The following is a 57671-nucleotide window of genomic DNA, read 5'->3' as shown; positions in this document are numbered from 1 at the left end:
TGCTATTGACACTGAGCTTGCGACTCTGAAGCTAGGGCTGAAAAAGTCTGAAGCTGAGAAGTGTGAGCGTTGCTGGCATCATAGAGAAGATGTTGGCCAAGTCGTTGAACATCCAACGCTTTGTACGCGTTGTGTGACCAATATCGAAGGTGAAGGCGAAACTCGCCAGTTTGCATAATAAAGGATCTGTAATGCCCACTTCTTGGAAAGACAGTGGCCTACGTTGGTATTGGATAGTTGTGTTAGTGTTACTTGCTGACCAACTGTCTAAACAGTGGGTTTTGTCCAGCTTTGAGCTGTATGAATCGGTAAAGTTATTACCGATATTTAACTTTACCTATGTGCGTAATTACGGCGCGGCATTTAGTTTTCTAAGTGATGCAGGGGGTTGGCAACGTTGGTTGTTCACTTTCGTCGCGGTTGGTTTTAGTGTGTTACTTTCTGTTTGGTTGCGTCAGCAACCAAGCAAAATGTGGCGTTTAAATCTGGCTTACACATTAGTGATCGGCGGAGCACTAGGTAATTTAATTGATCGGTTGCAACATGGTTTTGTGGTCGATTTCTTAGATTTCTATTGGAACAGTAGTCATTTCCCAGCATTTAATATTGCTGATTCTGCCATCTGCGTCGGTGCCGGACTCATCATTTTGGATTCTTTTGTTTCCGGTAAAGATGTCAAAAACTCAGCTGATATAAAGGGGTAATCTAAGTGTCAGATATGCATTCAATTTTGTGTCACATGAACATAGTACTTGAAGATGGATCGACAGCTGAAAGTACCAAGGCGGCAGGAAAACCTGCTCGCTTTAATATTGGTGATGAAAGCTTAAGCCCAGCGTTTGAAGCCGAAATTAGCAATTTATCAGTGGGTGATAGCCATAGCTTTACTTTGCAGCCAGCTGATACCTTCGGCGTGTCTAACCCTGATGCCGTACACCATATGGATAAGAGCCGTTTCCCTGCTGATATGAAGCTTGAAGCGGGTGTTATTGTGAGTTTTGGCGGCCCAGGTGGCAGCGAAATACCTGGCATGGTACGAGATGTTGTTGGTGACTCTGTCACTGTCGACTTGAATCATCCATTGGCGGGTCAAGTGCTAACATTTGAACTTGAAGTGGTACAGGTACTGTAATTATGAAAATTCTTTTAGCAAATCCTCGCGGTTTCTGCGCTGGTGTTGATCGTGCAATTAGTATTGTTGAACGGGCATTAGAGCTTTTTTCCCCACCTATCTATGTGCGACATGAAGTTGTTCATAACCGTTATGTGGTGCAAAACCTTAAAGATCGTGGTGCCGTGTTTGTTGAAGAGTTAGATCAAGTGCCGGATAACAGCATTGTTATCTTTAGCGCTCATGGCGTATCGCAAGCGGTTCGTGCTGAAGCCAAAACTCGTGGTCTTAAGGTGTTTGATGCGACGTGCCCACTGGTTACCAAGGTTCATTTGCAGGTGACTCGTGCGAGCCGTAAAGGCATTGAATGTATTCTTATTGGTCACGCTGGTCACCCAGAAGTCGAAGGCACTATGGGTCAATATGATAACCCAGAGGGCGGAGTTCATTTAGTTGAGTCTCCAGCAGATGTGGCTAAGCTTGAAGTCAAAAATCCTGATAACTTGTGCTTTGTGACTCAAACAACATTATCAGTGGATGATACTGCGGATGTGATAGCTTCTTTGCAGAAGAAGTACCCTGGGATAGAAGGCCCACGCAAAGATGATATTTGTTATGCAACGCAAAATCGTCAGGATGCTGTACGTAATGTTGCTGCAGAGGTCGAGCTGTTTATTGTGGTAGGTTCTAAAAACAGCTCTAACTCAAATCGTTTGCGTGAATTGGCGCAAAAGAAAGGGACTAACTCCTATTTAGTTGATAATGCAGATGATGTGGACCCCAATTGGTTTAATGGTGTTCAACGTGTTGCTGTAACCGCTGGAGCATCTGCACCAGAAGTGTTAGTTAAGCAAGTTGTTGATGCTATCGCGGATATGGCGCCAAGCGTTATTACCGAAGTCGAAGGCCGGTTGGAAGATACCGTATTTGCTGTCCCCGCCGAGTTACGCTAAAGCGAACATCGCACTGATTAAAAAGAGGCCTTAGGCCTCTTTTTTTATGCTTATAATTCAGACACATCAATGACCTTTACGTTTAAATTAACAACCAGACCAAAGCTAACATTCGACTAAACTACCATTAACCTGTATGCTGATTTACTCTTCCTAAGTTACAGATTTAAAACACTAAAAACATAAATTTAACGTCAATAATATGACTAAAGCAAAGGAATTGACAGTAATGAAAAACCAACAAAAGGGTCTTTCTTTAATTGAAGTGATGGTCTCTTTAGTTATTTTAGTTGTTGGTCTAATTGGTATTTTCAACCTTCATTTAGTGGCAAAACGTGGCAGTTTTGAATCTTTTCAGCAAACCCAAGCTACTTACCTTGCTAACGATATTATTAATAGAATGAAACTGAATAGGAGTCAGCTATCAAGTTATGCTGATACTTATACTGGGGCGAAGACTGCCGTTAAGTCGTGCCAAATCAATATTTGTACTACTGCAGAGACGCTCCTTTGGGATCAGTACCAATGGGATCAATCTTTAATCGGCGCTGCTGAGCAGGTAGGAGGGCAGAATGTGGGTGGATTAGATTCCCCTATAGCCTGTATTACCGAAAATGCTGGGGTTGTTTCTGTCGTTATCGCATGGCGAGGGATCCGTGAAATGAGCGCATCGTCAATAGCGGAAACCGATTGTGGGTCCACCTTAGGGAAAAGACGCAGAGTATTTGCATTAAGTACAATGATTTTGTAAGGCGGTGAAGATGATGAATAGTAAAGGGATGTCGTTAGTTGAGTTGATGGTTGCCATGGTGATCGGGCTGTTTTTAACGGCAGGTCTATTTTCTATGTTTCTTATGTCAGCAACAAATGTCACCACGACCAGCCAATTTAATCAGTTACAAGAAAATGGCCGTATTGCCTTGACTTTGATGGGGCGAGATTTAAGCCAATTGGGGTTCATGGGCGATATTACCGGTACTGATTTCATTATAGGGACCAACACAACCATTGATGCAACAGCTGTTATTGGTACCAGCGGAGACTGCATTGGAGCTGGGCTGAATAATGCCACATTCCCCATTGATATAGCGGCGCATTTTAGACGGTTATGGGGTTATGAAAACGGCGTTGGTTCCGATAGCTTAGCGTGCTTGTCAAATGTAAATGACAAAACAGATGTGATTCAAATGAAGCGTTTATTGGGACCATCAGTCGCTGCCGGCACCACCGATGCCTTTTATATCGAAGCCAATGCTAATCAAGCTATTTTTTTTAAGGCGGCAACCGCTGAAACACTAGATAACAGCCGTATTTGGGAGTACCAACATCATATTTACTATATTGGTGACGATGCCGATGGTGTTCCTATTTTGCGCAGAAAGAGCTTATCTTCAACGGGGATGGGCAATGATGAACAGCTTGTTGAGGGCATCGAAAATATGCGAGTGATGTATGGCTTTGATAGTAATGGCGACAGCACTGCTGATAGGTATCTTGCCGCCAAAGATGTGACCTCTTTGATGTGGGATAACGAGCTTTTTCAACGGTTAGTTGCACTTAGAGTCCATCTTCTTGTTAGATCCACGGAAGCTGACAATAGTTACACTAACGAGACGACTTATACATTAGGCGATAAAACGATTGGTCCGCTAAATGATCACTTTAGACGAAAAGTGTTATCGACAACGATTGTTCTTGAAAACCCTGTACTGATTTAGTGAGGCCTGATGATGAAAAAACAAAATGGAATGGTGCTTTTTCTGTCTCTGATAATACTCCTTATTATGACCGTTATTGGTGTGGCTTTGGCGAGCAACTCAAATATGTCGATGAAAATGGCTGGTGCAGGTTCAGAAAGAATAGAGGCAAACATTATTGCTAATGGCGCCCTAGATAAGGTCATTGATGATAATAAAGGAACTAACTTCGCTAATATGGTTGCCGAAACTCCCAGCAATGTGATGGGGGAATCTCAATCAATGTTGCCGTTACCTGATAACGGCACCGTTCAGGATGTGAGCTGTCAGCGCAGTGGTAATGCTAGCTCGGCTAACTTAATCAGTTGCCGCAGAATTGAAATATCAAGTAGCGCCAGTTTCGGCAAGAATGATATCGGCAATCTGACCGTAGTTGCGGGTGTAGAGCAAGAAGTGTTAAAGATTTAATAAGAAGTAGTGTCGCCAAAATATAATGGCGAGAAACGAAACTACAAATTAAGTATATCTGGGAGCTCATTATGATATTCAAACGTGCCGCTTTTTCGGCGTTGTTCGCGATGGTTACTTTCTCAGGGGCGTCTTATGGCGATGATACTGAGCTTTATGTAACCGATTACTCTATTGGTAACGGTAATACAGCGAAGGTTTTGATTATCTTTGATAACTCAGGAAGTATGAAAACAATAGAAGAGGATGCGCCTGGCGCCTATGACTCTGAAACTACTTATGAGGCGATAAGTTCTGCTCACTCCTATCAAGATGACATGGTCTATTTTACTAAAGGGGTCGGCATTGATAATGCGGGTATTGATATACCGTTGAGCCCTTCGGATTCTCGTCGCTTTATAGAAGAGATCAATGGCTGTAATCAAAGTAAACCTTTATTAAAAGAGTATGGGCGTTTCACTGGCTTTGTTGGCGAGTATCTAGTTAAAGGGCAGACTGGGACTTGGGGAGATCTTAGAGATAATAGTGGCGCTAATTATGACACCATTGATTGTTATGAAGATATTATTGAAAGTGACACCGCTAACGGATTAAATAAAGATGGAAATAGCCATCCAACTGGTTATCCAATTGACGGTGTTAAAAATGGTAAAATACCCGTTCCTTATACCTCAAATAAAGACTCAAGTGCGACACAACTGGGTAAAGGTGAAGTTGTTACCTTATACACCGCCAATTACCTTAGATGGCACGCTGCGGCTGTTGCTGGGGTGCTTCCTACCACTCCACAATCCAGATTAGACATTGCTAAAGATGCGATAGAAAATGTTATTAACACCACTTCATCTGTCGATTTTGGGTTGGCACTTTTTAACATGAACTATCCATCTGAGGGTTATAGAGATGGTGGGCGTATAGTCTCCGGCATACAAACCATGACACCTTCTGCAAAGAAAGATCTACTGGATACCATCAGTGGCACCAATGCTGAAACCAATACACCATTGTGCGAGACTTTATTTGAAGCCTACAATTACTTTGCGGGAAACAAAGTTGATTTTGGCAAAAAAGATAACGACTACAGCAATTGGTATGATGGCAATAAACCGCCTCGCGATAAAACGATAGAGACAGGTGACAACTATGAATCACCTTTTAAAGTTTGTCCTGATGTTGCTTACGTTATCTACATTACCGATGGTGTACCAAGTCAAGATAGTTATGCAAATGATGATGTGATTGCATTAGGACGAAGTGGTGTTAAGGAGCAAGCTGAAGACAAAACAGTTGCACCAGACTACAGTTCATTTTCTGAAAACTTATCAAGCAGGAGTTATCTCCCAGCCCTAGCCAGCTATCTTTATCATAATGATTTGGTTATATCGCCAGAAACCTTGGCTGATGGCAGCAAGACTGAGCATATGCAAACGGTCAGAACCTTTACTATCGGCTTTAGTAAAGGGGCTGAGGACGCAGCCCCATTGTTGGCTGAAACAGCGAAAAGAGGCGGCGGTGACTATTTTGCTGCTACCAGCGGTTTGTCGTTGCAAAAAGCACTCAGCGATGCGCTATTAACGATTATGAAAACCAATGCAAGTTTTACCTCGCCTAGTATCGCCAGTAATAACTTTGATAGAACACAAACGTTCGACTCTGCATATTACGCGATGTTTTTACCTGGCACAGGCCCACGCTGGACTGGCAACTTAAAAAAGCTGAAAGTGACTTCTCAAGGGGTGCTTGTTGATAAAAATGGCGACGTTGCTATTGGCGAACAAGGTAATATTAAGGATACCTCTTGTACTTTCTGGAGTGCATGCTCAGGGAAAACAGATGGTAATAGTGTTACTGAAGGCGGAGTTTTGGAAAAGCTGAAGGCTATGACACCATCAAATGGTGTTAGCTTACGGACTATTTACACCAACACTGCTAGCCCGTTTGCTCAGTTAAAAGATGTTGCCGCTTCGACACTTTCACCGCTAATGAATATTGATGATGTTGATGTACCTAAAACGGTAAAGTGGTTATACGGCTATGATGTCGATCTTGATAATGGCGGCTCAGAAAATGATTATCGTGCAGATATTATGGGTGACCCGCTGCACTCAAAACCACTAGCATTAAACTTTGGTGATAAAAATAGTCCCGATGTACGGATTATGTTAGGGACGAATCAGGGGTTAGTGCATATGTTTAAGGACTATGACAGTAATGGCTCAAATGAGGTTACAGAGTCTTGGGCATTTATGCCTAAAGCACTGCTTTCAAACGTAGGTACACTTCAGAAGAACGTCTCAGGAGCTCATACTGTTTATGGAATGGATGCATCTCCGGTCGCCTACACTGAGCTTGATTCTACGGGCAAAGTAGAAAAAGCCTATGTTTATATGGGAATGAGAAGGGGCGGAAGTTCTTACTATGCTTTGAATGTGAGTAAGCCTGACTCACCTAGTTTAATGTGGACAATTACATCCAGCACTTCAGGTTTTTCTGAACTCGGTCAGAGCTGGTCTGATCCTGTTGTGACAACTATCCCAGGCCACGAAGGTCCAGTACTTATTATCGGCGGTGGTTACGACACTCGTTATGATACAGACGTTATTCCGTCAGATCCTCAAGGTAAAGCGATATATATTGTCAATGCAGTGAGCGGAGCGTTGATTCATTCGTTTAGTAACAGTGGGACAAATGGAACCGAGGTATCTGGTTTCTCTGATAGTTTCCCCAACTCTGTCGCAATTTTAGATAGTAATAATGATGGTAAAACAGATAGAATTTATGCCACAGATGTGGGCGGAAATGTATGGCGACTAGACTTAGCTGGCACCGATAAAACTAAATGGTCCGCTTTTAAATTTGCAAACCTCGGTGGTACGGGAACAAACGATAGACGCTTCTTCGCTGAAGTGGCTGTTGCTCAAACCGTGTTTAGTAATATCGCTCAGGTTACTGCTAATGGCACCGTTTCGACCAGTTATCAAAATATTCCCTATGATGCCGTTGTTGTCGGTAGTGGCAAGCGACCAAGCCCAACCAGCAAAGACGTAACTGATATGTTTTTTGTCCTACAAGACCGAAATGTGGTGACAAAGAGCTTTGCATCTACTGATACACCAGCGGCGATAACACTTGCCAGCTTATACGATGTAACAACAGCTGCACCAGTAACCGAATCAGATAATATTAGTTTTGGTAAAAAAATAGGCTGGATGTATAACTTTACTGGAGTTGGAGAGAAGAGTTTAACGGCAGCCTTGATCATTGATGGCAAAGTTTACTTTACCTCCTTTGTGCCAGCTATCAACTCTGTCTCTGAATTAGTTTGTACTGCATCAGGACAAGGGCGTTTGTATGTATTCGACCTGCACAAAGGAACTCGAACATACTCAAACACCTACTATGAGTTAGGTGAGAGGGTTCCTGATACTCCACAAATAGTAATACCCGTACCAGAATCTGGTGAAGACCCATATATCTACATTATCGGTATAGGTAAAGGAGAAAAAGTGGGTGATGATTATTCTGGGACGATCAATGTAGGCTCTGGTCTTGGCGTAAATAAAATCTATTACCACATAAATGAGTAACAGAATGAATGATTTAAGAAAGCTAGACCAACACGTAATCCATGGGTTTACTCTAATAGAACTCATGATTGTTGTCGCAATTATTGGTATTTTAGCGGCGATAGCGTATCCGTCTTATACCGATTATGTGACTAAAGCAGGCCGTTCTGACGGCGTGACGGCAGTATTGAATATCTCTAATTTACAGGAGCAGTACTACTTAGATAATAGGGCCTACACCACAGATTTAACTAAGTTGGGTCTCTCTGCTTCATATGTGACGGAAAATGGACACTACAGCGTGGCTTCAACGGGTGGTGATAGTTTTACGATTACAGCATCTGCTGAAGGGGCACAGAAAAGCAGAGATTCAACTTGTCAGACAATTACTTTGACCGATATAGGGGTTAAAGGACCAAGTGCGGAGTGTTGGAAATGAAGATCATTAACTTATGCTTACTGGCGATACTATTGCCTAGTTTTTCATGGGCGGCAACATTGCCAAGAACTGAAAAAATGGACTATAAGTGCTTTATTAAATCATCAGCGGGTAACAAAGTTTTATTTTATAACTGGCCGATAAAAGAGTTTGAATTGAAGATGGCCAGTTTGCCGAGTAAACAATATTCAGACAAAAAAGGACGTAAAGTCTTTATCCAAGATGTAGAAGAGTGCGTCGCGATAAACGATGCTTTTGCGTCTAAAAAGGCGCAAAAACAAGATGAATTAACAGTCCGGTAAATATTGATTAGTCGGGAATATTAACTCTGCCAGATACAGCTAGTATCAATGACTTACAATTTGAACTTGTTGCCCCACCGGGACAGTAAGTCATGGTGCCTGACGTGGAAGCTAATCCATCGGGACTAAAAACAATAGAGTTTGACGCAAAGGTTAACGTGTCTTGAGAGTTAAACTCATTAATGACTTTGAGTGATTCATTTGAGCCCGCATTATCATATAGGACTGTAATGCCCTTTATCCATTTAGTGCCGCAAGTATTCAAGTCGGTGCCCAGTGGGCAAACAGTAACATCTAAACCGTAACTAATTGCCTGATTTCTAGCAAAAGCGAATGTTTGTTGCAGTTTTCGAACTTCACTGTCACTGCGCATAGCTTCATACATAGAGGTTAATGAGGGCATTGCGATTGTAATTAGTATTGCCGCGATGGCGATGGTAACCATTAGCTCTACCAGTGTGAATCCTTTTATCTTTGTTACCATGACTATTTCCTGTCAAATCTTCAGGTTCAGTATAAGTAACTTTACACTAATTTTTAGCAAATTAGCGCTTAATATAATCGCCATTTTTTTGGCTATTATTGATTTTTTGGCATCTAAGGAAAAGACTCATTTACTGCGAACAATCGATATCATTACGTGAAGAAAAGCGGGCTCTACCTGAACGGTTTATAACGATGGCTTTTGCGTATGAGCTTCGTGTGGAATCGGGGCAATATTTTAAAGTGCCATTAGAACCCGCAGCAAGTCCATCGGGTTGAAATTTAATTGATACTCTGTTGAAAACGATCGTGTCTCGTGGGTTAAACGGGCCCAGTAAGTAAACTAATCTATCATTACCATCGATAATGTTAGATTGGCCTGTATCGGTAAATATACTAATGTTTTCATGCCAATTAGCTGAGCAGCGTTGATGCTCTATTGGGCAAACGGTTACCCTTATCCCGTATGTAATAGCGTGGTTCCTTGCAAGTTGAATAGATTGTTGAATCTTTCGAATATTAGTATCTGCTCTAATGTAAGCATATAGAGCGGTAAATGACGGTACCGCAATGGCTATTAAAGTAGCACTGACGGCTAATGTGACCATAAGCTCGATTAACGTAAAGCCATGCTTCTTTTTAATCATGTTGTATCTTCCCTGAACAAGCTATATCGCATCCTGCGACTAGATAGCTTTTGAATAACTTTAGGCAGTATAGTGATCGTGTTAGCTCAACCTAGGTTGATTTTTTAGATTGTTCCGTTATAAGAAGACAGCATTCATTTTTAAAGTCGGCACAAAATCACTTTAGACTACAGAGTTTTGTGGCTGCATGTTAAGCTAGATAGTTACTAAATTAGTTAATTCAGCAGGTTGTTAGGAGTTTTACGATGAAAAAGGTCGAAGCTATTATTAAACCATTTAAGTTAGATGATGTACGTGAGTCACTTGCTGAGATTGGAATTAACGGAATGACGGTGTCTGAGGTTAAAGGCTTTGGACGTCAAAAAGGTCATACTGAGCTGTATCGCGGCGCGGAGTATATGGTCGATTTTTTACCTAAAGTAAAAATTGAACTGGTTATTCAAGATGAACAACTCGATCAAGCGATTGACGTTATTGTTGATACTGCTCGTACGGGAAAAATCGGTGATGGTAAGATTTTTGTGACTGATGTTGAAAGAGTCATTCGTATACGTACAGGCGAAGAAAACGAAGAAGCGGTATAACAATATTACTGTCCTTTCACATGATTTAGCGAGCAAGTCATGCGAAAAGACGGCGATTACTTTTTAGGCGAGGTTGAAGAATCTCTAATCACTGGCTCTGGCACAAATACTCTCGATTGATCTGACGCTTGAGCGCGACGCTTGGCGATTAATAACTCAGTAGCGATATGTGCAATTTTTTCGTTGGGCTGATGCACTGTGGTCAGTTTAGGCCAGGTTTGACGTGAAAAAGGACTATCCTCAAAGCCGACAATCGAAATGTCTGCTGGTATATCAACTCCCTCAAGTCGTGCTGCAAACAATGCCCCTGCGGCAATTTCATCGTTACAAGCGACGATAGCGGTAGGTCTTTTTGACTGCCTTAATAGTTTTTTAGCGCCTTCGACCCCCGATTCAAACGAATATTGTCCATCAATGATGAAGTTATTATTAATCGCAATATTATTGTTGCTTAGTGCTTGCTTAAAACCGGCTAAACGCTCTTTAGTCGATTCATGTTGTTCATCACCACTTAAGAATGCGATCTGTTTATGACCGAGATCGATTAAATGTTGTGTGATAGATATCGCGCCAGATTTATCATCCACCAGCACTGCTAGGCCATTATTATCTTCAAGCTTTTCACCTGCAATAATGCGTACATAACAGGCATCTATTTTATCAAGTGCGGCCAATATTACCGGATCCTCTGATAAAGGAGGAGTGAGGACTAAACCCGATAACCTATTGTGCTTAACCAGCTTTATTAGTTCATCGCAAATATCTGCAGACTTTGAGTCACAAGGGTGGATCAACAGCTCATAGCCAAGATCTTTACATGCAGACAAAATACCATTTTGCATATCAATAATATAGTAGGCGTTAGGATTGTCATAAACAAAACCAATAACGTAAGAGCTTGTTCCTGCTAGGCTTCTTGCCGCAAGGTTGGGTTGATAATTTAATGCTTGAATGGCTTCATTAACTTTATCTATCGTTGCTTGCTTTACCGAAGGCTCGTTATTGGTGACACGAGAGACGGTTTTTATCGATACGCCAGCGTGTTTAGCGACATCATTAATAGTGACTTTCATAAAGCTGATTTCTCGTTAATAAGAGAGCATGGCAATCATATCTTGTAGATAACATACCGCTAACATTTGAAGGTGTGGCGACAATATTTGTTATCGAATTTAGCCGTATAGTGCGAACTTTTGAAGTAATTAGCAATCATCAGCGGCTATTTTTTGCATCTATTACCCATATATAAAAAAACATCACAGCTAAAATTGAATCTCGCACCCAGTATAACTGATTGTATTTAAAGATTAATGATGTTTTGCATTCTACTCGCATGTTGTTTTTTATAAATATAATCGACGCGATGGTTATTTTGTTGTGGCGTCGCTGTTAAATATTGTGTAATGTTTGCTCTAGTCATGACAGCGTTGTCATTCCGGTTGGGGAATGGTTATGGATATAAAAATAAATATAATAAGTTATGGAAGGGAAACGAGATGCGACCATCTACTTTTAAGAAAAATGTACTAGCTACAAACATTGCGCTACTCCTCGGAAGCGCAGTATCTATGTCTGCCATGGCAGCTGATGCTGATGCAACTGTCGCAGCAGATGAAAATATCGAAAAAATTGAAGTACGTGGTATGCGTGCATCAATGAAAGCGTCAATTAACGCAAAAAGATTTTCAGATTCAGTTGTTGATGCGGTAACTGCTGAAGATATCGGTAAGTTCCCAGACGGTGATGTTGGTGAGTCACTGGCTCGTATTCCTGGTGTTGCTGTAAACCGTCAGTTTGGACAAGGCCAGCAAGTTTCAATTCGTGGCGCTTCTAGCCAGTTGACACGCACATTGCTTAACGGACATTCAGTTGCCTCTACGGGTTGGTATGACCAACAAGCTATTGACCGTAGTTTCAACTATTCACTTCTACCACCAGAAATGGTCGGTGCAATTGAAGTATACAAGTCTTCTCAAGCTGATATCGCAGAAGGCGGTATCGGTGGTACGGTAATTGTTAAAACCCGTAAGCCGTTAGATCTTGATTCCAATTCAATTTTCATCAGCGCTAAAGCCGACTACGGCACTATTTCTGAAGAGACAGATCCAGAACTTTCTGGCTTATATAGCTGGAAAAATGAAAATGAGAGCTTTGGTTTCTTAGTCTCTGCAGCAGCGTCAGAAACATCTTATCAGCGCAATGGTATCGAATCTCTCGTCGGTTGGGGTGACATTGTTCCAACAACTTTTGAGCAAGATAGAGAACGTACAGCTATCAATGGTGCATTCCAATACCGCCCAACAGACAATTTGGAGTTTGGCTTAAGTATCATGACGCTTGATATGAAAGCAAACAATGCTAATACATCATTGTTCACTATGTTCCCAGATGATAAAGAAGCTGCATGTGAGCAAAAAAATTCATCAGGCACCTGTACTTTTTATCGCCGAGATGGCAAAGGCGCAAATCCAGGTTGGGCACAGACCTGGGCCCGTAAAGCGAGCATGGATTCAAACACATATGATTTGGATTTTAAGTACGATGCTGACAGCTATACGTTAGAAGGCCGTGTCGGTAACACCAAGTCTGAAGGTGGTACTGACATGACTTCAAACTACGGTTTCTGGCTTGGTGATGCGGCAGATTATGCTGGTACATACGATGCAACTGGCGATGTTATTAATATTGATATTGCTAAGAAATCATTTGGCGCTGAAGACTTTAAAGGCCAATTGGCACCAGCGGGTTGGTCTTTAAAGAAACAGCCTAATTCAGATGAAGAAACATACGCACAATTTGATGTTACTGTTCCTGTAGACCTTGGTGCTATTACTTCATTCAAGACGGGTGTGCGTTGGACTGATCACGATGTAAAGCAGGAAACATTCCCTGGGATCGTCAATGCTGATATTGCAGCAAAAGATGCATCTGAGTATTACTCAGGTACCGTGTCATCAGGTGCCGGTTTTACACTGCCTAAACCAAATTTAGATGCAATGCTTAAAGATGCGAATGCGGCAATCTCTGGATTTGATAAAGACAACACCGTTTATAAGTCAGGTTACGGTACGATTAGCGAAGAGAACTTAGCATTATACTTAATGGCTAATTTTGAAGCTGACGGGATCCGCGGTAACTTTGGTCTACGTTATATCTCTACTGATGCAACCTCTGATTACTATAACCTCCAATCAGACGGTTCTTACGCCGATGGTTTAAGCACTCTGGAATCAAGTTATAGCGATGTACTTCCAAGTGTTAACGTCGCATTTGACGTTGCACCAGATGTAATTATTCGTACCTCTGCTTCACAGGTTATTTCTCGTCCTAACTATGGTGATATGTTTGCCTCATCCGCTTTAGCGGGTTATGCGGATGGCACTGCGGGCAACGAAGTTGTGAACACTGGTAATATAGCACTAGAACCTTTTAAAGCGACTCAAGCCGACTTAGGTGTCGAGTGGTACTTCAGCCCAGACGGTATTGTTGCGGCAACTTACTTTATTAAAGATATCAGTTCATTCGTCACCTCAAACCAAATTCTTAACCAGAGCATTGGTATTGTTGACCCAGATTCTGGTGTAGATAGCTGGACCAAGTCAACCAAGAAAAACGGTACTGGTGGCCAAATCCAAGGTGTTGAACTTCAGCTTCAAGATTCATTTGAAAATGGTTTAGGCTATTCAGCTAACTATACGTTTGCAGATTCTGATGCTCCGGCTGACAATTACCCTGATCAAGTGAGTGTCTTCTCTGACTCTTCTAAGCACACCGTAAACTTAGTGGGTTATTATGAGATGGAAGACTTCTCTGCTCGAGTTGCTTATAACTGGCGTAGTGAATACATGATCCGTGAGCTACCAGGTTTCTACGGCAACCGTGAACACCAAGATTATGGAACCGTCGATTTGAGTGCTAACTACAATATTACTGATTACTTATCAGTGACGTTTGAAGTGGTTAACTTGCTTGAAGAAGACAGTGTTCAACTTGGTGTCGCACCAGATGCTGCTGAAGTTAAACCAGAGCTTAAAAACGGTTACCCAGCATGGAGCTTTGAAGGCGAAGCTCGTTATAAGGTTGGTGTAGCGCTACGTTTCTAAATATAAATTACATTTAATAAAAGCCCAGCATTAGCTGGGTTTTTTGTTAGAGAATATGCATGATGAATAGAAGCGAATTCATCCCAATAATCTGTGTTATTTGAAAGTCAGATTGCAGACATTATTGTTTGATTTAGCCGCTAATTAATATGGAGACATCTTATGGATATTAAAAAAATCGCCATTGTTGGCGGCGGAACGGCAGGCTGGCTTGCTGCAAATCATTTAGGCAAAGCAGCACTTAGTAATGAACATCTCTCAGTTACGCTTATCGAGTCGCCCGATATTCCTACCATAGGGGTCGGAGAGGGCACTGTTCCTGCTATACGCCAGTCATTACAGAGTTTTGGGATTAGTGAAACGGAGTTTATTCGTTGTTGTGATGTGACGTTTAAGCAATCAATAAAATTCGCTAATTGGCAGGATAAAGTAAAACATCCTGAGAATAACTTTTATCATCATCTGTTCGATATGCCAGGTCCTGTTACTGAAGGTTTAACCCGTTTATGGTTGTCAAGAAAGACCGGAACATACGCAGAGGCTGTTTCTCCACAACATGCTGTCTGTGAAGCCTATAAAAGCCCTAAGACAATCAGTGATGCAGAATATAAAGGGCACTTAGGTTACGCTTATCATTTAAACGCAGCTAAGTTTGCTAAGTTACTTGGCGTTAATGCAAAAGCCAATTTTAATGTCAAACATATCAGTGCAAATGTAAACGATGTGATTATGGGTACTGAGGGAGAAATTAAATCACTAGTGACCGATACCGCGGGCACTCTCGAATTTGATTTTTATATCGACTGTAGTGGTTTTGCCTCTCTGTTGATTGATAAAGCATTGCATGTGCCGTTTATCAGTAAAGCAGAGCAGCTATTTGTCGATAAGGCTATCGCGGTTCAAGTGCCCACTGATGCTGACTCTGTTATTCCACCTTTTACCATTGCAACCGCTCATCAAGCCGGATGGATCTGGGACATAGCTTTAAGTCACAGAAGGGGCGTGGGCTTTGTCTACTCGACAAAGTACATGGATGATGCCACGGCACTTGTAAAGCTAGATAAGTATCTAGGTGGCAAGCTCGCAGAATATCAACATCGCACCTTGCCAATGACCGTGGGCTATAGAGAGCGCTCTTGGGAAAAAAATTGCGTTGCTCTTGGTTTAGCACAAGGTTTTCTAGAACCCTTAGAGGCCACCTCTATTCTATTAACTGATTTTGCAGCGGGTTTTTTAGCGAATAGATTTCCTGCATCAGCAACCCAGTTGACGGCAGTGAGAGACCGATTTAATCATGTGATGGGGTATGCATGGGAACGCGTCGTTGATTTTATTAAGCTGCATTATTGTTTGTCCGATCGCAGCGACTCGCAATTTTGGATCGATAATCGTGATCCAAAAACCATGTCTGTAGAACTAATCAAACGTCTATCACTATGGCAAGATTTTGCTCCCAATCGTGAAGATTTCTTTAGTAAGTTCGAAGTTTTTGATTTAGAAAACTATTTATATGTTTTGTTCGGAATGAATAAAACACCCAACTGCAAGATTTCGCTACCTGATGAATTAGCTCATATCGAGAAGCAGGGCCAAAGATTAGAGGAAGTGACTAGGCAATTGGTTAAAGAGCTACCCAATCACAGAGAACTACTTGAGAAAATTAAACAATACGGATTGCAGAAGCTTTAGCTTTTAAGCCGCGAGTCGCAGTGAATGTTAAGCTTTCACTGCGACAGAGACGCGATATAAAATTATTGACTCTTATCGTACTGGTTTTGTTTTTCTATTAGTCTAGGAAGCTGTTGCAAAGAGATGATATGAGCATAGATGAGTGATAGAAGCCCTTTGTTTTTCAAAACTAAAAACTCTTCATCGCTTAAATTATTAAGCAGTTTCTCATCAACGATATAAACACCATCAACATTAATGACTTGCTCATTTTTTAATAATTTAACGCTAAGTTGCTTAGGTGTGAGTAGCGCTTTCGACGCTAAAAACTGGCAAATATTGGCCGTTTGTTGGCTATATGATGCTATATCTAAAAGGGCTTGAGTTCGGGATTTTAGATATTCAGATTGCTCTTTATTGTCATTGAAAAGTCTATGACCACTATTGTCCACAATCAGCTTGTTATCTTCATCAATACAAACCATCACATCTTCACTTTGTTCATTGGTTTTTACCAATGACAAAGGGGCATTATTAAAACCTAATGGTCGTATAACAGGCAGCCAATTATCTTGCTGACAATACAAGTTAACACCGTTTTTAATCCCCATTAGTGCGACCGGAATAAACTGCCCAGTTTCAGTATTTTTTACAAAAACTAGCGGAAACTCTGATGCTAAATGATGAAACTCATGGAATACCACTGGAATAAGGTGTTGATCTGCAAATCTTCGGTAATCTGTTGATTCGGTAATCTTAATCTGAAGGTGTTTGTCTGAGTTTAATGGGGCAATACTTTTACTCATTGTTTATTAATCCTTTTCACTATTTTATATAGCTTTTTATTCTATTTATTATGCAATAACACTTGGGCTCAAAGTACTATTTACCTAATAGATAAGCTAAAGATGTTTATCGCTTGTGAAGTATTTGTAGCGCGTTTTGACAGCGCTGTCAATTTGAGGTGCTATGATAAATGTAACTGCTTTAGGTGAGAGCTGAAAGCAACGAATTTAAGAGTGTTGGCTTAGCAATTGACGCTGTAGCTATTTATCAATCAACACCTTTATTCGAAAGCGAATTATCCACATTACGAAAAAGAGCTTTAACTTAGCGGGGAACAGGCCCAAACAACCGGTAAATATTGGTTTAGGAGTGGTTATTTCCTTTTTAAATTATCTATTCAACAATAATGAAAAGATACCGCGTTCTGCTTTCGTGCGCTGGCTATACTCTGTCGGTAATAAGAAGTAGGACTGTTCCATGCCTTCGTTGCTTGGTGACACTATGATTTTAGGGCGGAATTTATTCTGTAGTATTCATTTTATCAGTGAAACAATCATTACTTCGCTAGGTTGCATTAAACGCCCGCATAAACACATTTTTAAGTGACGTGGATATATCAAAACTGTTATTAATTGGGCTTTTTAGTGTTCAGATAATCATTTTAAACTTATTAAGTTACTGTTTTTATATAGTTTTACTTTTAATCAATGATTTTGTTTTAAAAAACCACACATTAGATGTCAAAAAAATGTAGATATCTTGTTTCTCTTTGTGTATGTTTACCAATGACAGCGTTGTCATCTGCTTGTGTGACAAGTTGTTTGTAAGGTCTTCATGAATAGGATGAGGTCTCCTAGTTCGTGTTTTTTAACAAATAAAATAGCGTTTGTTATTCCTATAGTCTCTCCCCGGAAACTAATGTGGGCCGAGTACTTGATAAGTGCTCGGCCATTTTTTTATTAGGACAGCGAGACCCATTTGACTCGGTTATATATTAATAATAGCGCTAGCCTAATGATACCTATCTCAGTATCAAGCTAAAGTTGTGGCAACCGAGATGAAGCAAAAGTGTAAAGTTGAAGAGTCGCTGGTAGGCAATATAGATGAAGCTAGAACCTTGGCGAGTCAGACATAACAAGCAACGGGTGAAATCCAAAAAATGATCTAGCGGGTTCAGCATAGCGTGACAGAAACGGTTTCGATAATACGATCTAGCCAAAGCTTGTCTAATAACGCGGTGTCTCACTCTAAAGAGATTAAAGTTTTGCTAGGTAACGTGGCCATAATTGTATCTAATATTAACCATATGAACTTAGATATCGCCAGTGCTGCGAGACTGAAGTAACAGCTGGAATATTGGGCAGTTTGGGTGAGTTAGTTGCAGTGTCAGGTTGAGCATCAATGGATAGTGAAAAACATGCAGTATCGAGTGTTCGGTTATTTCACCAGGGGGAGAAATTGCGAGACTTGATGAAATCGTTCCACCTATAAAATATATAATAGAGGGTAGTAATGAAAACAAGATTGATAGTGGCGGCCGTTAGCCTGGTATTGGCAACGACTGCATGTGCTCAAAAGGATGTTGAAACCGTTGTGGCTAGTGATGTTAGCATCAGCTCCCCTGACGCATTGACGCAGCAACAACTCGATATTATCGGTCAATCTCTGGCGGTGACCTATCGCGTGGTAACCAATGTCGCTGATGAACAATGTGACAAAGTCGCGGGTGGTGGAAAGTGCTTTGTGGCTGAGATAGACCTTACTTTTCCTATCGATGTTCAAAGTAAAGATTGGGCCATTTACTTTTCTCAGATGCGACCGATTCAATCCATCGTCGGTGATGAATTTACCATTTCCCACATCAAAGGTGATCTGTATAAAATTGAGCCGTCAATTGGCTTTAAAGGTGTGGTCAAAGGCGACACAAAGACGATTCAGTTTAGAGGCGATAATTGGCAGCTGGCAGAAACAGACGCAATGCCGAACTACTATATCGTTGCTAATGGTTCAGAACCAATATTAATTGAGAGTACTAAGGTACACATAGATCCTGAAACTGGCATGGAAACCCGTCCCTATGTCAGTGATTTTACTGACCCTGTAAAACACTATAAGCGAACGGCGGCCGATACCGTTGAGTGGGCCACATCGAGTGTTCTATATCGTAACAATATAGCGACTGAATCGAACCCTCAATTAGCTGAAAACCGTATTCTACCGACGCCGAGTAAAGTTGAAGTTCGTAGTACTGATAAACCTGTCTCTTTAAAACAAGGGATCAAGCTAACTTATAATGAAGTAGCGCCAAAGTCTATTGCCGCTGCAGTTAGCCGTTTGGCTCGAGTGGGTGTGCTTGAAACTGAAAATGGTATCTCAATAACGCTATTACCGCTGTCAATTAAAGGGGTTTCTGGCAGTTATCAACTAGATATTAATCCACAGCTGATCACTATCTATGCCGATGATGAGGCGGGATTTTCATATGGGTTAGCCTCACTAACATCACTGCTTGATGTCAATACGCTGGCCGTTAACGCTATGCTGGTGGAAGACTCTCCACGCTATGATTTTCGTGGCATGCATATTGATGTATCACGAAATTTCCACAGTAAGAAACTGATCCTCGATCTATTAGATCAAATGGCAGCTTATAAGTTAAACAAGTTGCACCTACATATGGCTGATGATGAAGGTTGGCGATTAGAGATTGATGGGCTTCCTGAACTGACGGATATTGGCAGCAAACGTTGTCACGACTTAAAAGAGGACAACTGCTTGTTGCCTCAATTGGGCAGTGGGCCCTTTAGCGATACAAAGGTCAACGGTTATTACTCTAAAGCTGATTATATTGAGATTTTGCAATACGCAGCGGCTCGGCAAATTCAAGTCATTCCATCAATGGACATGCCTGGTCACTCACGCGCAGCGATTAAATCAATGGAAGCGCGATATCGTAAGCTGATGAAAGCTGGCTTAACCGCAGAAGCTGAGCAATATTTACTGTCAGACCGTGACGACAAAACGGTTTATTCATCGGTGCAATATTATGACGATAACACCTTAAATGTGTGTATGGAGTCGACGTTTAACTTTATCGACAAAGTCATTGATGAAATTGCGGACTTGCATAAAACTGCAGGCGTTCCATTGTCGCGATATCATATAGGTGCTGATGAAACTGCGGGTGCGTGGCTTGAATCACCTATGTGTAAGGCGTTTATTACCAGTAACGACAAAGGAGTTAAAAGCACCAGTGAGCTTGGAGCCTATTTTATAGAGCGCACTTCACAAATGTTGGCAGATAAAGGGATTAAAGCCGCAGGATGGAGTGATGGTATGAGTCATACTCGTCCTGAAAATATGCCTAAAAATGTTCAATCTAACGTTTGGGATATCGTCGCCCATGGCGGTCATAAGCGAGCACACCAACAAGCGAATCTAGGTTGGCAAGTGGTGTTAAGTCAGCCCGAAGTACTTTACTTTGACTTCCCCTATGAAGCCGACCCCAAAGAGCATGGCTACTACTGGGGCATTAGGCATAATAATGCTCAGCGCGTTCACAGCTTTATGAGCGGGAACTTGCCTGCCAATGCAGAGCAGTGGGGCGATATTGAGGGATTGCCGTTTGAAGCTGATGACAGGGTTAAGCGTGACGCAAACGGTAAAATCTTGAGCGAACCGTTATCAAAGACTGCAAAATTCAGTGGTATTCAAGGCCAGTTGTGGAGCGAAACGGTTCGCAGTGACGAAGTGGCTGAGTATTTAATGTTCCCCCGGGTGATCATGCTGGCAGAGAAAGCTTGGCATCAACCAAACTGGGAAGTCCCATATCAATACCAAGGTGCAGTTTACAATCAACAAAGTGGCTTCTTTACGACAGAAATGCGTCAGCAACAGGCGTTAGAGTGGCAGGCGATAGCGAATACCTTAGGGTATAAAGAACTGATAAAGCTTGATAAGGCGAATATTGCCTACCGTGTGCCCACCGTTGGCGCTGTTATCAAAGAGGGCAAGTTATACGCAAACCTAATCTATCCCGGTTTATTGATTGAGTATCGAGATAATGGGCAGAAATGGAAAGCCTATCAAGCCGGAGTCGCGGTCGAAGGTGACGTTGAGGTAAGAGCAATTGCTGCAGACGGTGTGCGAAAAGGTCGTAGTTTGATTGTGAAGTAACAAAGTATTTACCTCAAACCTTTAACGACGTAAGTATTTACTAAGCTGAAATGCAGTAACGGTGGGGCGCTACTGCATTTTTATTGTTTTTAATTGCAATATGGAAAAATCAAATGACAACGCTGTCATTCGTGTTGTAACATACGATTAACTTAGTGGCTTTCTTAGTAAAGAGCAGTGATCAGCTCAACACTAAATATTAAAATAATAAAGAGGTTTGTCATGGGTATAGGCCAGGCGGAAGAAGCATCCTTGTATATAGGCATTGATGGTGGCGGCAGTAAATGTCGAGCAACAATATATACTGGCGATTTCAGCATTGTGGGCACCGGTGTTGCGGGGCGCGCAAATCCCTTGCATGGTTTAGCTCAAACATTCCAATCTATTGAAGAATCAACTCAGCTTGCATTGGCTGACGCAGGGCTTAAAAGTACAGACAGTAAGCGTTTAATCGCGGGGCTGGGGCTAGCGGGTGTTAATGTCTCTAGATTTTTCCAAGATGTGATGGACTGGCAACACCCATTTGCTTGCATGTATCTCACCACAGATCTTCATACTGCCTGTATCGGCGCGCACAAAGGTGGCGATGGCGCAGTCATCATTACCGGAACGGGCTCTTGTGGTTATGCTCATGTTGGCGGTAAAGAGCTTTGCTTAGGCGGCCATGGTTTTGGCTTAGGTGATAAAGGTAGTGGTGCTTGGCTTGGGCAAAAAGCCAGTGAACAAGCATTATTAGACTTGGACGGGTTCGGCGAAAAAACCATACTCACCTCGCGTCTATTTACTCATTTCAATGTTAATAATGCGATGGGTATCGTTGAGAATTTGGCAGGTCAATCTTCTAGTACTTATGCCAAATTAGCGCGCATGGTGTTTGAGTCTGCACAGCGCAAAGATGGCGTGGCTCAGGATATTGTACGTGAAGGTGCTAGTTATATTAGTGAGCTCGCGAGAAAGCTCTTTGCCATCACACCGCCACGTTTTTCGATGATTGGTGGGCTAGCTGAGCCGCTAGCACCATGGCTAGATGATGACGTCACGGCTAGAATGTCGCCCACATTAAGACCGCCAGAATGGGGTGCTGCATTTTATGCCCAGCAGGAGCATGCTAAAAAATAGGCGCGATAAGCTGTTTTTATTTCGTTGATGGTATCGTCAATACATAGAGTGAGTTGCAAATGAAGCAAACATTAATCGCAGACCGTATTTTTGATGGTCAGCAGTTTCATCATGATCTACCTGTCACCGTTGAAGATGGACATATTCTTGCTTTTGATACCGTAAAAGGCGCAAAAGAGTCACGGGTTGACGGTAGCATTACCCCTGGTTTTATTGATGTACAAGTCAATGGCGGTGGTGGCGTATTATTTAATTCATCACCGACGAGGAAAGGAATTGAGGCGATTGGGCAAGCACACGCAAAGTTTGGCACAACCGCTTATTTGCCCACTTTAATTACTGATGATTTTAGTGTTATGGAGCAAGCTGCGGATGCGGTGGCTGATGCCATTGAGCATGGCAGTGCTGGTGTGATTGGAGTGCACTTTGAAGGGCCACACCTATCGGTACCGAAAAAGGGTGTACACCCTCAGCCGCATATTAGGCGTATTTCAGATGCCGAACTTAATATTTTTAGCCGTCAAGACTTAGGCATAAAAGTGGTCACACTTGCGCCTGAAAACGTCTCTCCAGATGTCATTGCAGCGTTAGTTAAGGCTGATGTAAAAGTGTGTCTTGGCCATTCTAATGCTGACTATGATACGGTCAAAGCGGCATTAGATGCAGGCGCTACTGGTTTTACTCATTTGTTTAATGCGATGTCTGCTTTTGGTTCTCGAAACCCTGGAATGGTCGGTGCGGCGCTTGAAAGTACTGATGCCTGGTGTGGACTGATTGTTGATGGTCATCATGTTCATCCTACAGCTGCTAAAGTGGCCATTAATGCCAAGCCGCGGGGAAAAGTCATGTTAGTCACCGATGCTATGCCACCCGTTGGGCTTGATGGCGAGGTGAGTTTTGAGTTATTTGGCACGCAAGTATTACGTGTCGGTGATAGGTTAAATGCCGTTACTGGCGAACTTGCTGGCTGTGTCCTTGATATGGCTGGTGCAGTGGCAAATACTATTTCAATGTTAGATATCTCTGCAGAAGAAGCATTGAGAATGGCGTCAATGTATCCCGCAGAGTTTTTAGGGATTAGTCAGCAGTTTGGCTCACTTGCGACAGGAAAGCGAGCAGACATAGTGGTGATGAATGATCAGTTTAAGGTGCAGCAAACCTTTATCGCGGGTCAGTTGATTTATGCAAGCTCGTAAAGGCTACTTGTTGCCTTAGCTTTTTCTAAGCCTCTGTAGCGCATGCTATAGGGGCTTTTTATTATCTACGATGAGCTAGCAGTAGCCAGTTCATCTACTTGCTTAAAGAGTGTTTCTAATGACAATAATAAATGACACCCGGCCGCAGGCTTGCTCGAACGAGAAAAAACAAAAAGTAAGGCTTAAGTCTCTTGATGCACTGCGTGGTTTTGACATGTTTTGGATTTTAGGCGGCGAGGCGATATTTGCAGGCCTTGTGCTACTCACGGGATGGAGTGGCTTTAAATGGTTAGACGCGCAAATGCACCATAGCCCTTGGCATGGTTTTACTTTTTATGACCTGATTTTCCCACTGTTTATCTTTTTATCTGGTGTGGCTCTTGGGCTATCGCCCAAACGCCTAGATAAACTGCCAATGCGTGAGCGTATGCCGCTTTATCAGCATGGGATTAAACGATTAGCCTTATTGTTGTTGCTAGGCATGGTCTATAACCATGGTTGGGGCACGGGGTTCCCAATGGCACTTGGTGATATTCGCTATGCCAGTGTATTGGGCCGCATTGCCTTTGCTTGGTTTTTCTGTGCGCTGTTAGTTTGGCATACAAGCCTGAGAACCCAAGTGATCTTAACGATCGCTATTTTGGTTGGTTACAGCTTATTGCAGCTTTTCCCCTTTTTGACCCTTGATAATTCTGGCGCCTTCACTGCAACAGGGTCGATTAATGCGGCCATCGATAGCTTATTATTACCTGGCGTGATTTATCAAGATGCTGCCGTTGATCCTGAGGGGATCTTATCGACAATCCCGGCGGTGGTTAATGGCTTGTTTGGCGTGTTTGTCGGTCATTTTATTGTTAAATCACATGTGAAAGGTGAAGGGTTTAAAGTCGCTGTGATGACCACGCTAGGTTTAGCGTTATTAGGCATTGGTTGGTTGATCTCTCCCATCATTCCTGTCAATAAAACATTGTGGACCAGTAGTTTTGTACTGGTGACTTCTGGATGGAGCTTGCTGCTGTTAGCGCTATTTTATGGTGTTATTGATGTTATGAGGCTAAGCAGATGGGCATTTCCTTTTATCGTGATTGGCTGTAATGCTATTGTGATCTACTTAGCGACAAGCATTGTCAATTGGCAGTACACCGCGGATAGCTTGTTTGGTGGGGTGATAAAATGGTTCCCCGTTTCTGCTCAAAGTCTTATCGCTGTGATAGCGTTATTACTAGTGCAATGGCTGGTGCTTTATTGGATGTATAAACGCTCAATCTTCATCAAAGTTTAAGGGGTTGTGATTACGATGCTTAACGGTTGTGGTTGCATAGTTGATAGTGCAATGTCCCTCTATGGATATAAATTGTTAAACGATACAAATGACAGCGTTGTCTTTTTGGTCGCAATGTTTTAACATCAATGAAACAAAAGCCAATGGTAGACACTAAAAACAGATATAAATCTGTTGTTGGCAATTCAATATAATGAAGGATGGGATAACAAGTCACGCTGTTATCATAAATTTAATTACAATAAGAAGCAGGTAGAAATACATGACAGCATCGACTCAGGCCCAAGCCAGCCCTCAGAGCAGTATTCTGCCTATGTTCATTATAGGTGTGCTCTTTTTTATCTTCGGATTTGTGACATGGCTTAACGGCTCTTTGATCCCATTCCTTAAAATTATTTGTGAGCTAAATGAGTTTCAAGCGTTATTTGTGACGTTTGCGTTCTATATTGCCTACACAGTGATGGCATTGCCGATGTCGTCGATACTTAAAAGAACGGGTTATAAAAATGCGATGGCTATTGGCCTCGCTATCATGGCAGTCGGTTCGTTGTTGTTTATTCCTGCTGCGCAGAGCGCGAACTTTATGCTGTTTTTAGGCGCATTGTTTGTATTAGGCACTGGCTTAACTATCTTGCAAACTGCTTCTAACCCTTATGTGGTGCTTATTGGTCCTAAAGAAAGTGCTGCGATGCGTATTAGTATCATGGGCTTGATTAACAAAGGGGCAGGAGTCATCGTGCCGCTGTTGTTTACGGCATTGGTTTTGTCTGGTTTTGAAAACTTTACCGCAGATCATTTAGCGGCGTTAACCGAAGTTGAACGTACCGCGCAAATTAACGAACTCTCATCAAGATTGATAACTCCCTATATTTATATGGCAGTGGCACTGACTTTTCTCATTGGCTTAGTTAAGTTTTCATCATTACCTGAATTAGAGTTTGAAGAAGCTGCAGAGCATCAAAGTAAAGGCAGTATTACCCACTTCCCACAAGTTATCTTAGGTGCTTTAGCTCTTTTTGCTTATGTGGGGGTCGAGGTGATCGCTGGCGATACGATTGGTTTGTATGGGGCTAGTTTGGGGGTGAATAACTTCGCATCGTTAACCTCTTATACAATGGTCTTTATGGTATTGGGTTACATTATTGGCGTAACTTGTATCCCCAGGTTCATTAGTCAGGAAAAAGCGTTATTAGGTTCGGCGATTGCCGGTATCTTATGCATTATTGGCGTAACAATGAGTTCTGCAGAAAGTACTGTGATTGCAGAGGTTTTATGGGGCTGGAGCGGGATCCCCGTTATTCCTAATACTGTTACTTTCGTAGCCATGATGGGACTGGCTCATGCGTTAGTTTGGCCGTCAATCTGGCCTTTAGCACTTGAAGGCTTAGGTAAGTTCACGGCGCAAGGTTCAGCGTTGTTGATTATGGGGATTTCAGGTGGAGCCATCCTACCTTTGATATTTGGTAAGGTTGCTCACTTTGCTGAGAATACACAGCTCGCTTATTGGGTATGCTTACCTTGCTACCTCTTTATTTTGTTCTACGCCCTAAAGGGTCATAAGATGCGTAGTTGGTAAGTATGTTTGTTAAAACCCACTAACCTTAAGGGAGCCATTGGCTCCCTTTTTTGTTTTTGTAACATAGGAAAGTGCCGTTATATCTAAACGACTTGGAAATACTTCTTTAAGAGGCGTTTCGCGAGTTTAACACTTGGCGTGTGGATGTAGGAATGCAGCTCCCTTTCCAAGGCTGCAATCATTACCCACCCAAGCTTTCTTCATGGATGGGGGGAATGTCAGTCGTGTAGGGCATGTTATTGATCTTGCTTAAAGCAGATTAAACTTCCACTTAATACTGAATGTCCAACTGTCTTGGATATACATATATCAGCAATGTTTAATGTTAGCGTTGAGAGGCGGTTGTGCTGTTGAAGTTGGGGCTAATTGAGGGGTGAGGTAGTAAAATCTAATTTGCAGTGTCTGTAGTCGTTATAAAGCGCATCAATAATGGTTACTGAGCTGATAATCGCCAGATACAAAAAAGCCACTCTAATGAGTGGCCTTTTTGTTTTTATGGTGCCGGCACCAAGAGTCGAACTCGGGACCTACTGATTACAAGTCAGTTGCTCTACCAACTGAGCTATGCCGGCTTATCTTGCTAATAAGTTAAACAACTCATTATAAAATGTTGGTGCCCGAACCCGGAATCGAACCAGGGACACGAGGATTTTCAATCCTCTGCTCTACCGACTGAGCTATTCGGGCAACTAAGCTATATAAATATATGCGTTAGATTTGTTACTTCAAACTAAGCCTTGAAAGCCTGTCTCGTTTGGAGTGCGCGTATATTATAGCGATGCTTTAAATCACGCAAGTGCTTTTTTCGATAACTGCCTAACAAATAGCCGTACAGTCAAAAATATCACTATAAGCTATTATTTTGCTGATTAATTAGTCTAGAAAAACAATGCAGTGGTGCTCTTGAGCTTGTTTATAGGTGAGTTTGTAGTGGCATAGTTAATTTGGCCACCTAATTAGTTGACCACTACAGTTAGCCTTTTTCTGCTTGTATATCACGACTAATTAAAAGAGTAGTGGAGGAGCGAGATATTCAATATCAGCTGCGGATGCTTACTATTGATGGTATTTGCTGGATCGGGGTCTAAAGTGTCAACTTATCTGAGGACGGGATAGGCTTAGAAAATGAAAGTTTAGAAAACAAAAAAGCCACTCTATTGAGTGGCTTTTTTGTTTGTATGGTGCCGGCACCAAGAGTCGAACTCGGGACCTACTGATTACAAGTCAGTTGCTCTACCAACTGAGCTATGCCGGCTTATCTTGCTAATAAGTTATCTCTTTACACAGAAAAACTCATTATAAAATGTTGGTGCCCGAACCCGGAATCGAACCAGGGACACGAGGATTTTCAATCCTCTGCTCTACCGACTGAGCTATTCGGGCAACTAAGCTATATAAATATATGCGTTAGATTTGTTACTTCAAACTAAGCTTTGAAAGCCTGTATCGTTTGGAGTGCGCGTATATTATAGCGCAGAGATTTATCCTGCAAGGGCTTTTTGTTATTAGCGTGACTGTTCGCTTAGTTTGTGTGCAGTTCTAAATAAAAGAACAATAGCTGCATTACTGACGGTGTGGCAGAAGGCACATTATTTCGCTAGTAACGTAAACCTCACTGCATAGTGAGGCTTATGTGTGCCGTTAAAAGCAATACCATTCGAAATAATAGAATGTAAAGGTCAATATTTGCTGATTTTATATCCTAAAATAGAATGTATGATGATTTCATCTTATGAATTCAGGGGGCGTAATGCTCTTAAATACAAAAAAGTCTTACGGCCTAGTCGCTATCCTTTTTCATTGGCTTTCTGCTTTAGCCGTTATAGGCCTATTTGCCGTTGGTTTTTGGATGGTTGATTTAACTTATTACAGTGAATGGTACAAAACGGCGCCATATCTACACAAAAGCGTTGGGCTAATATTGTTATTGCTGACGCTTAGCAGAATATTCTGGCGAATGTTCACTCCCAACCCAAAGAGTTTAGCCAGTCATAAAAGATGGGAGAGAAGTGCAGGCCATATAACGCACGGTGTTTTATACCTGCTTCTGCTTGTCATTATGGTTAGCGGTTTCTTAATTTCTACCGCTGACGATCGAGGTATATGGGTATTTAATTGGTTTGAAATACCCAGTCTTGGGGTATTTATGGAAGACCAAGCCGATATCGCCGGCGTGATCCACCAATACGCAGCATACAGTTTAATCGGTTTAGTGCTGATCCATGCACTTGGTGCATTGAAACATCACTTTATCGATAAAGATTCAACACTACTCAGAATAATCAAAATTAAAAATGACTAATCTTTATATGGAGAAAATAACAATGAAAAAGGGTTTATTGGCAACTGCATTGGCAACAACGTTGATGATGGTGAGTACGGCACAAGCAGCAGATTACGTCATCGACACCGAAGGTGCTCATGCCTCTATAGAGTTTAGGGTAAGCCATCTAGGTTATAGCTTCGTAGCAGGTCGTTTTAATACTTTTGAAGGGGACTTCTCATTTGATCAAAGCAAGATTGCGGATTCAAAGGTCAATGTCACCATTAATACAACCAGTATCGATTCAAACCACGCTGAACGTGATAAACATTTACGTAGTCCGGACTTTTTAAATACTGCAAAATTTCCTACTGCGACGTTTGAATCTACCTCGGTTGACGATAAAGGTGATGGTAACTTTGTACTAAAGGGGAATTTCACCTTAAACGGTGTGACCAAACCATTAGCGATTGATGCAAAAGCAATAGGAGAGGGAAGTGACCCTTGGGGCGGATATCGTGCTGGATTTACCGGTAGCACTGAATTTGCGCTAAAAGATTACGACATTAAAATGGATTTAGGCCCAGCATCTTCTCACGTTAGCTTAAACCTCGTCGTTGAAGGTATGCGTCAGTAATCGTATTGTTACGTTGTAAGCCATAAAAAAAGGCGCCTTTCGGCGCTTTTTTAATATGTGCTATTCGTCGTCTTTTTCAGGAACAAAGCCTTCGATCTCGACATCTTTTCCTTCAAACAGAAAGTTAACCATCTGCACTTCTAGGAATTTTCGGTCATCGACATTCATCATGTTGAGTTTCTTTTCATTGATAAGCATGGTTTGCTTTGATTGCCAAAGCGTCCAAGCTTCTTTACTCACATTGTCGAAAATACGCTTGCCTAAATCACCAGGGTAAAGCTGAAATCCTAAGCCTTCAGCTTCTTTTTTAAAATATACGCAATTTACTGTGCGAGCCATGATTACTCCTTATTTAATACAGAACCTAAACTCGCTAGAATCCGCTCAGTCGCTGAGGCTAAACCAACTTTAGGTGGATGAGGTAAGTTATACCAGACAGAGGAGTCTTGTTCCATGATCTGGTTATCGCTAATCTTGTTTATTGATACTAAAACGGGTTGAATATCGAGGTGGAAATGGCTAAAGGTGTGTCTAAAGCCAACCAAATCCTCGCGATGACTAATATCGTACGCTTGATTGCTCAAATGCTCGTCTAGTTCATCTTTAGTCGAAAATTGAGCAAAACACCAAAGTCCACCCCAAATCCCACTCGGTGGGCGTTTTTGCAAATGGACATTATTTTGCTGCTCTAATACCAGTAGCCATGCAGCTTTTACCGGAATGACTTTTTTAGGCTTCTTACCTGGATATTCCAGCTGGCGGCCCGAGAGTTGAGCTTGGCAGTCAATTGCAACGGGGCAAGCTGGGCAATTGGGTTTAGAGCGAGTGCATACCGTTGCGCCGATATCCATCATTGCTTGATTATACTTTTGAATCTCTACGTTTGGCGTTAATTGCTGCGTGAGCAGCCAAAGTTTATCTTCTACCGGTTTTTTGCCAGGCCAACCTTCGATTTTGCCATGCCTTGCAAGCACACGTTTTACGTTGCCATCAAGGATGGGGTGATTTAATCCAAGCGATAACGACAGAACAGCACCAGCTGTCGAGCGACCTATACCTGGCAATGCCAGTACATCATCAAAATCGACAGGGAAAATACCTTGATGTTGCTCAACTATTTGTTGGGCGGCTTTATGAAGGTTACGTGCTCTGGCGTAATAACCTAAGCCAGTCCAGTGATGCAGCACTTCATCTTGGTCTGCTGACGCTAAAGTGTCGATGTTTGGGAAGCGCGCGATAAACTTTTCAAAGTAAGGAATAACCGTGGCAACTTGGGTTTGCTGCAACATAATCTCTGATATCCATACTTTATATGGGGTTTTACTTTGCTGCCAGGGGAGTTGCTTACGACCATGGACATCGTACCAACTAATAATTCGGTCTGAAAAGAGTGGGGTAGTTTTCATCGCCGCAGTGTAACTACCAGTGGCGATTTAAACAAGTTGCAGTTGTTCATTGATAAGGGGGCCGGTTTTGCTTTCAACGTGAGGGAGCCTGGTGAAATAGCGCTAGATTGACCCGTTAATCGAGTATTTTTTGTAAAAGTAGCTCTGTAACTCGCACAAACTGAAATAATGGGTATAATTTTGCGTCAATAAGGCTTGCGCTAAAGGTCTAACTTTGGATAATGCCTTTCTTTTAAAATTAATAGCTATCTTAAGCGAGGGCGAAAATGAGCGAAGTAACAACCGCTGAATTCAATGAAGAAGGTAAATACCTTCGCAAAGTAAGAAGCTTTGTATTAAGAGAAGGCCGCCTTACAAAAGGGCAAGCACAAGCGTTGGAGCAACAATGGCCAGCCATGGGCCTAGATTATACGCCTGAACCTATCGATTTAGTCGAGGTTTTTGGTCGTGAAGCTGACACCGTGCTTGAGATCGGTTTCGGTATGGGCGCTTCATTAGTTGAAATGGCTAAAGCGGCTCCAGAGTTAAACTTTATCGGTATTGAAGTACATAAGCCGGGTGTTGGCGCCTGTTTGTCTATCGCGGCAGAAGCTGGGGTGACTAACCTGCGCGTGTATCATCATGATGCGCTTGAAGTGTTAGAAAACAGCCTTGCCGATGCAAGTTTGGCAAGGTTGCAGTTATTCTTCCCTGATCCGTGGCACAAAACACGTCATCATAAGCGTAGAATAGTACAGGCACCTTTTGCTGAGCTTATCCGCAACAAACTTAAAGTGGGTGGCGTGTTCCATCTGGCGACAGATTGGGAAAACTACAGTGAGCACATGTTAGAAGTCATGAACAGTGCGCCTGGTTATAAAAACCAATCGGCGACAGGTGATGTTGTTGAGCGTCCTGAACATCGTCCGCTAACAAAGTTCGAAGCACGTGGTCATCGCTTAGGTCATGGCGTTTGGGACCTTATGTTTGAGCGTGTCTAAGCGTTATATAGTTCGTTAATTTAGTTTTTATTTATCACCATTGAGGAGTTCCACCATGGCAGCTAATCGCAGTCGTCGTTTACGTAAAAAGTTACGCGTTGATGAGTTTCAAGAGTTTGGATTCGATACAAACTGGACTTTCAATGAGTCTGTAACTGAAGAGCAGATTGATTCAATTGTTGATCAGTTCATCGAGACAATTATTGAACCTAGAGATCTTGGGTTCCATGGCGGCGGACATAAAGAGTGGGAAGGTATTATTGCTACTCAAGATATCGGTAAATGTACAGATGAAGACCGAGCTGCAGTTAAAACCTTCTTCGAAGGCCAACCTGTTGCAGATGTCGAAATCGGTGAGCTATACGATATTTGGTGGAGCTAATGCCTGAATTGGCATTACTTGAGGAGGTCGTGAAGAAAGTACGACCTCTTTTAGGTAAGGGTAAAGTTGCAGATTACATTCCTGCTCTTGCTGAGGTAAATGCTAATAAACTGGGTATAGCCGTGACCACCAGAGATGGTGTCACGATAGGGGCTGGGGATTATCTCGAGCCCTTTTCAATTCAAAGTATTTCAAAAGTATTTAGCTTAACACTGGCGTTAATGCATTACGAAGAGCCTGAAATTTGGTCACGTGTTGGTAAAGAGCCATCAGGACAATCTTTTAATTCTCTAGTGCAAGTTGAGTTAGAAAAAGGGCTACCGAGAAACCCATTTATTAATGCGGGTGCCTTGGTCATTGCTGACCTGTTGCAAGGTCGGTTAGGTGCGCCAAAGCAGCGAATGTTAGAAATTGTACGTGAGCTCAGTGACAATCCAAGAGTGGGTTACGACAAAGTCGTTGCTAATTCTGAATATCAACACAGTGCGCGTAATGCTGCTATCGCTTATTTGATGAAGTCGTTCGGTAACTTTAATAATGACGTTAATACCGTTCTTAAGAGTTATTTTCATTATTGCTCTTTGAGAATGAGTTGTGCTGATCTGTCTAAAGCAATGTTATACCTCGCTAACAGAGGTAAAAACCTCGCTGGAAAACAACTGATCACACCGGTACAAACTAGGCAGTTAAATGCTTTGTTAGCCACTTCGGGTTTATATGACGGCGCTGGTGAGTTTGCTTATCGCGTTGGTATGCCCGGAAAAAGTGGCGTCGGCGGAGGTATTATTGCCGTTATTCCAGGGGATATGTCTGTTTGTGTATGGTCACCGGAACTCGATGCTAATGGTAACTCTCTTGCTGGAACTGCCGCGCTAGAGACACTTTGCCAAACGCTTGGTCGTTCAATTTTTTAATTTCCTGTTTTAACTCATCTGCTAATGTAATAATTAGCCAATAGTTCGTAGTATTGGCTAATTATTCCTATCCTATTATCAATAAAGTCACACCCTTAATTCCACTAATCCTTTTATAATAATGACTTATGTTCTTTGGCATGTTACCTGCATTATCTATTCTATATAACATGATATTAACAAAGCGATAAAGGACTAAAGCAATGAAAAGACTACTTACCTCTGTTGGTGTATCCGCTGTACTACTGTCAGCCTCTAGTGTGCAAATAGTTAATGCAAATGAAGATTCAGATAAGCACTTTAAAAATGAATGTGAAGTATCGTTAAATTACGACGTTACCGTTGAGCCGAAAAAATTGACCGTAAGTGAAGTCGGTAAAGAACAGTACAGAATTGAAATGAATAAGCTTTTTGTCAATGGTGAACAAGTACCGCTTAACAAACAGCAGCAAGCATTGGTAAACCAATACGCCGATGAGGTTTCTGCTCAAGTTCCCGAGGTTATCGAGCTTGTTAATGATGCCGTAGCAATGGCTTCGACAGCGGTGAGTATGGCATTGACTCCTTTGTTAGGTGATGCAACTGGCGCTAAAATTGATGAAATGATGGATGGTTTGCAACAGCGCATTGAAAATGTGGCCTATCAGCATGGTGACACATTTTACCTTGGTGCAACCGAGTCTTCGCTTGAAAATGCATTTGGAGAAGAGTTTGAGCAAGAGATGGAGCAGCTAGCCCAAAACTCTATCGGCACTATGGTGATGACGCTAGGAAGCGAAATGATGTCGGGTGAAGGCGGTTCGTTTGAGCAGAAAATGGAGTCATTTTCAACCAAAATGGAATCAATCGGCGATGACATAGAACTGCAAATGGAAGGGCAAGCACAAGATCTTGAAATTCGTGGTGAAAAGCTCTGTAAGAGATTTAAGTCTTTAGTGGTATTAGAGAAAGAGCTACACACTCAAGTACCTGAATTAGCAAAGTACTCTTTGATAGCGACGGCAAACAAAGAAATGCGTGAGTAAACATTAATCGTTATTTTTAGATCCAAAACTCCTTGGTAAAAATAGTTCTTGTGTTGCTGAGCTAAATTGCAACAACCCCTGCATCCCACCTTTGTGCAGGGGTTTTCGTTTTTCCCCTATGCTAACGTCTTAACTGACCGTGCCTTAAATCGATAGCAGCAAGCGAAACTGACTCTGTATCCTCTTATCTAACGCTATCCTATTGTTCTGTATGCCAGTATGAATGCTCACTACATGCTAGTACAAAAGTACATATATGATGAGTTCTAAGTTTTTTTTGGTATACTTCTAAGAATAAAAACAAAAACCACTTTTTGGTTGAATAATCATCACTCTACGCTAGCGTACATATATTCTCTTAAGGTATTGCTCTATAAGGTATTGTTGGCCTTGGTGGCTTATCTTAGCGATGGAAGTACTATTACTCTCGTAAACACCTTAAGGCGATTTACATGTTAGAACTTTTAGAACCAATCGCAATTTTTACTCATGTAGCTCGAGCGGGCAGTTTTAGCGCTGCGGCACGAAAGTTAGGAATATCTAAGTCAAAAGTGAGTACTCAGGTCGCAGATCTTGAGCATAAGCTTGGCGTTCAACTTATTCAGCGTACTACTCGTAGTTTAAGTTTGACTGAAGCAGGTCATTTGCTCTATGTGCAAGGTGAAGAGCTGCTAAGAGATGCAGATCAGGCTGTTGCCAGCGTACATAACCTAAATGATGCTACTCGTGGTGTCTTGAAGGTGGGTATCTCACAGTCTTTTGGTACTATGCATATCATTCCTGCTTTACCAGAATTTATGGCAAGACACCCGGAGCTTGAACTGCAAGTCAGCCTCCTTGACCACAAGGTCGATGTAGTCAGTGAAGGCTTAGATCTATTACTGACGATGTCTGAGCAGTTACCTCTTGGCATGGTTGCAAGACCACTGATGAAATGTCAGTTCTTATTGGCAGCCTCTCCTTCTTATATTGAGCAACATGGTATGCCAAACCGACCTGAACAGCTGGTCGATCACAACTGTCTTGTTTATCAAGGTGAGTGGCATGAGCATAGTGTTTGGCAGTTTAAGCAAGGCGATGATTATTGTGAGATAGGCGTATCGGGCAACTTTAGAGTCGATAATGCACCTGCGCTAAAAACAGCAGCAGTGAGTGGCTTAGGTGTGGTTTATCTTGCCAGTTATTTATTGGAAGATGAAATTGCTCAGGGCACGTTAGTGCCATTACTTGATGAGTGGCAACTGACCAATCATCTGCCTTTACAAGCCGTATATCCAAGACGTAAACATTTAGCACCAAAGGTCAGCGCATTCATCGATTTCATTAAAGATCATATCGGTAGCCCACCTTATTGGGATGACCCATATAAAGAATTGTATGCAAAACGTAAGTAAATATAGAAAACATTGTTTTATATTTAGAACAATGTTTATTTCTGTTAGTTGTAAGTTAATATAAAGTATTTCAAATCAGATGGTTAAGTTGCACTGGCCGTTGTTTAGTCAGTGCCAATTTAGTGGCTACTAATGCTGGTTTTTATTGTTTAGGTTGCAGTTTGTTCTTAATTTAATACAATTGGAGCCAGTTGGTTCAAAATGATTTGAGTCCTATAGCAGAGTTGAGAATGACCCCTCTTTATTGTGCTATACAGATCAGCTTAACGCAGTTTTGATTCAATGCTGGCTGAAGTGTAAGAACTAAAACAATGCTAGCCTTCAAACCATCATCCTAGTTTTGGTTTACCCCGGCTTTTACCGGGGTATTTTTCTGTTAAGTGGTTCAATGCTATCTGTAGCCAGCAATTTTATCTGTTGACTCGCATAAGTGAAAGTTTGAAAGCCGTTAGATAATGCTTATCGTTCTAGATGACATAAAAAAGCCACTATCATAAGTGGCTTTTTTTAATGCGTTCTTTTAAGTGAAATAGGTTACTGTGCATATCACAGTAACCGCTTTGTTTTAGCTACTCTGCTCTATCCAAAGGTCGATTTCACTTTCTAGTACATCAAGAGGCACTGGGCCATTTTGCAGTACTACAGTATGGAAATCTCTGATATCGAATTTATCACCTAGCGCTGTTTGTGCTTTGGTTCTTAGTTCAAGTAGCTTCAGCATACCGACTTTATAGGCGGTTGCTTGTGATGGCATCACAATATGCCTTTCGACCATTTTAACGGCGTCAGACTCGGCGTTGGGTGTGTTCGACACGTAGTAGTTTATTGACTCTTCACGTGACCACTTCTTAGCATGAATACCTGTATCAACCACGAGGCGACATGCACGCCATAGCTCCATCGCTAGTCGACCAAAATCAGAATATGGATCTGCATACATGCCCATCTCTTTAGGGAAGTACTCACTGTATAATCCCCATCCTTCAATGTAAGCAGTATAGCCGCCATATTTACGGAACTTAGGCACACCCTCAAGCTCTTGAGCGATAGCTATCTGCATATGATGACCAGGTGTTCCCTCATGATAAGCAAGAGCTTCCATCTGGTATTTTGGCATCGCCTTCATATCATAAAGGTTAGCGTAGTAGGTGCCCGGACGACTTCCGTCTGGTGAAGGGTTGTTATAGAAGGCTTTACCGGCAGATTTTTCTCTAAATGCTTCGACCTGCTTAACAATCATTGGTGCTTTAGGTTTTACCTTAAACACTTCATCAAGACGGCTACTCATGGTATCAATGAGTGAAATAGCTTCTTGTAAGTAGGCCTGACGGCCTTGATCGGTATCGGCATAATAGAATTGTTGGTCGTCACGCATGAAGGTAAAGAATGCTTGTAAGCTACCTTCAAAGTTAACTTTCTTCATAATGTCACGCATTTCATTCTGAATTCGAGCTACTTCAGAAAGCCCTAACTCATGAATGTCATTGGCACTCATATGCGTCGTCGTTGTGCGCTCTAAAGCATTGTTATAATACTCTTCACCCCGAGGTAATTTCCAAGCGCCATCGCGAGTATCTGCTTTGGTTTCAAGCTTAACCAGATAACTGATAAGTTTGTCGTATGCCGGTTTAACCTCATCGACTAATGCCTCTTTTGCTGCTGAGAGAAGCTGTTGTTGTTCAGCTGAACTAATCGACAGCGTATTGACTTTACGCTTAAAGTCAGCCCATAAAGCACTGTCTTCGCCTTCATCGAAAGGTGCACCTTTAACGATGTTTTTGCTATCGGAAATGACATATGGGAATACAAATTTAGGCGCGATAATACCTTTGTCTGCACGTATTTCTAATGCGGTTTGCAGTTGAGCAAGACGCTTTGACACGCCATTTAAGCGGCTAATGTAGGCTTTAGCGTCTTTTATATCGCTGATCTGATGTTGGTTTATGAGGAAGGAAGCTATCTGTGAATGGCCACCATACATCTGATTAACTGGGTAGCTATGGTAACGCCATTGATCGTCTTTGATCTCTTGCTCAAGCTTTTGTGTTAGTAGCTGGTAGCTAAGCTTTGTCTGCCTATCAAGCTTAGCTACTTTGAGCATTTTTAGTTGGGTTAAATGCTTTTTAGTACGCGCTAAGTCAGCATCAGTTGCTGCGTCGCTCATCTCATCCCATTTATCGTAATCTGTTTTTATGCCTAAATAGGTTTGTGATATAGGGCTGGCTAATACGTTTTCCATGAAAATACTTTCAAACAGCGCATTGGCTTTTTCAGATTCACTATTGGCTTTTTGAGCGACAGGTTCACTTGGACTTGCATAATTGATTGGTGATGGTGCTGCATATACTGCGGAACTTAAGCAAACTGAAAGGGACAGGGCGATAAAACTTATTTTTGTTTTTATGGGCATTTTTAGACTTCCTTAGAATTATGATTGTTATCCTAAAGAAGCCTAGAGTTAATGTTTTGATCTAAGTGTTAGAAAATGTGTCTATCAAGCTATTTTGTTTAGTTATAGCTAATTTATTCAAAGGCTTATAGGAATTGTGACAATAAGTCATTCACAAACATATGGCCTCTGGGCGTTAGCTGCCAATGGTCGCTGCTTTGAGTCATTAATCCTTTAGCACAAGCTTGCTCAATTCCATCCGTTAATACTTTTCGATCTAACCCGGTACGTTGTTCAAACTCAACTTTAGGGATAGGTGTCATTAACCTTAAACGGTTCATTAAGTACTCAAGCGGTCTGTCTTCCTCTGCCACGATAGTGACATCAGAGGTGTAATTATCTGCAGCAAGGTAACCTTTAGGGTGCTTAATCTTAACGGTACGCAAAATTTGATTTTCACTTGGCTGAGTAATTTTACCGTGTGCGCCACAGCCTATACCTAAGTAGTCGCCAAACTGCCAGTAGTTAAGGTTATGTTGGCATTGGAAGCCTTCTTTAGCATAAGCAGATATTTCATATTGAACGTAACCAAGCTCGGCAAGCCTTTTTTGCCCTTGCTCGTAAATCTGCCATAGTTTTTCATCGTCAGGCAGTTGAGGTGGCTTGGAATGAAACAGCGTATTGGGCTCTATAGTCAGTTGATACCAAGATAGATGTGGCGGTGCCAATGCAGCAGCGGTTTCAATATCGGCTAAAGCCTCATCAAAGCTCTGGTTCGGTAAACCATGCATTAGATCTAAATTAAAGCTTTGGTAACCCGATACTTTTGCTTTTTGTGCAGCAACTTCAGCTTCTGTCTTATCATGGATCCGCCCGAGTAAATTCAGCTTGTCGCTGGAAAAACTCTGCACCCCGATAGACAAACGTGTGATGCCCGCTTCGCGGTAGGCAATAAAATCATCATGCTCTAAGGTGCCAGGGTTAGCCTCCATGGTGATCTCTATATTGTCTTTAAACTTAATAAGTTTATCAACTTCAACGAGAAGGCGTTGTATTTGCGCCGCGTCAAACAAAGAGGGCGTGCCGCCACCAATAAAAATAGTGTTTAACTGTCGGCCTTGAACATACTGAAGATCTTGTTTTAAGTCGGCAATAAGCGCGTCTACATATTCAGTTTGTGGCAACTCGCCATTCTGACCATGAGAGTTGAAATCACAGTAGGGGCATTTTTGTACACACCAAGGAATATGAATGTATAGGCTTAATGGTGGCAGGATTAACATTAGTTAAAGATACCTTGTTGTTTCATTGCAGCAATAAGCAAAACGAGCGCTTTACCGCGATGGCTTAACTGGTTTTTCTCATCACTGCTAAGCTCGGCGGCGCTACATTGGTGTTCAGCGGGGATAAAAATAGGGTCGTACCCATGGCCATTTTCACCCTGCGGAGCAAAGCCGATAGTGCCTTCCCATGATGCTTGGCAAATAATGGGTGTCGGGTCTTTTGCATGACGCATGTAGACCAATACACATTGAAAGCGAGCGCCGCGCAGTGACTGGTTCTCTAGTGCGTTAAGTAACTTGGTGTAATTTTGCTGATCTTTCGCACCTTCACCCGCATAACGCGCTGAATAGATCCCAGGTGCCCCTTGTAGGAAATCAACTTCTAAACCAGAGTCATCAGCGATAGCGGCATGGCCTGTTATTTCTGCAGCATGGCGTGCCTTAATGATCGCATTCTCAACAAAAGTGGTGCCGGTTTCTGCCACTTCTGAGACGTTAAACTCGCTTTGGGCGAGGATCTCTACACCGTAATCAACCATTAGTTCTGAAAATTCTTTGAGCTTACCTTTATTGCCACTAGCAAGGACGATTTGATTCATGGAAGACCTTTAAGGTGTCTGAAAATATGGCCGCAATAATAGCGAACCGAGCCATTAATTGCATTATATATGTGCTGATACTAGGGGCTGTAGATCTTTCACGGTTGTTTTTGCCGCCGTTTATTGGCTATTTTGACAAGGCGGAGGCTATGTCGTTTAGTCATTCTCCACAAATAGCCTACAACACCGTAAAAATAGCCAAGAAGCGCGGCCCTTAGAGTTCGTTTCAATACTTCTATTTTTTTACTACAAGCGTGCGTTACGAGCTTTTCGCTTAGCCAGCTAAACATCATGGCTCAAGCCTTGTACTAAAATCATTATTCTTTACGGGAAAGAGTCGAACAAAAAACTAAGCTCGAAAGATCAACAGCCCTTAAGACCATTTTGTCATTGCCACTGATTGACTCTGTTGCGGAAGGTATCGCTAGAATCCAGAAATTAAACTATCGATGCTGATATGACTAAAACTGCCGAAGGCTATATAGCATAGCCAAAAAAACTTCAAGCGGCAGGATTCAGTATGTCGATACATGACCGCGTTCTAGGCCGTTAATGACTGCTGCATTCACGATATATCCACGGTCTGTGGTGGTATTTATCAAGAATGTATTTAGACATATGTTGCTTCTTGTCTTGCTCTAAGGAAACGTTGAAGTGAGTAGGTTGAAGTCGTTTAAGTATAGAAAATGTAGTGGTGTGCTGTAGTTATATGCAAGGGCGCTGAAATAATGAGGGCATTTTCGCCCTCATATTTAATGCAACTGGTATAGCGTTACTCTACATAAAATTTTTGCTTAAATTTAAGTTGTGTATTGAGCTTCGAGCCATGTTTTAAAGCAATGTTGAAGTTGATCTCTTGATCATCTCGATAAGGGACTTCTGCAATATAGTAGATAGAGTCGCCTTCACGTATCTCTCTAAATTTCAATTCAACACGTGCATCAAGTAAGTTATTGGCTATGCCGGTAATTTCAACAGGCACCGCAGGGTTACCGTCTACATTCGTATCTAACACCGAAATATTTAAGATCCCAGTATAGCTACTGCGTTTAATACCGTAAGACTTGGCAATACTGGGTGTTAAAAAGGTGCTACTTAGGGCTACGTAATGAATATCGTAGTTGCCGACTTTTTGTTTTTGCTCAGCAAATGCGCTACTGATGAGGCACAAACTTAGCAATAAAATGGCTGTTAGAGAGCGGAACATATGGGCTTTCCTTAGGTGATAGCTTTGTTACTAGTATAGAACTTAAGTGCGATAAACGCCTTAAACTTCTTATAAGTATACGGTTACAAAAGGTTTTGTATTGCTGGTGGTATCAACCTAGGAGAGTGGATTAAAACTTGTTTGTGTCGGCCCATCAGGCCTTTGAGTATCGTTATATCACCCTTAGGCACTTTGAATGCTTTAGAGAGGAACTTGGTTAGGTGCGCGTTGGCTTTTCCGTCAACAGGTGGTGCGGTAATCGCTATTTTGAGCTCTTCACCATGAAGTCCTACAATTTGATCACGACTCGCTTTGGGTTGGATATAAAGCTGAAGCAGCAGGTTTCCCTGCTGCATCGTTATTGCTACCACTATACGTTGGCCCAGTATGGTACATATTGGGCGAGCAAGATATTGAGGAAATTAAGCACTATCATCACCACCAGTAATGACAAGTCTAATCCACCCATTTGGGGCAACATACGGCGTATAGGGGCCAATAGAGGTTCAGTAAGCTGACTCATTACCATCTCAATTGGATTTTGTCCTTGGCTTACCCAGCTTAATATTGCTCGTAAAATAAGCATCCAAAATAGCAACACACCTGCTTCTTTAAACACCGACACTAAAGAGATAAGTAAAATATTAGGTACGTCTAGCGCTGCACCTGCCATCAAGGTTAGCAGAACAAATTTTAAGATAACGACCGTGATCGCCAGGACAAATGACGCGCTATCAAAATTGCCGAACGATGGGATCACGCGTCTTAGAGGACCGACAATGGGGTGAGTGGCTTTAACAATAAACTGGCTAAAGGGGTTATAAAAATCGGCACGAGCGAATTGTAACCAGAGCCGTAAAATGACCACCATCAGGTATAAATCGAATACTGTACTTACTAGAAAACTAAATGCATTCATTTGTTTACTCTACTTTTCACGTTAAATAAAAGGAATTAATACTGTTTTGCCATCTCTTGAGCCCGCGCAATACAATTTGTCATTGCATTATCGACTAGCGCTCTTAAATTTCCCTCTTCAAACGTTGCCACAGCTTGCGCCGTAGTGCCACCTTTTGAAGTTACATTCTCTCGTAATTGCGCCAAACTTAAGTCAGGATTTTGTTTGGCCATCAATGCAGCACCTAATGCCGCTTGTTGCGCCATTTCTCTTGCGCTAGCTTCCGGCATCCCCCCCTTTACTGCGCTTGCAACCATAGATTCTAGAAATAGAAAGAAGTATGCCGGTGAGCTTCCTGCTAATGCTATCACCTGATTTAAGTCATCTTCTTTGTCTACCCAAATAACCTCGCCACCGGTTGCCATGAGCGTCTCGCACAAGCTTTTGTTGTCGGCGGAGATATCATCACCAGCAAACAAACCTGTTAAGCCTACACCTATCTGAGTAGGGGTATTAGGCATAGTACGTATTAATTTGATCTCTTGCTTGAAAAAGTCACTATAACGCTTGGCTGTCACGCCTGCAGCAATAGTAATAATTAATTTAGTTGAAAGATCAAGGCCACTTAATTGCTCGCCAACCTGTTGCATTAAGTGAGGCTTTACACCCAATACGATGACATCGGCCGTCGCAGCGGCGCCAACATTATCGTTAGTCACCTTAATGCCGAAATCCTTGTTAAGCGCATCTAGCTTTGGTTGACTTGGATTTGAAGCTGTAATGCTCTCAGGGGCATAACCACTGTTAATTAAACCACTAATGATACTGCGGGCCATATTACCAGCACCAATAAAGCACACTTTCTTTTGTGACATTGAGTTCTCTTTTTATTTTCGTTAGGACGACACATTCTCTATAGCAACCTTTTAAAGGTTACATCACTTAATATTTGGGTTAAGCCTGTCAAAACCAAGTTTTAATGCATTAAATAATATTCATTTATTGTGTCCGACTTTTAATCTGTTTTTGGATAATCACGAGCACCAAAAATAGCACTACCAATTCTTACGATGGTTGAGCCGTGGGCTACCGCTAATTCCAAATCGTTACTCATGCCGACTGACAAAGTATCTACACTCGGGTATCGCTCTGACAATAATGCATATAGTTTTTGTAATGCTGCGAGTTCCGATGTTGCGGTGATAATGTCGACATTGGCAGACGGTATCGCCATCAATCCGCGTAAGTTCAAATTGGGTAAGGCGTTGATCTGTTCAGCAAGGGAAAATACGTCAGCTCCGCTAACGCCTGACTTATTTGCTTCTTGACTGATATTGACCTGAATACAGACATTTAACGCAGACATCTTTGCCGGACGCTGTTCATTTAACCGGATCGCAATTTTTTCACGCTCAACGGTATGCATCCAATCAAATAAACTCGCGACCACTTTTGTTTTATTGGATTGTAAGGGGCCGATGAAGTGCCACTCTATGTCGGGGTAATCCGTGCTTAGGCTAGTGACCTTCGCTTCCCCTTCCTGCACGTAGTTTTCACCAAAACGTCTTTGGCCTGCAGCATAGGCCTCGATTATTTGGCTATTGGGCTTGGTTTTACTCACGGCTAACAGCTGCACATCTGTAGGATTTCGTGATGAATTTTGTGCCGCCTGATTAATCCTGTGCTGGGCGAGCGCTAGTCTGTCTGTTATTGTTGTCATGTTGTATATTTTTGGTTGAATGGATATCCCAAACTATGGAAATCACAGAATTACTTGCCTTTAGTGTAAAGCACAATGCATCAGATCTACACCTTTCTGCGGGGGTTTCTCCTATGATCCGTGTTGATGGTGAAGTTAGGAAGATCAATCTTCCTGCTCTAGACCATCAAGGTGTTCACAGTCTTGTGTACGATATAATGAATGATAAGCAACGAAAAGATTATGAAGAACACCTTGAGATAGATTTCTCATTTGAAGTGCCAGGTCTTGCACGCTTTCGTGTTAATGCGTTTAATCAGTCTCGTGGTTCGGCTGCGGTATTTCGTACCATCCCCAGCGATATCTTAAGTCTTGAGCAACTTGGCGCCCCTGAAATCTTCAAACAAATAGCGAGTTTCCCTCGAGGACTGGTACTGGTGACTGGTCCAACTGGCTCTGGTAAGAGTACTACGCTGGCGGCTATGGTTGATTACGTAAATGAAAATCGCCATGACCACATATTGACGATTGAAGACCCAATAGAATTTGTGCATCAAAACAAGCAATGCTTGATTAACCAACGTGAGGTGCATCGTCATACTCACAGTTTTAATGCGGCGTTGCGCAGTGCATTACGTGAAGATCCGGATGTTATTTTAGTGGGTGAGATGCGAGATCTTGAAACGATCAGACTGGCGATGACAGCAGCTGAAACCGGTCACCTTGTATTTGGTACTTTGCATACCACCTCAGCCGCTAAAACGATTGACCGTGTGGTTGATGTGTTCCCTGAGGGAGAAAAAGGCATGGTGAGAACGATGTTATCGGAATCACTGCAAGCCGTTATTTCCCAGACTTTGATTAAAAAAGTCGGTGGTGGCCGTGTGGCAGCTCATGAGATTATGATGGGGACGCCAGCCATTCGTAACTTGATCCGCGAAGATAAAGTGGCACAAATGTACTCAGCGATTCAAACGGGCATGGCGCATGGTATGCAAACACTGGATCAGTGTTTGCAGAATTTGGTTAATCGCGGTCAAATCACCCGTGAAGATGCCATGCTCAAGAGTTCAAACAAGCAAACCAATTTTTAAACGGATAAATACTTATGGATGTGCGTCCCTTTTTAAAGGCAATGACTGAGCGTAAAGCGTCAGATCTGTTTATTACGGCAGGCTTTCCACCTAGTGCAAAAATTGATGGTGAATTACGTTCATTGAGCGAGAACAAATTTAGTCCGGCACAGGCATTAGATTTTGTTGAGTCATTAATGACCGATGTGCAAAAAGTGGAGTTTCATCAATCTCGCGAGTGTAACTTCGCTTTCGCCGTTAAAGATCTAGGCCGCTTTCGTGTTAGCGCCTTTTGGCAAAGAGAAGCTCCGGGTTGTGTCATGCGTCGTATTGAGACACAAATTCCTGACATGGATGACTTAATGTTACCGCCAATTCTAAAAGATTTGGTCATGGGTAAGCGTGGCTTAGTCATTATGGTTGGTGGAACGGGTACTGGTAAATCAACGTCTCTAGCCGCGCTTGTTGGTTATCGAAATGCCCATGCTCGCGGGCATATCTTAACCATTGAAGATCCGGTTGAATTTGTTCACGATCACCGCAAAAGTATCATCACTCAGCGTGAAGTTGGCATCGATACTGAATCCTTTGACGCGGCGCTTAAGAGCTCATTACGCCAAGCGCCAGATGTGATTTTGATTGGCGAGATCCGTAGTCAAGAAACAATGGAATTTGCATTGTCCTTTGCTGAAACGGGTCACTTGTGTATGGCAACATTGCACGCCAACAATGCTAACCAAGCTCTCGACCGTATTATGCACTTGGTTCCAGAGAGCAAACATCATCAATTGTTGTTCGATTTGTCGCTTAATTTACGTGGAATCGTTGCCCAGCAACTCGTGCCTAAGAGTGATGGTACTGGCCGCCGAGCCGCGATTGAAGTGCTCATTAACACGCCGCGAGTGGCCAGTTTGATTGCTAAGAATGAGCTGCACTTATTAAAGGAAACCATGTCCAAGTCGAATGAACAAGGCATGCAGACTTTCGATCAGGCATTGTTAAAGCTCTATAGTGATGGTGAGATTAGCTACGCTGATGCACTGCATCATGCTGATTCACCGAATGACTTACGCTTAATGATTAAGTTGCAAAGTTCGGATACTGCCAGCTCAAGCTCAATGGATGGCGTAACACTCAACCTAGATTAACTGATAGGGTTTGAGTTTTTACCTCATTAACGTTTGTCTAAGATTAAGCTGGCAATAGTTTGTATTGGCAGCTTTTTTATGCAAAATACTGATCTATAAGTTGGCTTGAACGTAATAGTTACTCAATCGGGTATGACCGCTGCTCCAAGGGCTAAATATTAGCCAGTAATATCGTCGATTAACATTTTCACTATCAAGGTTTAAGGAGTTCTCTTGGCAAAGTTTTCAGGATTAACTAAGGATGTAGGTCATAAAAAGCGTGGGAAAACGGGTGTGTTGTTAATGAACCTAGGAACACCCGATGAGCCAACGGCTTCAGCTGTAAGGCGTTACTTAGCAGAGTTTTTAGCTGATCCTCGAGTGGTGGAGATCCCAAGATTGGTTTGGATGATTATTCTGCATGGAATTATTTTGCGTGTAAGACCGGCTAAGTCAGCCGCTTTATACCAACAGGTTTGGACCAAAGATGGTTCACCATTGATGGATATCACTAAACGTCAAACTCAAAAATTGTCTCAGTATTTTGAGCAAGCAGGCGAAGATGTCTCGGTGCAGTTCTGCATGCGTTATGGACAACCTTCGGTATCGACAACATTACAACAAATGCATAAAGACGGCGTAGATAAGTTGGTGGTCTTGCCGCTATACCCACAGTATGCCGCACCAACCACTGCATCTGCTTTTGATGCTATAGCTAAAGAGCTGACGACTTGGCGCTACTTGCCTGCGTTGCACTTTATTAATACCTATCATGACAACCCTGACTTTATTGATGCGTTAGCGGCTTCTATAACTCGGGACTTTGAGCTTAACGGTCAACCGCAAAAGCTCGTTTTGTCTTACCATGGCATGCCTGAACGTAATCTTCATCTTGGCGATCCTTACTACTGTTTTTGTATGGTTACCAGTAAGTTGTTAGTCGAAAAGCTGGGCTTGACTGAAGAGCAGTACATTACGACGTTCCAATCGCGATTTGGTAAGGCTAAATGGCTAACGCCATATACTGATGCCACTATGGCGTCTTTACCCGCTAAAGGGGTTACAGATATCGCGGTAGTGTGTCCGGCTTTTAGTGCTGATTGCCTTGAAACGCTTGAAGAGATCGCGGGAGAGAACAAACACATATTTAAGGACGCGGGAGGGGAGCAGTTTAGGTATATAGCAGCACTTAATGATAATGATGACCATATTCACATGATGGCTAATATTGTTAAACCTTACCTTTAAACCTCGCTTTTAAGTACTTATTACAACATCGGCAAGTTCCGAGAGGAACTTGCCGATGTTATTCTTTCAGTAGTGTTCTGTTAAAACGGGCTTATAAGCTATCTATTTGGCTGGTCAGATATTGCTGGTAAGTCTCTTCACCCCAAGCAACAAGCTGTCCTTGTTTAAACAGCAGAGGAGTGCACTCTTCTTTGGTTGTTTCACCGTCTGATTCTTTATGTTGAGTGCGGTAAAATAAGATCTGTAGATTCTGCTGATTAGAGATTTTAGCTTCACTAAAGTCAGCTTTACCAAAGATGCTTTTAACTTCAGCGATGCTTTGTCCGATAGTGATTTCTGTCATTTTAGCTCTATTGTAAGCCTGCCTATCTTCCCAATCCATTTCATCTGGAGTTGGGTCATAAGACACCATAATGACCGCAACAAAGGCAATGTAGGCAACAAAAATAGATCCAATGATTACGGGGACTTTGGATTTCATCTGTACTCGGGTTCCTTGATAGGCAATTCCAATAACGTAATACGATACTATGCAAAGTAATGGGCGTAAATGCTAATAAGGTAACTTTTTGTTAACAGTTGTAAGTTTTAGTTAATTAGTTTTCGGTAGCCTAAATTGCTTTAGGTTTGCATTTAAAGGCATATCTAATTGAAGTTGCACTAGTTTATAGCTTAGTCGGGCCATTTCTTTGCCATCTTCAAGCTTTTTAGCTTGTTTAGTGCCAACCTGTTCGATTGAGCTATATATATTAGCCAGTGAGCGAAATATCTTTAGCAATTCAACGGCGGACTTAGGACCAATACCTGGCACTCCAGGAATTTTATTGCCACTGTCACCGGCGAGCGCCAAATAATCAATAAATTGCTTGTGTTCAACACCTAGCTTTTGTTCCATGGCTTCAACCGTCATATATGTTTGATTGAAGTGATCCCACTGCTTGATATTAGGATGATTTAATTGGCAAAATCCTTTATCGGTTGACACTATAATGGCTTCGCCGCCAATGCTGACGAGCTTAGTCGCCAAGGTGGCAATAACATCATCGGCCTCCGACTCGGCATTAAGTGAGGCAATGTTATGTTCCGCAAGAAACGCTTTAATATCGGCAAGACCGTTGGACAATGCTTCAGGCATTGGCTTACGGCCCTTTTTATAGCCTTCGTATAGTGATTTGCGCCATGATAATGCATTACCGTCCCATACTATCGCTACGTGAGATGGTTGGTGATACTTTATTAGCTTTTTACAAGCGCCATTAACGCGCTCTTTTAGGCCGTTGATATCTGATTCGTTGGGTTGAGCGGCGTGGATCCGCCGCACTAAGTTCATGCCATCTAAAATTAAAAATTTATTCATTTCATTATTTTATAACAGGGAATATAAGCACTTCCCGGTAACTTCATTCGTTGTTGTGAAACAAAAGCGTTAAGTAGATTATCCATTAACGCCATGAGTTTTGGATCCCCCTTAATTTCAAAGGGACCGCGCTGGTCAATTATCTTGATCGTTTCCATTTTGACATTACCGGCAACAATACCTGAAAAAGCCTTTCTCAAGTTTGCCGCCAGTTCTGCTTTGTTCGATTGGTCGTGTAAATCTAAATTACTCATCATTTCATGAGTTGGTTCAAAAGGTAGTTGAAATTCAGGTTCGATTTTCAAAGACCACTGATATTGATAGGAGTCGCCGTTGTCCTTACGGAAGGTCTTAATCTTCTCCATCGCTTCTTTTTGAATACGAGCAACCTTTGATGGATCATCAATCACAATTTGATACTTACTTTGTGCTTCCGGTCCTAGCGTTGCAGCAATAAATTCATCAATGCGTAAGAAATATTCTTCACTCTCTTTTGGCCCGGTTAACACGAGTGGGAAGGGGATCTCTTGATTATGTTTATTGAGCAAAATACCCAGTAAATAGAGCAGCTCTTCTGCGGTACCCGCTCCGCCAGGAAAAATAATGATCCCGTGCCCCAGCCTCACAAATGCTTCGAGTCGTTTTTCAATGTCAGGCAGAATCACCAACTCGTTGACGATTTGATTTGGGGGTTCAGCAGCAATAATACTCGGCTCTGTAAGACCTATATATCGAGCGTGGTTTACTCTTTGCTTTGCATGGCCAATGGCAGCGCCTTTCATCGGGCCCTCCATTGCACCAGGGCCACAACCGGTACAAATATCTAACTTACGTAATCCAAGCTCATAGCCCACTTCACGGGTATATTGGTATTCAATCGGATTGATGCTATGTCCTCCCCAGCAGACAACAATATTGGGGTCGAGCATCGGCATTGTGCGAGCATTACGTAAAATGTCAAAAACCACGTTAGTGATGTGACTCGCGTTGGTTAAATTGATGTGTTTTAGGTTGTCGTATTTATCATAGATATAGACGATGTCGCGTAGCACTGAAAATAGGTGCTCTTGTATACCAGAGATGATTTCGCCATCGACAAAGGCTTCTTGTGGCGGATTGGTCAATTCAATCTTAATGCCGCGCTCTCGCCTTAAGACATTAATATTAAAATCACTGAACTGATTGAAAAGACTTTCCGCATTATCGCTTTGCAAGCCAGAGGCTAATACTGCAAGCGAGCAACTGCGGTAGAGCTGGTAAAGCTCACTTTTTGCGTTCTGTTTGAGTCTGTCAACTTCGAGTTGTGAAAGCTGATCTAAGCTTCCTCGGGGACTAATTTTCACTATCATAGCAGCTCCTTAGCAGTGATAGATTAACTGTCCTTTAAAGAAAAGTGGCGGTAAAAATACCTCTCGCCGAGGACAGTTTATGAATCAATAATGACTCTATCTCTGCTTTCATGTTTAGCTTTATACAGCGCGGCGTCAGCTCGTTCAAAGGTTTCACTGATGAGCTCATTTTCAATAATTTGTGCAGCGCCTATAGATACTGTAACTGTAATTCTCTGATTTTTAAACTTAAAAGGAATACTTTTTACTTTTTCTCTTACTCGGTCAAGTAAAGGCTTAATGTCATTCTCACCAATGTCTGGGAGTAAAAATACGAACTCTTCACCGCCGTAACGGGCAACAAATTCAGTATCTCTTAAAGAACTTTTTAGCGCCATAGCAATCACTTGCAGTGTTTTATCACCCGTGCTGTGGCCAAAACTATCGTTGATTGTTTTGAAATGATCGATATCGGCAACGGCGACCCATAGTGGTTGTTGAGTGCGTTTGTAATTACGATACTCAATGTCCATGCGCTCTTCAAGTGCTGCACGGTTGGGCAGTTGAGTGAGTGAGTCGAGCAGATTCAGCTTTTGTTGTTCAAACAAGCGCTTTTTATAGGTTTCGGTTTCTTTACTTAGCTCGTTTAGCTCGCGGCGCAGCGCTTCAACAGATTGTCGTAATTGAATCTGCTCTCTGTTCTCTAGTGCTTCTTTACGGCTGAGTGCGGTTCGTAATGCTAATAGTTGCTCTGTTACTTGTGTTTTTAGGTGATCGATATCATTAGTTTCAGCAACCGACTCGTCAATATTATCGACTTGATTATTGATCTCACCATTCAGTTTTTTAGCAACTTGAAAGCTTTTTACCGAATGCGTGTAGGAGTCTGTTACCACCTCGCGAACATTACTTAATGCACCGTTGAGTATGTATAAAAACTCTTGCGATGCCGTTTTTTCTTTCGCGATATTATCGAGTAATAGGCTAAGTACAACTTGATAGGCGTTTAATAAGGTGTCGAGTTCAAAATCTTCAGTTAATGACAGTTTTATCGACGAAATTTGTTCTCGTTGCTCTTTTCTAAACTCTATTTCCGATAGCATCAATGCCAGCTCGTGGGCTGATTGACGATGTCTTGGTAACACTTCAAATTGTTCGCCAAGACGGAGCTGCTCGTTAAGGATCTCATCGTAGAACTGGATGATTTTTTCTACTTTTGGAATGTAATCCCAATAGGTATGAAATGGTTTTACGAGCTCTTTTTTGAAATAGGAGATCTCTTTCTTGAGTTTTGTTGGCAGAGACTCAATGCGTTGAATTTGGCTGACGATATTAGATAAGGAGCTACGGCTCTCTTCAAGCTGCAACATGACGTGGTTATATTGTTGCTTTAATACGCCTTCAACGTCGTTTAGGTCGGTTATGGCGTTATCAATCTGACTAAAGCGGCTTAATTTGTGCCGAAGTTTAGCGAGTTTGTTGTCCAATTCAATGTTCTGGCCTTTGCACGCTAAGCTCAGCTGGCTAATAAACTGCAGAAGGAGCTGAAGCTTTTTATTTTGGTCTTCATTCATATCATCAAGGGCTTGCCTTGCTGAATAGAGCTTTTGCTGTAATACGCTTAGCTGTGAGGTGCTGGCGACGGCATCCTTCATTTATTTAGCTCTTCCTTTATCAACCGTACATACTCGAATTATGACTTTAGTGCTTATTTTAACAGTAGTTAGTCTAAAGCGGAATAACCATCACTCGAGCATGGGCTTCATTTGTGTCGTTAACTCAACTCGGCGGCCAAATCGACATTTTGATGGCTCTTCCACCTTGGCCAAACAATATCACCCTTGATGCCGTTGGTCTCTATTTTGATGATGCCACGGATAATGCTTTTTTCAATATTGAGATATAGCGGCGGTTCAAAGATACCTGAAGATGCAAAATTGAGCGGCTTTAGGGTGACATAGTAATTTTGTTGGTTACCTAAGGTGATCGCTGCCGATAGCATCATCTGTAACGTACCGAAGTGCTGCTCAGCTGAAATTTTGAGTGCTGGATCGGCGAGCAAAGGCAGGTTTAGCAGCCCCATGTGCAAACAAGTGTCACCATAGTTATCATTTAAGGCGTTTTTTATGTTGCTCAGTAGTGTGTCGGGGGCCACTTTTATGTCAAAGCTCAAGAGAAAAAGCCCTGGTCGAACAATATAGACTTGGCAATTTAAAGCCCCTGACAGTGAGTCTATCTGCTGTTTATTCATTTTTGCATTACATGAATAACCTTGGGCTAGATCTGAATTTAACTGTTCTGTTAATGATATTAAGGCGAGCGTTTTAAATGTATTGCTGTAATCAGTGAAATCTTGAATGAAAGCAGAGTAATTGCTTGTTTTAGTGAATGGGTCCAAGCTGCTGTTCTGTGCTAATTTAGTGCATTTCGCTGTTAAGCTGTTCTTAATTCGCCACAGATAAATAGACATAATTGAGGTTAACGCGAGTGCCAATAAACAGAAAATCAACATTAAACGATTAGTTGATAGCAAGCCCTCTTGTCTCTGTAAATCGTTATCTTTTTGGTTAATGTTAAGCTTTGCTTTTTGTAATTGAAATAATAGCTTAGCTTGCTGGTCATCGTTGACCTCATTGCCGTCTTTGGATCGCAATTTAAGGATCTTGTTAATATTGTGATATGCCTGTTCAAACAACCCAAGGTGCTGTTGCGCGGCTGAAGTTAAGGTAAGTGCTTCTATAAGCTCATCGTCAAGCTTCATTTTTTCTGCTATACGAGTCGCGGATTCGGCGTACTTTAATCCAGGCTCCCAATCGGAGATACTGTTAAACACTTCGGCAAGTAAAAGATGATTATAAACTAAATAGTGATCGCTATTACGAGAGCTAAAAATGGCGCTTGCACGTAGTAGATTAGAAATGGATGTTTTGGTATCTCCAATTTTAAAATAGGCTTCACCTAGATTATGTAACGTAAGCGCTTGGCCGATATAATTGCCGAGTCTGGCATCAATTTGTTGGGCATTTAAGTAGTAATCAATCGCTTTATACCATTGCTCTTGTTCACCATAGGTCATTGCTATCACCGTCATGCTGGCGGCGACATAAACCTCTTTACCGAGGCGTTGGTATATTGCCGAGGCCGCAGTGGCGTAGCGTAAGGCATCATCCCAAGATTTGAGTGAACGATAGACTCGGGCTAATTGCATTTGAATATGCGCATCTTGAGTTGGGTTTTCATCTGCCTTGGTATGTTTTATCGCTTCAGAGTAATGCGAAAGTGATTTTCCATACTGACCTTTTTTATAGTAATACTTCCCCAGCACTGATTCTGCATGAGCGACCATGTAGGGGTCTGCAATCTCAAGTGCAACTGCTTGAGCGCTTTTGAGGTGGGCTAGTGCAGATTCGTCTTCTCGTAACATCATGTGCATAACACCAATGTTTTCATGCAGGGTAAACCGTAATACTTGTACTTTCACACTCTGGTTAGCGGAAAGTACTGTGATTGCTTGTTGATAAAAAGCGATAGCTGATTTGAAATCTTGTTTAGTTTTGCCTATATAGCGGCCGTTAAGCATGAGGATATAACTTTTATCAAAGTCATTGTCTGCAACAAGTTCTAATTGGTCGATTAATTTTCTAGCTACAGTGTAACGGTCGTCATTTTTGGTTGATAAATCTAACGATAGTCTTGCTAATAGTTGCAGCTCAAATTTAAGATCGGCAAGCGAGAGTCCATTTTTCATCGCATAACGATTAAGCGCTTCTTTGTTGGTGAAATCTGGGAGTGTGGGTAAATTATTATTGATTGATTGGCGTAAACTATTGGGAGATTCTCTAAACTTATGCTCTGTATCAACGTCATTTCTGGCTATCGCATGAGCGCAGTTGCTTATACAACTGAACAATATAATCAATAAAAGGGTCAACACACTGCGCATGGGTAGGTCATTCCTTGCTCTAAGCTAAAGTTCAAGAGCTATATCTTTTTGTTATTTTAATTGGTGTAATCAAGTCAAATGTTATACTTTTCGACTTAATGAAAACAATAATAACAGAAGGAAGCGAGAGTGAAACCAGTAGTTCCCCTAATCTTAACTTTTAGCGCATTAATTTCTCCAGTAGCCATTGCAGACGTTGATTACTCAATAGATTTATCAAATCCACAGCACCACTTAGCCAAAGTGGAGGTGGTTTTTCCTGCAACAAAGTCATCAGCCTTAGTCGTTAATTTACCCGTTTGGCGTACCGGTAAGTATGAAGTACTGCCACTTGCAGATTCGGTGCGATTTTTCACTGCAAAAGACGCCGCTGGCGATACACTGCCTTGGAGCAGAACGGCAAGTGGTGAGTGGACCGTTGCACTTGATAAACCAACAGCCGTCACGGTTTCATATCAGCTCTACGCCAATAAGCTTGGGCAACGGGTCAATCATATTGATGCTTCTCATGCTTTCCTCGATGCCAGTGGCACTTTTGTTTATAGCCCGCAGTTTAGGGATGAGCCTATCCATGTCAGCCTAGCAGTTCCTTCTGCTTGGAATAGTTATTCTGGTATGGATAGTGGACCAACGAACCACAGCTTTACGGCGGCTAATTACGACATATTAGTCGACTCTCCTATCGAAACCGGGATCAGTGAATACCGAGAATTTAAGGCAGATGGCAAGCAATATGAGTTAGTCATTTGGGGTGAAGGTAATTACGATATCGACAAGATGGTTGATGATTTAACTAAACTAAGTGGCCAAGCGGAGGTCATTTGGGATGATTATCCCTTCGAACGTTACGTCTATATGGTGCATGCCACTAGTGGCGCTCGTGGTGCAACTGAGCATTTGAACTCGACCATTATTCAACGTCCACGCTTTAGTTATCGTGATCGTAAGGACTATCTTGGTTTTATAAAGACGGCTTCGCACGAGTTTATTCATACTTGGAATGTAAAAGCATACCGTCCTGAAGGGTTAGTTCCCTATGACTATCAGGAAGAGGGGATCACTCAGCTACTTTGGATGGCAGAGGGCTCAACAAGTTACTTTCAAAGCCAATTGTTGCTCCGTGCTGGCGTAATGACCGCGAAGGAGTTCTTCGAAGATTTGGCGAAGCGTGTTGCACAAAGCGAGAAAACCCCGGGTAGAGAAGTGCAGTCTGTTGCAAGTGCGAGTGCCAATCAATGGGCAAGTATCGGCGGAGATTATGCCGTAAACCATAGTACTAACATATACTCTGAAGGTTATTTAACCTCGCTGGCACTGGATTTCTCTTTACTCGATGAAACCAAGTTGGAGCGTTCATATCGCGACGTGCATCGTGAGCTCTATCAGTCGCACCGCATTCCAGCGGGCTACAACGTTGCTGATGTAAAAGCCATTTTGAAAAATGTCTCGGGAACGAGCTACGAAAAGTGGTGGCAGGAGCATGTTAACTCACCTATTAGTTTAGATTTCGACACTATGTTAGACCAAGCTGGTTTAACGGTGGGTTATGGAGACGATGCTAAGTCTGAACCTTTTGTAGGTGTCACACTTGAATCTAATAGCTTAGTGCTTTCACGCGTACTGCGTAATGGACCCGCATGGAACGCTGGTATTGTGCTCGGCGATGAAATTGTGGCAATTAATGGCTTAAAAGTCACAGCTGCTGGGTTTGAGTCACGTATTAAGGACTTTAAAGCGGATGGCAAGATAAAGGTTACTCTATTTAGTAATGACAGACTTAAAGAGATAGAGCTTGCGCTAGGTGAACAACAGAGCGGTAAATTGGCGATAAGTAGTGTTGAAAAACCGAGCCGTTCTCAAAAAGCATTTTTCAAAGCTTGGTTGGGCATTGATTGGCCGTTCGATAAAGAGGGTAAATTAAAGGCTGCTGAGTAATAGCAGCTATATTTAAAGAGTAAAAAGGCGCCTTAGGCGCCTTTTTGTTACCGCAATATCAGTCGTTAACTTAAATACTGTCTTCGAGTCCACCGAGGGAATCGACTACAGAATTAACTAAGGCGATTAACTCGCTACTCATTAAGGCAAAATCGGCATCAAGACGCGCCATCGGATCTTCATCACCAACATCATCATTGCCTGCTCTAAACTCTTCAGAGAATTTAAGACGCTTAATCGCAGCATCTGATTGAAGAAGAAAGGCGATTGATTGACCAAAATGCAGTGCTAGCTTATGTACTTGCTTACCGACTTCGATATGCGCTAATACTTCATTTTCAGTTAAATCTTGCTGCTTAAAGCGAACAATACCGCCCTCGTCAGAATCACTCTTTAGCTCGGCTTCATCTTGCATTTCAAAAGCGGCAGGTGTTTTACCTTCTTTTAACCACTCTGTTAACTGTGTTTCAATTGGCGTTTTAAAGCTAATTGGAATGATAGGTAAAGTGCCAATGGCCTTACGAAGCAAAGCCATAAGCTCTTCTGATTTAGCTGCGCTTGAACTGTCGACCAAAACCATCTGGATTTCAGGCAATATAAGCGCGCGAATTTGGCTACGACGAGAAAAGGCTCTTGGTAAAAGAGTCATGATGATCTCATCTTTTAGCGCATCTTTCTCTTTTTTGGCAAGCTTGCGACCATCTTCAGATTCAAGCAGAGCCACTTTATCTTCTAAGGCTTCTTTAATTACTTGAGCAGGTAGAAGCTTCTCCTCTTTAGTCGCGCAGATAAGGTGTCTGTCTGCAGCGGTATGGACCAAAGAATCGCCATGCTTGCCGAGGGCATTAGAAAACCCAAACTTACTGACATCTTGGCTTGAGCATGGAGAGAAGGTGAAGTCTTCCAGTGATTTTTCCATTGATTCAGTGTCAACAGAGAAAGGCTTGTTAAAGCGGTATACAGTTAGATTTTTAAACCACATAGATTAATGCTCAGTCAAAATTAAAGCCGCAGTGTAAGGCATTGTCTGGTTCTGGTAAACCGCCTAGGCATGTTCTTATTCGACAGCTTTGTCACATTTAACCAAACTGTCATATTTCTCATTTTGCTCCTGAAAGCCCCTGTTCTAGGGGCTCGCCCTTATCGAGTTAACATTTATCAAACAATTTCAATTCGATTTAGTGTTTGCTGAAATAAAAATGCAACAAACTATCTTCATTATGACGCTCGTCCAAACCAATAACCAAGACGCATAAACGTCGAAAGGATTAAATGATGAACGTTTTTTGTAAAACTCTACTGGCTTCTGCTCTTGCTACTGCAACTCTTGCTTCTGCCCACGCTGCAGAACCACTAACAGTTTACGGTAAGCTAAATGTGACAGCACAGTCTAATGATGTAAATGATGAAGCCACGACTACGATTCAATCTAATGCTTCTCGTTTTGGTGTTAAAGGTGCTTTCGAACTCAGCAGTGACCTTGAAGCTTTCTACACCGTAGAATATGAAGTAGATACAGGCGATGACGTTAAGGAAAACTTCAAAGCACGTAACCAATTTGTTGGTCTTAAAGGCAGCTTTGGTGCTTTCTCTGTTGGTCGTAACGACACCATGCTTAAAGTATCTCAAGGTAAAGTTGACCAGTTCAATGACCTTTCAGGTGATTTGAAAAACTTGTTCAAAGGTGAAAACCGTATTGAACAAACAGCAACTTACCTAACGCCTTCTTTCAGTGGCTTTAAAATGGGTGTGACTTACGCTGCTGAAGGTGCTAGTTCACAGTATGCTCAAGATGGCTTCAGTGTTGCAGCGATGTACGGTGATGCAAAACTTAAAAAGTCACCGGTTTACGCCTCTGTAGCTTATGATTCAGATGTAAAAGGTTACGAAGTTGTTCGTGCCACAGTGCAAGGTAAAATCGCTGGCTTTAAGTTAGGCGGTATGTATCAGCAGCAAGAAGCGACTTATGACAGCGACGGAAATGCAGTTGTAAGCGCTGAAAGCAAAACAGGTTACCTCTTTAGTGCAGCGTATACTATCGATGCAGTGGTATTAAAAGCACAGTACCAAGATATGGAAGATAAAGGTGATTCATGGTCTTTAGGCGGTGATTACAAACTAGGTAAACCGACAAAACTATTCGCTTTTTACACTAATCGTTCATATGAAAAAGTTGAAAATGATGACAAATACTTTGGTGTTGGTCTAGAACATAAGTTCTAAGTCACGCTTAGGTTTTTTAAAAAGGAGGCTTCGGCCTCCTTTTTACGTCTTAAAGTTAACTAAATCGTTTAGCTTTATGACAATAATTTACTTTATTATGGCAAAATGTCATGTCATTTAATATTAATGTAATAAAACTGACCAATAATAGGCCCATAGAAATTCACTGACAGAAGATCGATTATGACAGCAAGGATACTGATAG

The 57671-nt window shown here is 42.1% G+C and carries 51 protein-coding genes and 4 tRNA genes (2 of these 55 only partly in view); 31 read left to right on the top strand and 24 right to left on the bottom strand.

Going from position 1 to position 57671, the window contains the following annotated elements:
* The 10 genes from ileS to CXF83_RS17650 form a co-directional block, all read left to right on the top strand.
* Nucleotides 1-178, top strand: the 3' portion of a protein-coding gene (gene ileS, locus CXF83_RS17695) for an isoleucine--tRNA ligase (RefSeq protein ID WP_101090438.1). Its footprint begins 2645 nt before the window's first position; only the last 178 of its 2823 coding nucleotides appear in the window; its start codon lies beyond the left edge, outside the window; it ends in the stop codon at nucleotides 176-178.
* A gap of 13 nt (nucleotides 179-191) precedes the next feature.
* Nucleotides 192-704 carry a signal peptidase II gene (gene lspA / locus CXF83_RS17690; RefSeq protein ID WP_101090437.1) on the top strand — a complete coding sequence of 171 codons (513 nt, stop codon included), beginning with the start codon at nucleotides 192-194 and terminating at the stop codon, nucleotides 702-704.
* Between the two features lie 14 nt (nucleotides 705-718).
* Complete coding sequence (gene fkpB, locus CXF83_RS17685) at nucleotides 719-1132, top strand: FKBP-type peptidyl-prolyl cis-trans isomerase (protein WP_374702369.1); 414 nt, start codon at nucleotides 719-721, stop codon at nucleotides 1130-1132.
* A 2-nt stretch (nucleotides 1133-1134) separates the two neighbouring features.
* A complete protein-coding gene (ispH, locus tag CXF83_RS17680) occupies nucleotides 1135-2064 on the top strand; it encodes a 4-hydroxy-3-methylbut-2-enyl diphosphate reductase (protein ID WP_101090435.1) in 930 nt (309 codons plus the stop codon).
* 229 nt (nucleotides 2065-2293) lie between these two features.
* Entirely contained in the window at nucleotides 2294-2815 is a 522-nt protein-coding gene (gene pilV, locus CXF83_RS17675) for a type IV pilus modification protein PilV (RefSeq protein ID WP_101090434.1), read from the top strand.
* A 10-nt stretch (nucleotides 2816-2825) separates the two neighbouring features.
* On the top strand, nucleotides 2826-3782 hold the full coding sequence (locus tag CXF83_RS17670) for a PilW family protein (RefSeq protein ID WP_101090433.1): 957 nt from the start codon (nucleotides 2826-2828) through the stop codon (nucleotides 3780-3782).
* Nucleotides 3783-3794: 12 nt separating this feature from the next.
* On the top strand, nucleotides 3795-4229 hold the full coding sequence (locus tag CXF83_RS17665; RefSeq protein ID WP_101090543.1) for a PilX N-terminal domain-containing pilus assembly protein: 435 nt from the start codon (nucleotides 3795-3797) through the stop codon (nucleotides 4227-4229).
* 71 nt (nucleotides 4230-4300) lie between these two features.
* Entirely contained in the window at nucleotides 4301-7816 is a 3516-nt protein-coding gene (locus CXF83_RS17660; RefSeq protein WP_101090432.1) for a pilus assembly protein, read from the top strand.
* A gap of 4 nt (nucleotides 7817-7820) precedes the next feature.
* Complete coding sequence (locus tag CXF83_RS17655; protein WP_101090431.1) at nucleotides 7821-8234, top strand: type IV pilin protein; 414 nt, start codon at nucleotides 7821-7823, stop codon at nucleotides 8232-8234.
* Nucleotides 8231-8536: a TapY2 family type IVa secretion system protein gene (locus CXF83_RS17650; protein WP_101090430.1), complete on the top strand. Its 306-nt coding sequence runs from the start codon at nucleotides 8231-8233 to the stop codon at nucleotides 8534-8536. Before CXF83_RS17655 ends, CXF83_RS17650 begins: the two co-directional genes overlap by 4 nt.
* A 7-nt stretch (nucleotides 8537-8543) precedes the next feature.
* On the opposite strand, the gene CXF83_RS17645 is transcribed toward CXF83_RS17650, so the two are convergent.
* Both CXF83_RS17645 and CXF83_RS17640 read right to left on the bottom strand, forming a co-directional pair.
* Nucleotides 8544-9020, bottom strand: coding sequence for a GspH/FimT family pseudopilin (locus tag CXF83_RS17645; RefSeq protein ID WP_101090429.1), 477 nt, complete (start codon nucleotides 9018-9020; stop codon nucleotides 8544-8546).
* Nucleotides 9021-9150: 130 nt separating this feature from the next.
* Nucleotides 9151-9666, bottom strand: coding sequence for a GspH/FimT family pseudopilin (locus CXF83_RS17640; protein ID WP_101090428.1), 516 nt, complete (start codon nucleotides 9664-9666; stop codon nucleotides 9151-9153).
* Nucleotides 9667-9911: 245 nt separating this feature from the next.
* On the opposite strand from CXF83_RS17640, the gene CXF83_RS17635 reads away from it, so the two are divergent.
* The gene (locus CXF83_RS17635; RefSeq protein ID WP_101090427.1) at nucleotides 9912-10250 is read left to right on the top strand and encodes a P-II family nitrogen regulator; all 339 of its coding nucleotides are present in this window, start codon (nucleotides 9912-9914) and stop codon (nucleotides 10248-10250) included.
* A 56-nt stretch (nucleotides 10251-10306) separates the two neighbouring features.
* Here the strand turns inward: CXF83_RS17635 and CXF83_RS17630 are convergent, their stop codons facing one another.
* Complete coding sequence (locus CXF83_RS17630) at nucleotides 10307-11323, bottom strand: LacI family DNA-binding transcriptional regulator (protein WP_101090426.1); 1017 nt, start codon at nucleotides 11321-11323, stop codon at nucleotides 10307-10309.
* A gap of 423 nt (nucleotides 11324-11746) precedes the next feature.
* Here CXF83_RS17630 and CXF83_RS17625 point away from each other — a divergent pair, with 423 nt between their 5' ends.
* Both CXF83_RS17625 and CXF83_RS17620 read left to right on the top strand, forming a co-directional pair.
* Nucleotides 11747-14353, top strand: a complete 2607-nt coding sequence (locus CXF83_RS17625; protein ID WP_101090425.1) for a TonB-dependent receptor — start codon at nucleotides 11747-11749, stop codon at nucleotides 14351-14353.
* Between the two features lie 162 nt (nucleotides 14354-14515).
* A complete protein-coding gene (locus CXF83_RS17620; protein ID WP_101090424.1) occupies nucleotides 14516-16042 on the top strand; it encodes a tryptophan halogenase family protein in 1527 nt (508 codons plus the stop codon).
* A 62-nt stretch (nucleotides 16043-16104) separates the two neighbouring features.
* On the opposite strand, the gene CXF83_RS17615 is transcribed toward CXF83_RS17620, so the two are convergent.
* Nucleotides 16105-16827, bottom strand: coding sequence for a SapC family protein (locus CXF83_RS17615; protein WP_101090423.1), 723 nt, complete (start codon nucleotides 16825-16827; stop codon nucleotides 16105-16107).
* A 1492-nt stretch (nucleotides 16828-18319) separates the two neighbouring features.
* Here CXF83_RS17615 and CXF83_RS17610 point away from each other — a divergent pair.
* From CXF83_RS17610 to CXF83_RS17590, 5 genes are all read left to right on the top strand, one after another.
* Nucleotides 18320-20983: a family 20 glycosylhydrolase gene (locus CXF83_RS17610; RefSeq protein ID WP_101090422.1), complete on the top strand. Its 2664-nt coding sequence runs from the start codon at nucleotides 18320-18322 to the stop codon at nucleotides 20981-20983.
* Between the two features lie 222 nt (nucleotides 20984-21205).
* Nucleotides 21206-22102, top strand: a complete 897-nt coding sequence (gene nagK / locus CXF83_RS17605; protein ID WP_101090421.1) for an N-acetylglucosamine kinase — start codon at nucleotides 21206-21208, stop codon at nucleotides 22100-22102.
* 59 nt (nucleotides 22103-22161) lie between these two features.
* Complete coding sequence (nagA, locus tag CXF83_RS17600; RefSeq protein WP_101090420.1) at nucleotides 22162-23298, top strand: N-acetylglucosamine-6-phosphate deacetylase; 1137 nt, start codon at nucleotides 22162-22164, stop codon at nucleotides 23296-23298.
* 127 nt (nucleotides 23299-23425) lie between these two features.
* Nucleotides 23426-24580, top strand: a complete 1155-nt coding sequence (gene nagX / locus CXF83_RS17595; RefSeq protein WP_443018866.1) for a transmembrane glucosamine N-acetyltransferase NagX — start codon at nucleotides 23426-23428, stop codon at nucleotides 24578-24580.
* Nucleotides 24581-24842: 262 nt separating this feature from the next.
* Nucleotides 24843-26156: a sugar MFS transporter gene (locus tag CXF83_RS17590; protein ID WP_101090418.1), complete on the top strand. Its 1314-nt coding sequence runs from the start codon at nucleotides 24843-24845 to the stop codon at nucleotides 26154-26156.
* A gap of 496 nt (nucleotides 26157-26652) precedes the next feature.
* On the opposite strand, the gene CXF83_RS17585 is transcribed toward CXF83_RS17590, so the two are convergent.
* The 4 genes from CXF83_RS17585 to CXF83_RS17570 all read right to left on the bottom strand — a co-directional run bounded on the left by CXF83_RS17585 (nucleotide 26653) and on the right by CXF83_RS17570 (nucleotide 27539).
* Nucleotides 26653-26728, bottom strand: a tRNA-Thr gene (locus tag CXF83_RS17585).
* Between the two features lie 39 nt (nucleotides 26729-26767).
* A tRNA-Phe gene (locus tag CXF83_RS17580) sits at nucleotides 26768-26843 on the bottom strand.
* Nucleotides 26844-27335: 492 nt separating this feature from the next.
* Nucleotides 27336-27411: transfer RNA gene (locus CXF83_RS17575), tRNA-Thr, on the bottom strand.
* A 52-nt stretch (nucleotides 27412-27463) separates the two neighbouring features.
* Nucleotides 27464-27539, bottom strand: a tRNA-Phe gene (locus CXF83_RS17570).
* Between the two features lie 367 nt (nucleotides 27540-27906).
* On the opposite strand from CXF83_RS17570, the gene CXF83_RS17565 reads away from it, so the two are divergent.
* Nucleotides 27907-28458: a cytochrome b gene (locus CXF83_RS17565; protein WP_101090417.1), complete on the top strand. Its 552-nt coding sequence runs from the start codon at nucleotides 27907-27909 to the stop codon at nucleotides 28456-28458.
* 22 nt (nucleotides 28459-28480) lie between these two features.
* Nucleotides 28481-29056, top strand: a complete 576-nt coding sequence (locus CXF83_RS17560; protein ID WP_101090416.1) for a YceI family protein — start codon at nucleotides 28481-28483, stop codon at nucleotides 29054-29056.
* A 60-nt stretch (nucleotides 29057-29116) separates the two neighbouring features.
* On the opposite strand, the gene CXF83_RS17555 is transcribed toward CXF83_RS17560, so the two are convergent.
* Both CXF83_RS17555 and mutY read right to left on the bottom strand, forming a co-directional pair.
* Nucleotides 29117-29395, bottom strand: a complete 279-nt coding sequence (locus CXF83_RS17555) for an oxidative damage protection protein (RefSeq protein WP_101090415.1) — start codon at nucleotides 29393-29395, stop codon at nucleotides 29117-29119.
* Between the two features lie 2 nt (nucleotides 29396-29397).
* The gene (gene mutY, locus CXF83_RS17550) at nucleotides 29398-30462 is read right to left on the bottom strand and encodes an A/G-specific adenine glycosylase (RefSeq protein WP_101090414.1); all 1065 of its coding nucleotides are present in this window, start codon (nucleotides 30460-30462) and stop codon (nucleotides 29398-29400) included.
* A gap of 266 nt (nucleotides 30463-30728) precedes the next feature.
* Here mutY and trmB point away from each other — a divergent pair, with 266 nt between their 5' ends.
* The 5 genes from trmB (at nucleotide 30729) to CXF83_RS17525 (ending at nucleotide 35157) form a co-directional block, all read left to right on the top strand.
* Nucleotides 30729-31442, top strand: a complete 714-nt coding sequence (gene trmB, locus CXF83_RS17545) for a tRNA (guanosine(46)-N7)-methyltransferase TrmB (RefSeq protein WP_101090413.1) — start codon at nucleotides 30729-30731, stop codon at nucleotides 31440-31442.
* A gap of 55 nt (nucleotides 31443-31497) precedes the next feature.
* Nucleotides 31498-31824: a 50S ribosome-binding protein YggL gene (locus CXF83_RS17540; RefSeq protein ID WP_101090412.1), complete on the top strand. Its 327-nt coding sequence runs from the start codon at nucleotides 31498-31500 to the stop codon at nucleotides 31822-31824.
* Nucleotides 31824-32738 carry a glutaminase B gene (gene glsB / locus CXF83_RS17535; RefSeq protein ID WP_101090411.1) on the top strand — a complete coding sequence of 305 codons (915 nt, stop codon included), beginning with the start codon at nucleotides 31824-31826 and terminating at the stop codon, nucleotides 32736-32738. The genes CXF83_RS17540 and glsB overlap by 1 nt, the downstream gene beginning before the upstream one ends.
* Before the next feature lie 203 nt (nucleotides 32739-32941).
* Nucleotides 32942-33763, top strand: a complete 822-nt coding sequence (locus CXF83_RS17530; RefSeq protein WP_101090410.1) for a YggN family protein — start codon at nucleotides 32942-32944, stop codon at nucleotides 33761-33763.
* A 452-nt stretch (nucleotides 33764-34215) separates the two neighbouring features.
* A complete protein-coding gene (locus CXF83_RS17525) occupies nucleotides 34216-35157 on the top strand; it encodes a LysR family transcriptional regulator (RefSeq protein ID WP_101090409.1) in 942 nt (313 codons plus the stop codon).
* Between the two features lie 565 nt (nucleotides 35158-35722).
* Here the strand turns inward: CXF83_RS17525 and CXF83_RS17520 are convergent.
* From CXF83_RS17520 to CXF83_RS17480, 8 genes are all read right to left on the bottom strand, one after another.
* The gene (locus tag CXF83_RS17520; RefSeq protein ID WP_101090408.1) at nucleotides 35723-37567 is read right to left on the bottom strand and encodes a DUF885 domain-containing protein; all 1845 of its coding nucleotides are present in this window, start codon (nucleotides 37565-37567) and stop codon (nucleotides 35723-35725) included.
* A 125-nt stretch (nucleotides 37568-37692) separates the two neighbouring features.
* Nucleotides 37693-38829: a radical SAM family heme chaperone HemW gene (hemW, locus tag CXF83_RS17515; protein WP_101090407.1), complete on the bottom strand. Its 1137-nt coding sequence runs from the start codon at nucleotides 38827-38829 to the stop codon at nucleotides 37693-37695.
* Nucleotides 38829-39428, bottom strand: coding sequence for an RdgB/HAM1 family non-canonical purine NTP pyrophosphatase (gene rdgB, locus CXF83_RS17510; protein ID WP_101090406.1), 600 nt, complete (start codon nucleotides 39426-39428; stop codon nucleotides 38829-38831). The genes hemW and rdgB overlap by 1 nt, the downstream gene beginning before the upstream one ends.
* Nucleotides 39429-40200: 772 nt before the next feature.
* On the bottom strand, nucleotides 40201-40635 hold the full coding sequence (locus CXF83_RS17500; RefSeq protein WP_101090404.1) for a DUF4426 domain-containing protein: 435 nt from the start codon (nucleotides 40633-40635) through the stop codon (nucleotides 40201-40203).
* Nucleotides 40636-40718: 83 nt separating this feature from the next.
* A complete protein-coding gene (gene yggU, locus CXF83_RS17495) occupies nucleotides 40719-41006 on the bottom strand; it encodes a DUF167 family protein YggU (protein WP_101090403.1) in 288 nt (95 codons plus the stop codon).
* Nucleotides 41006-41554, bottom strand: coding sequence for a YggT family protein (locus CXF83_RS17490; protein ID WP_101090402.1), 549 nt, complete (start codon nucleotides 41552-41554; stop codon nucleotides 41006-41008). Before CXF83_RS17490 ends, yggU begins: the two co-directional genes overlap by 1 nt.
* Before the next feature lie 35 nt (nucleotides 41555-41589).
* Nucleotides 41590-42408, bottom strand: a complete 819-nt coding sequence (gene proC, locus CXF83_RS17485) for a pyrroline-5-carboxylate reductase (protein WP_101090401.1) — start codon at nucleotides 42406-42408, stop codon at nucleotides 41590-41592.
* Between the two features lie 140 nt (nucleotides 42409-42548).
* The gene (locus tag CXF83_RS17480; RefSeq protein WP_101090400.1) at nucleotides 42549-43253 is read right to left on the bottom strand and encodes a YggS family pyridoxal phosphate-dependent enzyme; all 705 of its coding nucleotides are present in this window, start codon (nucleotides 43251-43253) and stop codon (nucleotides 42549-42551) included.
* Between the two features lie 35 nt (nucleotides 43254-43288).
* Between CXF83_RS17480 and CXF83_RS17475 the strand changes: the two genes are divergently transcribed.
* The 3 genes from CXF83_RS17475 to hemH all read left to right on the top strand — a co-directional run bounded on the left by CXF83_RS17475 (nucleotide 43289) and on the right by hemH (nucleotide 46680).
* Nucleotides 43289-44326, top strand: coding sequence for a type IV pilus twitching motility protein PilT (locus tag CXF83_RS17475; RefSeq protein ID WP_101090399.1), 1038 nt, complete (start codon nucleotides 43289-43291; stop codon nucleotides 44324-44326).
* A 14-nt stretch (nucleotides 44327-44340) separates the two neighbouring features.
* On the top strand, nucleotides 44341-45453 hold the full coding sequence (locus CXF83_RS17470) for a PilT/PilU family type 4a pilus ATPase (RefSeq protein WP_101090398.1): 1113 nt from the start codon (nucleotides 44341-44343) through the stop codon (nucleotides 45451-45453).
* 213 nt (nucleotides 45454-45666) lie between these two features.
* Nucleotides 45667-46680 (top strand): ferrochelatase, encoded by a 1014-nt coding sequence (hemH, locus tag CXF83_RS17465; RefSeq protein ID WP_101090397.1) that lies wholly within the window; start codon nucleotides 45667-45669, stop codon nucleotides 46678-46680.
* 91 nt (nucleotides 46681-46771) lie between these two features.
* Here hemH and CXF83_RS17460 read toward each other — a convergent pair whose 3' ends face one another.
* The 5 genes from CXF83_RS17460 to CXF83_RS17440 all read right to left on the bottom strand — a co-directional run bounded on the left by CXF83_RS17460 (nucleotide 46772) and on the right by CXF83_RS17440 (nucleotide 53308).
* Nucleotides 46772-47161: a DUF3192 domain-containing protein gene (locus CXF83_RS17460; protein WP_101090396.1), complete on the bottom strand. Its 390-nt coding sequence runs from the start codon at nucleotides 47159-47161 to the stop codon at nucleotides 46772-46774.
* Nucleotides 47162-47272: 111 nt separating this feature from the next.
* Complete coding sequence (xni, locus tag CXF83_RS17455; protein WP_101090395.1) at nucleotides 47273-48037, bottom strand: flap endonuclease Xni; 765 nt, start codon at nucleotides 48035-48037, stop codon at nucleotides 47273-47275.
* Nucleotides 48034-49386: a nucleotide 5'-monophosphate nucleosidase PpnN gene (gene ppnN / locus CXF83_RS17450; RefSeq protein WP_101090394.1), complete on the bottom strand. Its 1353-nt coding sequence runs from the start codon at nucleotides 49384-49386 to the stop codon at nucleotides 48034-48036. The genes xni and ppnN overlap by 4 nt, the downstream gene beginning before the upstream one ends.
* Before the next feature lie 77 nt (nucleotides 49387-49463).
* A complete protein-coding gene (locus CXF83_RS17445; RefSeq protein ID WP_101090393.1) occupies nucleotides 49464-51020 on the bottom strand; it encodes a GGDEF domain-containing protein in 1557 nt (518 codons plus the stop codon).
* A gap of 119 nt (nucleotides 51021-51139) precedes the next feature.
* Nucleotides 51140-53308: a tetratricopeptide repeat protein gene (locus tag CXF83_RS17440; protein WP_101090392.1), complete on the bottom strand. Its 2169-nt coding sequence runs from the start codon at nucleotides 53306-53308 to the stop codon at nucleotides 51140-51142.
* Between the two features lie 129 nt (nucleotides 53309-53437).
* Here CXF83_RS17440 and CXF83_RS17435 point away from each other — a divergent pair, with 129 nt between their 5' ends.
* The gene (locus CXF83_RS17435; RefSeq protein ID WP_101090391.1) at nucleotides 53438-55243 is read left to right on the top strand and encodes a M61 family metallopeptidase; all 1806 of its coding nucleotides are present in this window, start codon (nucleotides 53438-53440) and stop codon (nucleotides 55241-55243) included.
* Nucleotides 55244-55313: 70 nt separating this feature from the next.
* On the opposite strand, the gene rdgC is transcribed toward CXF83_RS17435, so the two are convergent.
* Nucleotides 55314-56225, bottom strand: a complete 912-nt coding sequence (gene rdgC / locus CXF83_RS17430; protein WP_101090390.1) for a recombination-associated protein RdgC — start codon at nucleotides 56223-56225, stop codon at nucleotides 55314-55316.
* Between the two features lie 290 nt (nucleotides 56226-56515).
* Between rdgC and CXF83_RS17425 the strand changes: the two genes are divergently transcribed.
* Nucleotides 56516-57466, top strand: coding sequence for a porin (locus tag CXF83_RS17425; RefSeq protein ID WP_101090389.1), 951 nt, complete (start codon nucleotides 56516-56518; stop codon nucleotides 57464-57466).
* 183 nt (nucleotides 57467-57649) lie between these two features.
* On the top strand, nucleotides 57650-57671 hold the beginning of the coding sequence (phoB, locus tag CXF83_RS17420) for a phosphate regulon transcriptional regulator PhoB (RefSeq protein ID WP_101090388.1). Its footprint extends 668 nt past the window's final position; the window shows 22 of its 690 coding nt (coding positions 1-22); its start codon is at nucleotides 57650-57652; its stop codon lies beyond the right edge, outside the window.

The sequence above is a fragment of the Shewanella sp. Choline-02u-19 genome (genome assembly GCF_002836205.1).
Classification (GTDB): Bacteria; Pseudomonadota; Gammaproteobacteria; order Enterobacterales; family Shewanellaceae; genus Shewanella.
This window is presented reverse-complemented; position numbering and strand designations above follow the sequence as displayed.

Coding starts and splice junctions, on each gene's coding strand:
- CXF83_RS17470 (WP_101090398.1), top strand. CDS start 44,341: ATGGATGTGCGTCCCTTTTTAAAGGCAATGACTGAGCGTAAAGCGTCA.
- CXF83_RS17615 (WP_101090423.1), bottom strand. CDS start 16,827: ATGAGTAAAAGTATTGCCCCATTAAACTCAGACAAACACCTTCAGATT.
- glsB (WP_101090411.1), top strand. CDS start 31,824: ATGCCTGAATTGGCATTACTTGAGGAGGTCGTGAAGAAAGTACGACCT.
- CXF83_RS17620 (WP_101090424.1), top strand. CDS start 14,516: ATGGATATTAAAAAAATCGCCATTGTTGGCGGCGGAACGGCAGGCTGG.
- CXF83_RS17475 (WP_101090399.1), top strand. CDS start 43,289: ATGGAAATCACAGAATTACTTGCCTTTAGTGTAAAGCACAATGCATCA.
- CXF83_RS17540 (WP_101090412.1), top strand. CDS start 31,498: ATGGCAGCTAATCGCAGTCGTCGTTTACGTAAAAAGTTACGCGTTGAT.
- CXF83_RS17610 (WP_101090422.1), top strand. CDS start 18,320: ATGAAAACAAGATTGATAGTGGCGGCCGTTAGCCTGGTATTGGCAACG.
- CXF83_RS17560 (WP_101090416.1), top strand. CDS start 28,481: ATGAAAAAGGGTTTATTGGCAACTGCATTGGCAACAACGTTGATGATG.
- lspA (WP_101090437.1), top strand. CDS start 192: ATGCCCACTTCTTGGAAAGACAGTGGCCTACGTTGGTATTGGATAGTT.
- CXF83_RS17655 (WP_101090431.1), top strand. CDS start 7,821: ATGAATGATTTAAGAAAGCTAGACCAACACGTAATCCATGGGTTTACT.
- xni (WP_101090395.1), bottom strand. CDS start 48,037: ATGAATAAATTTTTAATTTTAGATGGCATGAACTTAGTGCGGCGGATC.
- proC (WP_101090401.1), bottom strand. CDS start 42,408: ATGTCACAAAAGAAAGTGTGCTTTATTGGTGCTGGTAATATGGCCCGC.
- CXF83_RS17555 (WP_101090415.1), bottom strand. CDS start 29,395: ATGGCTCGCACAGTAAATTGCGTATATTTTAAAAAAGAAGCTGAAGGC.
- hemW (WP_101090407.1), bottom strand. CDS start 38,829: ATGTTAATCCTGCCACCATTAAGCCTATACATTCATATTCCTTGGTGT.
- CXF83_RS17630 (WP_101090426.1), bottom strand. CDS start 11,323: ATGAAAGTCACTATTAATGATGTCGCTAAACACGCTGGCGTATCGATA.
- ppnN (WP_101090394.1), bottom strand. CDS start 49,386: ATGATAGTGAAAATTAGTCCCCGAGGAAGCTTAGATCAGCTTTCACAA.
- rdgC (WP_101090390.1), bottom strand. CDS start 56,225: ATGTGGTTTAAAAATCTAACTGTATACCGCTTTAACAAGCCTTTCTCT.
- CXF83_RS17530 (WP_101090410.1), top strand. CDS start 32,942: ATGAAAAGACTACTTACCTCTGTTGGTGTATCCGCTGTACTACTGTCA.
- nagA (WP_101090420.1), top strand. CDS start 22,162: ATGAAGCAAACATTAATCGCAGACCGTATTTTTGATGGTCAGCAGTTT.
- trmB (WP_101090413.1), top strand. CDS start 30,729: ATGAGCGAAGTAACAACCGCTGAATTCAATGAAGAAGGTAAATACCTT.
- rdgB (WP_101090406.1), bottom strand. CDS start 39,428: ATGAATCAAATCGTCCTTGCTAGTGGCAATAAAGGTAAGCTCAAAGAA.
- CXF83_RS17670 (WP_101090433.1), top strand. CDS start 2,826: ATGATGAATAGTAAAGGGATGTCGTTAGTTGAGTTGATGGTTGCCATG.
- CXF83_RS17650 (WP_101090430.1), top strand. CDS start 8,231: ATGAAGATCATTAACTTATGCTTACTGGCGATACTATTGCCTAGTTTT.
- CXF83_RS17480 (WP_101090400.1), bottom strand. CDS start 43,253: ATGACAACAATAACAGACAGACTAGCGCTCGCCCAGCACAGGATTAAT.
- CXF83_RS17440 (WP_101090392.1), bottom strand. CDS start 53,308: ATGCGCAGTGTGTTGACCCTTTTATTGATTATATTGTTCAGTTGTATA.
- CXF83_RS17665 (WP_101090543.1), top strand. CDS start 3,795: ATGAAAAAACAAAATGGAATGGTGCTTTTTCTGTCTCTGATAATACTC.
- CXF83_RS17590 (WP_101090418.1), top strand. CDS start 24,843: ATGACAGCATCGACTCAGGCCCAAGCCAGCCCTCAGAGCAGTATTCTG.
- CXF83_RS17425 (WP_101090389.1), top strand. CDS start 56,516: ATGATGAACGTTTTTTGTAAAACTCTACTGGCTTCTGCTCTTGCTACT.
- nagK (WP_101090421.1), top strand. CDS start 21,206: ATGGGTATAGGCCAGGCGGAAGAAGCATCCTTGTATATAGGCATTGAT.
- CXF83_RS17660 (WP_101090432.1), top strand. CDS start 4,301: ATGATATTCAAACGTGCCGCTTTTTCGGCGTTGTTCGCGATGGTTACT.
- CXF83_RS17635 (WP_101090427.1), top strand. CDS start 9,912: ATGAAAAAGGTCGAAGCTATTATTAAACCATTTAAGTTAGATGATGTA.
- CXF83_RS17640 (WP_101090428.1), bottom strand. CDS start 9,666: ATGATTAAAAAGAAGCATGGCTTTACGTTAATCGAGCTTATGGTCACA.
- CXF83_RS17625 (WP_101090425.1), top strand. CDS start 11,747: ATGCGACCATCTACTTTTAAGAAAAATGTACTAGCTACAAACATTGCG.
- CXF83_RS17445 (WP_101090393.1), bottom strand. CDS start 51,020: ATGAAGGATGCCGTCGCCAGCACCTCACAGCTAAGCGTATTACAGCAA.
- ispH (WP_101090435.1), top strand. CDS start 1,135: ATGAAAATTCTTTTAGCAAATCCTCGCGGTTTCTGCGCTGGTGTTGAT.
- CXF83_RS17565 (WP_101090417.1), top strand. CDS start 27,907: ATGCTCTTAAATACAAAAAAGTCTTACGGCCTAGTCGCTATCCTTTTT.
- pilV (WP_101090434.1), top strand. CDS start 2,294: ATGAAAAACCAACAAAAGGGTCTTTCTTTAATTGAAGTGATGGTCTCT.
- CXF83_RS17525 (WP_101090409.1), top strand. CDS start 34,216: ATGTTAGAACTTTTAGAACCAATCGCAATTTTTACTCATGTAGCTCGA.
- CXF83_RS17490 (WP_101090402.1), bottom strand. CDS start 41,554: ATGAATGCATTTAGTTTTCTAGTAAGTACAGTATTCGATTTATACCTG.
- CXF83_RS17645 (WP_101090429.1), bottom strand. CDS start 9,020: ATGGTAACAAAGATAAAAGGATTCACACTGGTAGAGCTAATGGTTACC.
- CXF83_RS17460 (WP_101090396.1), bottom strand. CDS start 47,161: ATGAAATCCAAAGTCCCCGTAATCATTGGATCTATTTTTGTTGCCTAC.
- CXF83_RS17500 (WP_101090404.1), bottom strand. CDS start 40,635: ATGTTCCGCTCTCTAACAGCCATTTTATTGCTAAGTTTGTGCCTCATC.
- fkpB (WP_374702369.1), top strand. CDS start 719: ATGCATTCAATTTTGTGTCACATGAACATAGTACTTGAAGATGGATCG.
- CXF83_RS17520 (WP_101090408.1), bottom strand. CDS start 37,567: ATGCCCATAAAAACAAAAATAAGTTTTATCGCCCTGTCCCTTTCAGTT.
- mutY (WP_101090414.1), bottom strand. CDS start 30,462: ATGAAAACTACCCCACTCTTTTCAGACCGAATTATTAGTTGGTACGAT.